Origin of the sequence: Halorubrum sp. Ib24, from assembly GCF_002252745.1 — an archaeon.
Lineage (GTDB): Archaea > Halobacteriota > Halobacteria > Halobacteriales > Haloferacaceae > Halorubrum.
Genome location: NZ_NHOX01000038.1, coordinates 1 through 54610, shown reverse-complemented (window position 1 = coordinate 54610; position 54610 = coordinate 1). Strand labels below are relative to the sequence as shown.

The window sequence follows — 54610 nt, the reverse complement described above, 5'->3', positions numbered from 1 at the left end:
ACACCGGGTTCGGCGCGACCGGCGTCGCGCTCGCCGAGCGGATCGGCTTCGAGCACGCCGCGGTCGTCAACGACCTCGAGGTCGACGCGGACGACGGGGGCTCCGGAGACGACGCCGACGACGGCGACGACTTCGACGCCCTCGATCGGCTGTAGCCCGCCTCCGCCCGTCGAGCGCCGGTTCCCTACAGCCAGTCGGCGTCCGGGTCGACCCGCCCCGCCGGCGTCTCGCCGTTGAGGACGGCGGCGACGTCGGCCGCGCCGCTCCGGTTCAGGTCGTCTCTGGCGTCCTCGCTGTACCACGCCGCGTGGGGCGTGACGACGGTGTCCTCGCGACCGACGAGCGGGTCGTCCTCGGGCGGCTCCTCGGCGAGCACGTCGAGCCCGGCGCCCTTGATCGTCCCGGACTCCAGCGCCTCGAGGAGGGCGTCGGCGTCGACGACCGGGCCGCGGCTCACGTTGACGACGACCGAGCCTTCGCCGAGCCGCGCGAGGGCGTCGGCGTCGACGATCCCGCGAGTCGCGTCGGTCAGGGGGGCGTAGACGCCGACGTGGTCGGCGCGGTCGAACAGCGCCTCGAACTCGACCTTCTCGACGCCGTACTCGGCCATTTCGTCGGCGTCCACGAACGGGTCGTGGGCGATCAGCGTCGCGTCGAAGCCGGCGAGCTGCTCGGCGGCGCGCCGGGCGATGGGGCCGAACGAGAGCAGTCCGACCGTCGACGCGCTCACGCGTCGGACCGGGCGGCCGGTCTCCCAGCTCCACCCGCCGGCGGCGACATCGTCGTCGTATGCCTTCAGCGAGCGAAGACAGGCGAGAAGCAGCGAGACGGAGTGGGTCGCCACCTCGTCGGTGCAGTAGTCGGGGACGCGGGTGACGGTGACGCCCTCGTCGGCCGCGGCGCTGACGTCGACGTTGTCGACGCCGACCGCCGACCGGACCACCACCTCGAGGTCGAGCGCCGCGAGCGCCTCGGCGGTGACCGGCGTGTTGATGTCGGTGACGACCGCGTCGGCGCCCGCCGCCGCGTCGCTCACCCGCTCCGCCGACCCCAGGTCGGCGACCTCGATCTCGACTGATTCGTCGACGCGCTCGCCGAGCACCTCGCGGTACGTCTCCGGGTCGATCATCGCGAACGACGACAGGACGACCTTGGCCATATCCCCGCTTTATTCCGCCCCCACTTGATGGCTGGTATTGACGTGTTTAGGCTCTCAAACGTCGATTTTCGATCATGATGTTCTCGATGGGGCGAGCGGGACACCGCGCGGTTCCGGAGGCTCTTTGCGCGCCGGGCGGCTACGTACCGTCGTGACCGACGACAGTTCGACCAAGCCCCCGATGCTCGTCCTCTTGGAGTCGCTGGCGTTCTACCGGAACGTCCGGATCGGGCTCGTCACGGGCGCGGGCCTCGCGCTCCTCCTGTACCTCGTCCGCACGCTGGAGCTGCTCGGACCCGTGATCGACACGCGCGAGTACCCGCTGTTCGGGCCGGAGGTCTGGTTCCTGTTCTTGGCGTTCGTCCTTGCGGCGACGTTCGCGCTGTTAGTCGCCGTCGCGCTCACGATCGCCGAGGCGGCGCGAGGCGCCGGCGAGGTGTCGACGGAGCCCGAGTGAGGAGAGAGCGAGCAGCGACGAGCAAATCGCTCGGCGACGCGAACGACCGTGGAATCGACGGGTCGGACGGGCGCGGACCGATCGGCACGGTCTCAGCGACGCGGTCTCAGTCGGCGGTACAGGAGGCGTCGCTCTCCTCGCCGGTGAACTCCTGGGCCGGCTCGGTGAGCTTGTAGAGGTTCTGTCTGGCGTCCGCGAAGTAGACGTCCTCGTCGACGACCCCGATCCCCTCCAGCCGCTCGAGGGCGTACCGAACGGTCCGGGCCGACAGCATCGACTCCTGTACGATGCCTTTCTGCGTCAGCGGGCCGTTGTACTCGAGCACCTTGAACACGAGCTTGGCGCTCGGCGGGAGGTCGTCGAGCCCCTCCGTTTGGGTTCCTTCCATCGTTACGATTCGAAACCGCACATCGTCATAAATGTTGATGGACCACGGGTGTATTTCGGGTATTTTCCCGCCGAAGTAAGAGAATATTGCTGGTTGTTTCGTTGACAACCAGCAATATAGGCCGCTATATGCCTGTTCGACTGACCAGTCAGTCAGCGATACGGCTCGCGCGCGCTCTCACTCGGGCCCGTGTCGCGCCCGTCTTGACGGCCGACCTCTGCCCTCGCGGTCCCCGGCGTCCGACGGGTGGAACGAACGGCTTTTCACGGGCGCTCGCGGATCCGTTGGTATGAGCGACGACTCGGGCATCTCCGGCCACGCGCGGGGCGTGGTCGTCACGACGATCTGCTGTCTGGCGGGGATCGCCGCCGGCGTCGTCTCGGCCGCCTACGTGGGGACGACCGTGGCCGCGGCCCAGAGCACGACGGTCGTGTTGGTCCTCGGCGCGTTCGTGCTCGCCCAGTACCCGCTGTACAAAGCTATCGGCGTCGGCGACTTCGGCGTCAAAGACAACCTCTACGTGGCGTTCCTGACGTTCACGCTGTGGTTCATCAGCTACACCGTGCTGGCGACGTCAGGCGTCCAGCTGGTGGCGTAAGATGGCCGACGACAGCATCGCCGTAGTTGACCTCGATCGGTGCCAGCCCGACCGGTGTAACTACGAGTGCGCGAACTACTGTCCGCCGAACCGGACGGGCAAGGAGTGCATCACCGAGCGCGGCGAGGACACGGTCGAGGGCGACCCGGACCAGATCCACATCTCCGAGGAGATCTGCCTCGGCGAGACCTGCGGTATCTGCGTCGAGAAGTGCCCGTTCGACGCGATCGAGATCATCAATCTCCCCTCAGAGCTCGACGAGGAACCGGTCCACCGCTACGGCGAGAACGCCTTCTCGCTGTACGGACTTCCGACCCCCGAACCGGGCAACGTCACCGGAATCTTAGGGCCGAACGGGATCGGGAAGTCGACCGCGGTCCACGGGCTCGCCGGCGAGATGATCCCGAACCTCGGCGACCACGAGACGGAGGCCGACTGGGACCGCGTGCTCGACCGGTTCCGCGGCACGGGGCTCCAGAACTACCTCAAGTCGCTGAAGGAGGGCGACGTGAGCGTCTCCCGCAAGCCGCAGTACGTCGACCAGATCCCCAAGCAGTTCGACGGCAACACCCGCGAGCTGCTGGAGCGCACCGACGAGCGCGGGGCGCTTGACGAGCTGATCGACCGGCTCAACATCGCTCCGGTGATGGACCAGGACATCGATTCCATCTCCGGCGGGGAGCTCCAGCGCGTCGCCATCGCGGCGTGTCTGGCCCGCGACGCCGACTTCTACTTTCTCGACGAGATCACGCCGTACCTCGACATCGGCCAGCGGATGATCGTCGCCCGGCTCATCCGCGAGCTGGCGGACGACGACGCCGCCGACCGCTCGATGCTCGTGGTCGAACACGACCTCGCGATCCTCGACCTCCTCGCCGACACCCTCCACGTCGCCTACGGTGAACCGGGCGCGTACGGTGTTATCACCGACCCCAAGTCGGTCCGCAACGGGATCAACGAGTACCTGAAGGGGTACCTCGACAACGAGAACATGCGGATCCGGCCCTCCGCGATCACCTTCGAGGAGCACGCCCCCCGCGTCGCCTCGCGCAGCGAGACGCTGATCGAATACCCCGATATCTCGAAGTCGTACGGCGACGGCGAGTTCGAACTGCACGTCGAGGGCGGCGAGATCAACCAGTCGGAAGTGCTCGGCGTCGTCGGCCCGAACGGGATCGGGAAGTCGACGCTCGCGAAGCTGTTCGCGGGCTCGCTGGAGCCGGACGAGGGGTCGCTCGACTTCGCGCTCGACATCGCGTACAAGCCGCAGTACATCGAGATCGATCAGCCGATGCGCGTCGACGCCTTCCTCTCGTCGATCACCGACGACTTCGGCTCCTCCTACTGGAACACGGAGGTCGCCCAGCCGCTCCAGCTGGAGCGGATCATGGAGCAGAACCTCGCGGACCTGTCGGGCGGGGAGCGCCAACGCGTCGCCATCGCGGCGTGCCTCTCCGAGGACGCCGATCTGTACCTGCTCGACGAGCCCTCCGCGCACCTCGACGTCGAGCAGCGCGTCCGCGCGACGACGGCGATCCGCCGGTACGCCGAGAACCACGACGCGACCGTGATGGTGATCGACCACGACATCTACATGATCGACCTGCTGGCCGACCGCCTGATGGTGTTCGACGGCGAGCCGGCCCAGCGCGGCCGCGCCGCGCCCCCGCAGGACATGCGCGACGGGATGAACGAGTTCCTCGCCGACCTCGACATCACCTTCCGCCGCGACGAGCGCACCGGGCGCCCCCGGATCAACAAGCCGGGCTCGCAGCTCGACAGCAAGCAGAAGCGCGAGGGCGAGTACTACTACTCCGGCTGACGGCGTCGCCGTCCGGCGCCCGACCGCCCGCGGTCGCGGCGCGTTCCCGCGGTCGATCGACCGTATCGAAGCGATTAAGCACGGAACCCGCAAACGACGGAGTATGCAACACCTCATCATTCGCGGCGACCCCGGGATCCGGCGGGACGCGGTGATCGAGTACGAGGGCGAGGAGCTGGTCTGTTTCGGTATCAACGTTCAGGGCGGCTGGCACGGCCCGGACGAGCCCCAGCTCTGGTGTACGGTCGGGACCGAGGACGAGCGCGAGGCGTACGACAAGCGGGAGTACGTCCCTCACTGGCTCGACGTCGACGCGGTCGACGCGGCGGAGGTCGAGGTTCTGAGCGAGAAAGGCGATCTCGCGGTCTGAACCCGTCGCGGTTCCGCTTTTTCGACGCTCTGTTTCCGGTGCGAACCCGCCCGCTCAGACCGGCGGGTCCGCCAGCCACGCCTCGATCGCGCCCGCCATCGCGCCGCGGCGGTGGATCGTCCCCGCCGCCGGGTCGACGACGGTGCTCTCCGTGCCGGGCGCCTCGCCGTCGTCGATCACCGCGCCGACGCCCTCGAGGATCCGGTCGTCGAGGTCGTCGGGGCGCGTGACGCTCCCGGTCCCGGAGACGTTCGCGCTCGTCGCGGTGAGTGGTCCGGTCTCGCGGAGGAGCGCCCTCGCGACCGGCTGGTCGGGGACCCGGACCCCGACCCGGTCGCTGCCGGCGGTGAGCGCGTCGGGGACCGCGTCGCCGCGCTCGACGACGACCGTCACGGGACCGGGGAGGAACGCCCGGGCGAACGCGACCGCGAACTCCGTGGGGCGGGCGTATCGGAGCGCGTCGTCGACGCTCGCGACGCCCAGTGAGAGCGGGTTCGACCGGTCGCGACGCTTCAGGTCGAAGACGCGTTCGACCGCGTCCGGATCGAGCGCGTCCCCGCCGAGCCCGTACACCGTCTCCGTGGGGTAGACGACGAGCTCGCCGTCGGCGACCGCCGCGGCCGCACGCCGCACGTCCTCCCGCCGGCTCACTGCGTCGCGTCCGGGTTCGGGCTCGGACCCCGAGCGAGGCTCCCGGTCGTCGGCGTCGTCCGTCATACGCGCTCATTCGGTCGCAGTTTAAAAAAGGATGGCGTGTGTCGACGGCGCGGTCGCACGCGAACCGCGTCGGCGCCGACGGCGGCCTCAGTCGACGAGTCGGCCGACCGCGTCGTCGATCTCCTCGGCGTCGGGGAACTCGGGGTGTTCGCTCGCGACCCACGCGTACTCGACGGCGCGGTCGCCGTCGAGGAGGAACACGGCGGGCCGCGTCTCGGTGACCCCGGTCATGCCGTCGATGTCGTGGGCGAGACCGTACTCCTCGATCACGCCCGCGCTCGGGTCCGAGAAGATCCGGACGCCCTCACCGCGCTCGGCGAGCAGGCGCTTGTGGGCGTACGGCGACGAGATCGAGAGGCCGAGGACGTCGAGGTCGTCGGCCCACCCGTGGTCGTCGATCGTGTTGTACAGGTACGTCGCCTGGAAGGCGCCGTCCATCGGGTGAAAGACGAGAAGCGTCGGCCCGTCGACGGCGTCGTCGAGCGCGGCGTCCTCCCAGTACTCCTCGTTCACGAGGGGGCGAGTGAAGTCGGGCGCCACGTCGCCCTCGGCGACGTGCTCCGTCTCGGGGAGAGAGACGACGTCGAAATCGGGCATCTCAGGAACCTCCCTCGCCGTACGTACCCTCTAGGTACTCGACGATGTTCGCGCTCTCGGACATCGTCACGCCGGTCTCGCGGTCGACGATCGCCGGGACGCTCCGGGCCCCGGAGACGCGCTTGACCGCGTTCCGCTCCGAGTGCATCGGCTCGACGTACCGGGACTCGTACTCCAGCCCGAACCGGCTCAGGGTCCGGACGACGCGCTCGCAGTACGGGCACGCCTGCAGTCTGTACAGGGTGATCTGTGGTTTCGTCATGGCACTCGATTCGGCCGCGGGACGTGTAATCGTGTCGGCCGCGGCACGCTCCGCGGATCGGCCCTCCGTTCCGCCGGCGATCGGTCGAGTCGTCCGTTCGTTCCGCCGGTGATGCGCCGATTCGTCCGTTCGTTCCGCCGGTGATCCGCCGGATCGTCCGCCGGCCCGGGTCGCCGAAAGTAATCCTTTAACCATCCGCCGACGGAAGACGAATGAACATGGGCTTGCCGCCGAGCACGCTGACGGCCGATCTGCTACAGCTGCCGACGCCGGGGGATAACACCGTGATCGCCCTCGGCGTCCTCGCGATCGCTGTGCTGGTCGGTCTGTCCGCGTTCTTCTCCTCATCGGAAATCGCGATGTTCTCCCTGCCGCAGCACCGCGTCGACAGCCTCGTCGACGAGGGCGTCAAGGGCGCGAAGACGATCCAGGAGATGAAGGAGAACCCGCACCGCCTGCTGGTGACGATCCTCGTCGGCAACAACATCGTCAACGTCGCGATGACCTCCATCGCGACCGCGCTGTTCGGATTCTTCCTCTCGCGGGGCGAGTCGGTCCTGGCGACGACGTTCGGGATCACGACGCTGGTGCTGATCTTCGGCGAGAGCGCGCCCAAGTCGTACGCCGTCGAGAACACCGAGTCGTGGGCGCTCCGGATCGCCCGCCCGCTGAAGGCCTCGGAGTACGCGCTGTACCCGCTGGTGGTGTTGTTCGACTACATCGTGAAGGGCGTCAACAGCGTCATCGGGGGCTCCGCGGCGATCGAGTCGACGTACGTCACCCGCGACGAGATCCAGGACATCATCGAGACGGGCGAGCGCGAGGGCGTCATCGAGGAGGAGGAGCGCGAGATGCTCGACCGGATCTTCCGGTTCAACAACACCATCGCCAAGGAGGTGATGACGCCTCGCCTCGACGTCACCGCGGTCGCCAAAGAGCAGTCGGTCGAGGAGGCGATCGAGACGTGTATCCAGGCCGACCACGAGCGCGTTCCCGTCTACGAGGGGAACCTCGACAACATCATCGGCGTGGTGACCGTCCGAGACCTGGTCCGCGAGCTGCGCTACTCCGAGGGCGAGCCCTCGCTGGCGCGGGTCGTCAAGCCGACGCTGCACGTCCCCGAGTCGAAGAACGCCGACGAGCTGCTCGCGACGATGCAGGAGAACCGCCTCCAGATGGTCACCGTCATCGACGAGTTCGGCACCACCGAGGGGATCATCACTTTAGAGGACATGGTCGAGGAGATCGTCGGGGAGATCCTGGAGGGCGACGAGGAGGCGCCCGTCGAGTTCCTCGAGGAGAACGTCGCCGTCGTCCAGGGGGAGGTGAACATCGACGAGGTCAACGAGATCCTCGGCATCGACCTCCCCGAGGGCGAGGAGTTCGAGACGCTCGCCGGCTTCGTGTTCAACCGCGCCGGCCGGCTCGTCGAGGAGGGCGAGGAGATCGAGTTCGACGGGGTCCGGATCCGCATCGAGCGCGTGGACAACACCCGGATCATGTCGGCGCGCGTAACGGTTCTCGACGTCGACGACGGGAGCGGAGACAGGGAGGTCGGCGAGACCGAGACGCCGACCGACGACGCGGCGTAGGCGGTTTATACGGACGTTTTCGTCAGTGGCGCGGAGAGGATTCGCCGACACCGTGTCGATTTATAAATCACCGTCGTCGCCAGCGGCGCGTAGTACATCCGTGAGGTCCCAGCCGCTCGGCCGTACGCGGTTGAAACCAGATCTCCGGCGAACGGCTCCAAAGCCCCAGCCGTGAGGGGCGCGGACGCTCGCTGCGCTCCTCAGTCGCTCGTTTCACTCGCTCTCTGCGGTGCTTGCGTCGCCTCCGCGCCCCTCACGGCTGCCCCTTTGAGTCCCACCCGACCGCACCGCAACCGCACCTCGCGCCTCCCCAGCCTCGTCGCTGGCGCCGACGGCGCCAGCGACTCCCTCGCGCGTGCTCCTCGGCCGCGAGGCGGCCTCGCAGGCACGCGCCGACCGCACTGTTCATTTATAAATGATCGTCCCCAGTCGCTCGTACCCCGTTTGAACCGTCGCCCTCAACCCTTCCCCGCGCTCTCACACCGCGTACGCCCGCGCGGCGCCGACGAGCGCCTTGCGGTAGTCGCTCTCGGTGGGGTCGGGACCGAGCGCGAGGAACCGCTCCTTGAAGGCGTCGACGTCGACCGAATCGGTGTCGCTGCCGGCGGCGCGCGCGAGGTCGTAGATGCGGTGGTCCGGGCCGGCGATGCCGTGGCGCTCGATGAGCGCGAGCGCGAACGCGGCGTTGACCGCGGTGATCTCCGGGTCGGCGCCGGCCGTCACGGGCGGCGAGCCGTCCCGCGAGACGGCCGGGCGGTCGGCCACCGCCGCCGCGAGGGTGGACTCCAGGAAGCCGAGGAGCTTGTCCGCGGGCGCGACGGAGAGGGTGATGTCGTCGGCGTAGATGTCTTTCATGTGGTTCGCGATTTGGTAGCAGTGCGCGAGCTTGCGGCGCTCTACTTTCTCCCCGGCGAGGCCTAAGTACAGCGCCTCCTCGGTCGACTGGACGTGAGAGGCGTGGCCCTCCTCGTAGCGGGCCATGTGCGAGAGCTCGTGGACGGCCAGCTCGCGGGCCATCGCGCTGGTGGCGGCGCGCTTCGAGACGTTGAGGACGTGGTAGCCGTCGTAGTGACCGGCCCACGTCCGCTCGTCGGGGTCCCCGCGCACCTTCACGTGGACGGGGTCGGCCAGCGAGCACTCGGTCTCGAACAGGTCGGCGGCGCCGAGAAACGGGTCGGGGGGAACGTCACCCTGCACGCGGAGATCCATGCTTACCGTTCACACGGCAGCGCCGGGTAAGTCTCTTGCGCCCGTCGAAGGCTTTTGTCGCGACGCGTCGAACTCCGTACCATGCGCACACGCGTCTACGCGGCCTACGACGACGGGCTCAGAGTCGTCGACCCCGAGACGGGGGCGGTCGACGAGCGGCTGGCGGACCGCGCGGTCGAGTGCCTCTTGATCGCTCCCGGCGCCGAGCGGAGCGACGGGGCCCGGCCCGCGGCCGCCCGCGCCCGCGTGTTCGCCGGGACGTTCGACGCCGGGCTGTTCCGCTCCGTCGACGGCGGCGAGACGTTCGACCGGGTCGCCGCCGAGACGCTCGGACCCGGCGGCTCGGGCCCGGACGCGGTCACCGCGGTCGCGGCGAGCCCGCACGCCCCCTCGGTCGTCTGGATCGGAACGGAGCCCTCGCGGGTCTACCGCTCGACCGACGGCGGGGAGACGGTCGAGCCGGTCGGGGGATTGACCGCCGTTCCGTCGGCGTCCGAGTGGTCGTTCCCGCCGCGTCCGGACACCCACCACGTCCGGTGGATCGAGCCCTGCCCGGCGGACCCGGAGCGGTGGTTCGTGGGCGTCGAGGCGGGCGCGCTCGTCGTCACGCCGGACGGCGGGGAGACGTGGGTCGACCGGCCCGAGGGCTCCCGGCGCGACAACCACGCGCTCGCGACGCACCCGGACGCGCCCGACCGGGTCTACGCGGCCGCGGGCGACGGGTTCGCGGAGAGCCGCGATCGGGGGCAGACGTGGCGCGCCGTCGACGCTGGGCTCGCCCACGGCTACGTGTGGGGGATCGCCGTCGACCCCGGCGACCCGGAGACCGTCCTCGTGAGCGCGGCGTCGGGCGCGGGCGCGGCGCACCGCCGCGGCGAGGCGTACCTGTATCGCCGGACTCCGGGCGTCGACTCCGCCTCGGGGCCGCGCTTCGAGCGGCTCGACGACCGGGGGATCCCCACCGGCGAGGGCACCTACCGAGCGGTCCTCGCGAGCGGGCGGGAGTCCGGAGAGATCTGGGCGCTGCACGACGAGGGACTGTATCGCACCGGCGACGCCGGCGACTCCTTCGAGCGCGTGTCGGCGACCCTGCCCGGGCGAGCCGCGCGGGCGCTGGCCGTCGGGGGCGACTGACCGGCGAGTAACCGGAGGAGGGCTACTCCCGAACGGCGCCCACGACGAGGTAGACGATCGGGGTGTCGAGGACGGCGATCGCGAGTTTGAGGAGGTACTGGCCGAGCCCGAGCGCGAGGAGGAGCGACGGGTCGAACGGCTCGCCGGTGCCGAGCAGGATCGGCGCCGCGTAGAACGCGACGCTCACGAAGATGGCGGTGTCGAGCGCCTGACTCGTCGCGGTCGAGGCGACGTTGCGCAGCCACAGCATGTCGGGACCGGTGCGGTCGCGGATCGCGTGGAAGACGAACACGTCCCAGTTCTGGCTCACCACGTACGCGAGCAGGCTACCGGCGACGACCCCGGTCGCCGGGGCGAGCGCGGTCTCGAACGCGGCCGAGACCTCGGGGTTCACGCCCGGGGCGGCGAGCGTCGACCAGACCAAGGCGAGCACGAGGAAGTTCGCGAGGAACGCGACGTTGACGACCACCTGCGTCGCGCGGCGGCCGTACAGCTCGGCGTAGCAGTCGGACGCGAGGAACGTCAGCGCGTACGCGAGCGCGGCGCCCGGAAGGGTGATCTCGGGGCCGACGACCGGGAGCGCGACCGGGAGCGGGAGCGCGATCACCTTCGCGGCCGTGAGCTGCGCGGTCGCGAGCGCGACGACGAACAGGGTGATCAGGCCGACCGCGGCCAGCGCGGCGCGGTCGAAGGGGTCGACCGCGAAGGGGCCGCCGGTCCCGGTGGCGCCCCGCGTCCGGCTACTCATCGCTCGCCTCGTCGCTCGCGGCGTCGAGCCGGTCGTGGCGCGCGTCGATCTCGTCGAGCAGATCGAGCGTCTTCCGGATCGACGCTCTGACGGCGTCGCTGCGGTTCACGAACTTCCCGTCGTCGCCGACGTGCTCGTCGAGGTCCTCGAGCAGTTCGCCCGGAATCTCGACGCTTATCTTGGGCATATCGCTCCGTCCACTCCCGATTGATAAGAGCGTTCTTATTCGAGGACTCTCTCGAGAATATCGGCCCGGGCGACGTCGCGGTTCGGTCGGTTCGCGGCCGTCGCCGTCGATCGGTCGGACCGCGGGCCGCGCGAGCGCGGCGTGTGCCTCTGCGGATCGACCCGCGGCGAGCCGACGCCGGGGTAACCGCTCGGAGCGTCGGGGGAACGCGACGCGGTCGGGTACGACCCCCTACCCGAAGTCGCAGGAGTCGCCGGCGGCTTTCAGCCGGCCGCAACGAGAGGTTGCGCTCTCGCCCCGCGTTCGACCGCGCCGAGGGACTTGTACGGCCTCCGCGGGCTTGACCTTCTTGCAGGTGGGCGCTCCCGGCGCACGAACGGCGCGGGCGGCGCGACGGCGAACCGCTCTCGGGGTCGGCCCTTAGGCGTCGCGGGCGCGGCCGACGACCGAGCCGCCGTTCTGATAGTCGTCCCACAGGAACAGCGCCGGCGGCAGCGCGACCACCGAGAGCACGAACGAGTAGACGACGCTCAACGCGATCAACAGCCCGAAGTCGCCGAGCACGGGCGTGATGGCGAGCGCGAGAGCGCCCGTACCGAGCGCCGTCGTGAGCATGCTACCCGTGAGCGCGCCGCCGGTCCCGGTCAGCGTCGTGCGGAGCGAGGCCGCGACGTCGTCGTTCTCCTTGAACTCGTCGATGAACCGGGCGGTGATGTGGACGGAGTAGGCGATCCCGATCCCGATCGCGATAGAGAGGATCGTCGCGGTCAGGGCGTTGAGCGGCAGCCCGAGCAGCCGCATCGTTCCCACCAACGAGGCGACGGCGATCACGATCGGGAACACGTTCACGATCCCGAGCAGGGGCATCCCCTCTAAGACCCCGTAGGTGATCACGAGGAACACGCCGGTCAACACCACGGCGAGGACGAGGCCCTGAATCGCCGACTCGAAGATGATCCCCGTGATCGCGTCGAAGACGACGATCTGGCCGGTCGCGGTCGCGGTGTAGCGGAACCGGTCCGCCTGTTCGCTCGCGTCGGCGGCGACCTCACTCTGCGTCGCGCCGCTCTCGACGGTGTACTCGATCTGTGCCCCCCGGCGGTCGTCGGTGAGATACCGCGACGCCCGGTCCCCGGCGGGCGAGTCGAACAGCTCCTCGTAGATGCGTTCGAGATTCCGGTCGGGTATCCCGTTTCCGTCCCTGTCGTTGCGCGCGACCAACGCCGCGAACTCCTCGTCGGACCGCGCGTGCGACCGTATCACCGTCAGGATGCTCGTCGTCTCGGCCCCGCCGTTCGGCCCGACGGCGAGCGTCCCCGGGGGATCGTCGTTGGGCTCTGCGAGGGCCTCTAACGCGTGGTCCTCGCGTAACGACCCCTCTACAAATATCGTTATCGACGCGTCCTGGCTCGCCGCGAAGTTGTCCTCGAGCAGGTTCAGCGTCTCCGTCACGGTGTAATCGCCGGGGGCGAACGGCTCCGGGAAGTACTCCACGTACCCCGCTTCCTCCTCCGGCGGGAGGAAGTCCTCCTGTTCGAACGTCGTGTCGATGCCCGCGCCGTACGCGCCGAGCCCCGCGGAGGCGACGAGCAGGACCGCGATGAACACCGCGGGCGCGCGCTCGCCGACCGTCACGGAGACGGACAGCAACCGGCCGAGCGCCGACTCCTCCGAGGCGATCGGCGTCGACCCGAACTCCGGGACGCCGTAGCGCTCGCGGAGCCGGTCGATCTCCAGCTTCGCCGCCGGGAGGAACAGCCCGAAGATCAGGAAGGTGAACACGATCCCGACCGCCGAGACGACCCCGAGGTTCCGGATCGGGTCGAGGTCGGAGACGACGTTCGCGCCGAACCCGAACACCGCGGTGACGGTGACGATGACGAAGGCGATCGCCAGCTGGTTCGCCGCGATCCGCATCGCGGGGACGGCGTCGTACCCCTGCACCGTCTCCTCGCGGTAGCGGTTGACGAAGTGGATCCCGAAGTCGACGCCGACCGCCAGCAGCAACACCGGCACCGCGATCTGCTGTTGGTCGAACGGTATCCCGGAGAAGCCCAGGAATCCGAAGGTCCAGATCAGCGTCATCAACAGCGCGAACAGCCCGAGCGCGAGATCGATCGGGTCCCGGTAGGCGACGACGAGGAAGCCCAACAGCAGGACCACGACGATGGGCATGACGATGAGCAGCGAGTCGCCGATGATCTGCCCCGTCTCGGCGTTGATGATCCCGGAGCCGAACACGCGGACGTCGGCCGGGCTGTCGTCGGCGAGCGCGCGGACGTCCGTCTGAAGCCCCTGCAGGTCGTCGAAGCCGCTCGGGACGTCGTGGGAGATCACCGTCACCGTCGTCGACGCCGACGCCGAGTTCGGGTTGAAGTCGTCCGAGACGACGGCCGAAAACCGCTCGCTCTCGCTCGCCCGCCGGATCGCCCGCCGGACCTCCGCGTCGGTCGCCGATTCGACCGCGCGCCGCTGGGCCGCCGGCGTCCGCGCCGTCGGGTCGAGCGTCTGCGCGACGACCGTCGCGGGGCCGTTCGCGGACGCCACGCGCAGGTCCTCCCGCTCGTCGAGCCGCTCTAACAGCCGGAGCATCGTGAGCAGCTCCTCGCGGTCGAGGACGTTCGTTCCGTCGTGGATCAGCTGCGTGGTCTCCTCGTCGGTCGCGAACGGGTCCTCGAACTCGGTCTCGATCGCGTCCAGCGCCTCCTGCTCCGGGAGGTCCTCGGAGAACCCCTCAGTAGCGTCGGTCTGCGTCTCGACGGCGGTCATCCCGCCGGCGAAGACGGCCGTCGCCACGAGGAACAGCGCGACGACGGCCCGCGGTCGCGTGACGATCAGCTCGTTGAGCCGCTCGACGTTCGCCTCGACCCACTGGCCCGCTCGACCCATCTATTCCCTCTGGAGCACGTACGCGCCGGCTCCGATCACGACCACCGCGACGAGGGCGACGAGACCGAGCCCCACGGGGAACCCGCCCTCGCCCTCCACGACGGTTATCGGCACCCGGGTCGTGTCCGACAGTTGGCTGTTACCGTCCGCGTCGTCGTAGCGGAAGTCGAACGATATCGGGTACGTCTTCGCCGTGCCCGAGCCCGCCGCCGACAGGTCGAAGGTGAGGGTCGTCGACTCGCCGGGCGCGAGCTCGGAGACGAACCCCTCGTCGTTGCCGCTGTCGAGGGGGGAGTCGGCGAACAGCCGCGCCTCGACGTCCGGACCGGCTCGTCGAGGTTGTTCGTCAGCGTCACCTCGAGGGCGCGCTGTCCGCCCGCCTCGATCTCGCGGTCGTCGACTTCCACGAGGAACTGGTCCCGCTCCGGTTGCACCTCGTAGAGCAGCTCGACGTCCTGGTACGCGCGGGTCTCGAACTCGGCGTTGCGGTACCGGACCGCGATGTCGGCCGTCCGGTCGATCGCCTTCGCCTCCTCGCCGATCTCGACCGGGAGCCGGAACTCGCCGGACTCGCCCGGCGCCAGCGTGCCGACCGCGACGCTGCGCTCGATGGGGATCACGTTCTGGGACTGCTCGGCGAACTGAATCACCACGTTGCGTGCCTCGTCCGGCCCCTCGTTCGTCACGGTGCCGGTGATCTCGCCCTCCTCGCCGACGTGCAGGTCGGACTCGACGCCGGTGACCGAGAAGCGCTGTTCGGGCCCGGGGACCACGCCGGCGGAGACGCTCTCGTCGACGCGCTGGAGGCCCTGGCTCGTTTCGAACGTGACGGTCCCGCTCAGCGCGTACTCGCGGACGGGCGCGCCCGGTGCGAACCCGACATCGTACCGCACGGTCGTCGTCTCGCCGGGCGCCAGCTCGTCGATCCGGGCGGCGTCGCTGGCGCGTTCGCCGAACGCGAGGCCGCCGCTCGCGGACTCGAAGGCGACGGTCGCGTCGCGGGCGACGTCGGCGCCGACGTTCTCGATCTCGGCTTCGAGGGTTCCCTCGCCCCCGATCCGGGCGTCGGTCGTGACGTTCACGACCTCGAAGCGGGCGTCGTCTGAGATGCGGACGTCGACCTCGGCGTCGACGGTCTCCTCGCGGTCGATGGTGACGCCGCCGGACTGCTGGTAGGTGTACGAGTACTCCAGCTCGACGTCGAGCTCGTAACTCCCCTGCTCGACGTCCTCGGGGACGTTCACCGCGACGGTCGCCTCGCCCGGCCGGTTCTCGGTGACCGAGCCGATCGCGAGGGTGCCGGTCTCGACGTCGAGCGGGGTGCCGCCGGCGTCGGCGGTCACGCGGACGTTTCGCGCGGTGGTGACGATTTCGCGCGTCTGGCCGGTGCCGAGGTCCATGTCGCCGTCGTTCGATATCTGCAGGGTGAGCTCGTTCGTCCGCCCTGGAGTGAGGGTCGCGCTCGGGGTCGTCACGCTCAGCTCGGGCGAGCCTCGGACGAGCCCGCCTCCCGTCTGGAAGGGCGTCGTCCCGCCGGTCGCGGCGCCGGCGCTCGGCGTCGCGACCGCCGCGTCCGCGTCGAGGCTCGCCGCGCTCGCCTCCCCGGTCGGCGTCGCCCCCACGGCGAACCCGGCCGTCCCGCTCGTTACAAGCGCCAGTACCACGATCACGACGAGAACTGTGTTGCGTCTCATGCTGAATCGAACGTCGCGGCGGCGTCCCGCGGCCCCGCGTCGGGGGCCGGGCGGCCCGGATCCGGCGTCGAGCCGGGGTCACGAGTCCGCTTCGGCCGATCGCGTCGAACCGGGCCGGGCGTCGCAGCCGCGCGTTTCACGTCTGATCGTGAACCTACGAATCAATAACGTCTTTGTTTTTGGATTCGTAGCGACGGACATGAGCGCACATAGATCGGTCGGCGTCCACGGCCACGAGGACGAGCGATGAGCGGGTTCTCCGACGAGGAGCGCGAGCGCATTCGAGCGGAACTCGTGGCGGCGGGCCGAGAGCTGTTCGAGCGCTTCGGATTCGAGCGCACGCGGATCAAGGACGTGACCGAGGCGGTCGACATCGGTACGAGCACGTTCTACCGCTTCTACGACTCCAAGGAGGCGCTGTACGTCGAGGTGCTCGTCGCGGAGCGCGAGGAGTTGGAGGCGTCGATCGCGGAGGCGGTCGCGGCGGTGGACACGCCCCGCGAGGAGGTGCGGGTCCTCCTGAAGACCACGCTCGCGGAGGTGCGGTCGAACCCCCTCATCTCCTCGCTCATCGTCGACGGGGAGCTCCGCGAGCTACAGGACCGGATCGCCGACGCCGAGGGCGAGGATGGGGGGATCGAGTCGGCGGCGTACGACGCGGGGCTGCCGTTCGCCGGCCGATTGGCCGATCTCGACGCGTTCCGATACGACGACCCGCAGCTGATCGACGAGCTGTTCGTCTCGCTCGTGTTCACCGCGCGCTCGCGGAACGCGCCGATCGGCGCCGACAGCGACGCCGCCTACGAGCGCGTCGAGGACGCGCTGATCGAGACGGTCGTCGACGGGCTGTTCGTCGACGCGTGACCCGCTCCGCGTCGGTGAGCGCCCCATCGATCGCTCCGCGTCGGTGAGCGCCCCATCGATCGCTCCGCGTCGGTGAGCGCCCCATCGATCGCTCCGGGTTATGACGACGCGGCCGCGTTCTCGCGTGCCACGCCAACCCACGCGAACGCCGTAGCGAAGCGGTTAAGGGCGAACCGCGGGAATTACGAGTAACTCGCTGGTGCGGACACAGCGGGCACTCGCCGCCGGGGCCTCGTCGACGTCATCAGACCGCGTCTGATGGGCTGACGAGCGGAGCTCGTCAACGCCGTCGACGCTCCCCGGGACGAGACGAAATGTGGCCGCTTCGCGGCTGAATCGCAACCGTCCGCGGACAACATATGGCACGAAGCTTCTACTCGCACATCAAGGAGGCGTGGCGGTCCCCCAAGGAGGGGAAACTGGCAGAGCTGCAGTGGCAGCGAAAACAGCAGTGGCGCGACGAGGGCGCCATCGAGCGCATCGAGCGCCCCACGCGCCTCGACAAGGCCCGTGAGCTCGGCTACAAGGCCAAGCAGGGCGTGATCGTCGCTCGCGTGAGCGTCCGCAAGGGCGGCTCGCGCAAGCAGCGTCACAAGGCCGGTCGCCGCTCGAAGCGACAGGGCGTCAACCGACTCTCGCGCCGCAAGTCGATCCACCGGATCGCCGAGGAGCGCGCCTCGCGGAAGTACCGCAACCTCCGCGTGCTCAACTCCTACTGGGTCGGCGAGGACGGCTCGCAGAAGTGGCACGAAGTGATCCTCGTGGACCCCGCCCACCCCGCGATCGAGAACGACGACGACCTCGGGTGGATCACCTCGGACGACCACCGCGGGCGCGCCTTCCGCGGGCTCACCTCTGCCGGCACGAAGGGCCGCGGCCAGCGCACGCGCGGCAAGGGCACGGAGAAGACCCGTCCGAGCGTCACCGGCAACGACCGTCAGGGCAAGTAAGCCGACCGCGGTCCCGCCGGATTTTCCCCGTTTATCAGCCGCTTAGTGACAACGCCGCCGCGGCTTGCGCAGTTCTCTGCTCGCAACACTCGACCGACGAGCGCCGCGGCTCTCCGTGACTGGTTCGTGAAAAAACGAAAACGGGGAAACGCGAGCGTGCGTGTTCGAACGGCGGTACGCGGTCGGAGCGGGTCGCTGGTGGTGTCTTCCTACGGAACCTCGCTTACATCGCACCGCCCATGCCGCCCATGCCGCCCATGCCGCCGGCCGGGGCGCCGCCCTCGTCGTCGTCGCCGCCGGTCGACAGGTCGCCCGCGGAGATGATGTCGTCGATTTTCAGCACGAGGTTCGCGGCCTCCGCGGCGGAGGCGATCGCCTGCTCCTTCGCCTGGGCCGTCTCCACGACGCCGGCCTCGGCGGTGTCCTCGACCTCGCCGGAGAAGACGTTCAGCCCGGCGTGCGCGTCGCCGGCCTCGTGGGCCGCGCGCAGGTCGACGAGGAGGTCGATGGCGTCGAGTCCGGCGTTCTCGGCGAGCACGCGGGGGATGAGCTCCAACGAGTCGGCGAACGCCTCGACCGCGAGCTGCTCGCGGCCGGAGACGGAGTCGGCGTAGTCGCGGAGCCGACGGGCGAGCTCGACCTCGATGGCGCCGCCGCCGGGGAGCGTGCGGCCGTCGGAGACGGTCGTCGCGACCACGTCGATCGCGTCCTCGATGCCGCGCTCGATCTCGTCGACGACGTGTTCGGTCGTGCCGTACAGCAGGAGGGTGACGCCGTGGGCGTTCTCGCCCTCGACGTAGAACAGCCCCTCCTCCTCGTCGCGCTCGATCGAGCCGACCGCGAGGTCCTCCGCGGAGAGCGAGTCGAGGTCGGTGACGATCGGCGCGCCGAGCACGTTCTTGAGGAAGCCCAGGTCGGACTTCTTCGTGCGGCGGATCGCGAGAATGCCCTCCTTCGCGAGGTAGTGCTGTGCGAGGTCGTCGATACCCTTCTGACAGAAGACGACGTCGGCCCCGCTGTCGACGATCTGGTCGACCTTCTCGCGCAGCTGCTTCTCCTCCTGGTCGAGGAACTTCTGGAGCTGGTCGGGAGAGTCGACGTTGACGGAGGTGTCGACGTCGGCCTCCTCGACCTCGATCGGGTCGTTGAGGAGGAGGACGTCGGCCGACTCGAAGTCGGTCGGCATGTCGTCGTGGACGGGGTCCTTGTCGATCACCGCGCCCGAGAGGAGCTCGGACTCGCCGGCCGCGCGGCCGGTGCGGGTCTCGATGTTGAGGTTCGCCAGGTCGACGACGTGGGAGCCGTCGTCGGCCTCGACGGTGACGCCCTGGATCGCGCGGACGACGAGGTCGGCGAGGGTCTCCTTGTCGAGCTCCGCGCCCTTGCCCGTCATCGCCGTCTCGGCGACGTTCTTGAGCGTCTCGGTGTCGTCGGGGTCGACCTCTGTGGCGACCTCGTCGACCTGCTCGCGGGCGTACTCGCTCGCGAGGTTGAAGCCCTTGATGACCGCCGTCGGGTGGATGTCCTGCTCGAGGAGGTCCTCGGCGTTCTTGAGCAGCTCGCCCGCGATCGCGACCGCGCTCGTCGTGCCGTCGCCGGCCTCGTCCTCCTGCGTCTCGGCGACCTCGACGATCATCTCGGCGGTCGGGTTGTCGATGTCCATCGTCTGCAGGATGGTGACGCCGTCGTTCGTGATGGTGACGTCGCCCATCGAGTCGACGAGCATCTTGTCCATCCCTTTCGGTCCGAGCGTCGAGCGTACGGACTCGGCGACGCCGCGCGCCGCGGAGATGTTGTACTCCTGTGCGTCCTTGTCCTTGACGCGCTGGGCGTCGTCGCCCATGATGATCATCGGCTGACCCTGCTGCATTCGCTGGCTCATACAGCGTTTGATTGATTGTGATTCTATATAAACCCGTCGTTGAGGAGCGATCGAGCGGAGCCCGGACCGACGGTCCGCGAACCTCGGAAACCGCATGACTCCGGTTCGCTCTCTCGACATTTATGAGGATAGTTAGCACGGATCTTCACCGGAGCACGACCGCTGAACCCGGCTCGTTTATATGTGTCGTCGCTCGTCGCTCGCCGCGATACCGAGGTACGCGACCGACGACACGCGGCTCTCGGCGTCGGGTCGACCTCTGCAGGAAGCGGCGCGGGCGCGTCAACCTCGGAAGGAAGCGGCGTAGACGCGTCGCTCGCGGAGTTCAGTCACGGATGAAAAGCGGGGGGCGGCGTTCGGTCGCGAGCGCTCACCGATCGAACTCGTCCTCGTCGAGGTACTCCGAGTCGACCTCGTCGAGGGACGGTTCCGGCGGTTCCTCGGCGGCGTCCAGCTCGCGTCGGTTGAGGCGGCTCTCCAGCTGTCGGCGCTTGTTCCTCCCTTTCCGCTCGCGACCCGATTTCGTGTCTGGCATCGTCACCCGTGTCAACTATACCCACACATATGAGTCTTTTGTCGAGATACGAGACGGTTCAGCGACGTACGACCGGTCTAGCGACGTCAGAGGACGTTGAGCGACGAAGCGGAGACGGCACGCGTCGCTCGTCGGTTTGCGTCGTCAAGGAACGCCAGGAGAGGGATTTGAACCCCCGATCCCGGAAGGGAACACGCTTTCCAGGCGTGCGCCTTACCACTCGGCCATCCTGGCTCAGTCTGAGGTAATCCGCTGTGACTGTTAAGTCCTTCTCTTCACGCGCTTCGCCCGCAGTCGGTGCTCGGCCGCGTAAGCGATTCCGCCCGACGCGACGGCGACGGCCGCGGCCAACCCGACTATCCCGCCGTATCCGACGGGGAGGTCGCCCGCGACGATCAGGAACCCCTGCGAGAGCACGAGAACGGCGAATCCGCCGACGATACCCCACAGCGCGGCCGATTTCGCTCTGGCGCGCCTCGTCGGCCGTGCGGGGGGCTCCGCCGCGTCTGCTCTCCCTCCGGTCTCGCCGTCCTCGCCGTCCTCGCCGTCCTCGCCGCCCTCGCCGCCCATCTACTCGACGGCGGCGACGGCCTCGATCTCGACGCCGACGCCCTTCGGGAGCGCGCCAGCCTGCACCGCCGACCGCGCCGGCGGCGATTCGTCGAAGTAGCCCGCGTACGCCTCGTTCATCTCGTCGAAGTCGTCGATGTCGTCGAGGAAGGCGGTCGTCTTCAGCACGTCCGTTGGCGTCGCGCCCGCCTCGTCGAGCACGGCGACGAGGTTGTCGAGGGCCCGCTCCGTCTGCTCGGCGATCGGCGCGTCGTCGAGCAGGTCGCCGCCGGGCGTCAGCGGTATCTGCCCGGCCGTGAACACGAGCTCGCCGGTCGTCGTCGCTTGGCTGTAGGCTCCGACCGCCTCGGGCGCCGCGTCTGTGTGGACGATCTCCTTCATACGCCCTCCCGTTCGGCGGGCCGCGGTAAGAGTACCGGGGACCGGAGCGGACCGCCGCTCGGGACCGGAGCGGATCCCGACGAGAGCGGACGGCCCCTCGGGCGGACCGGGACGGGTCACCCCGCGCTCACCGCTGGTCATATATTCCTCGCCTGCTAACACACGACACATGACGGGAGGTAACCTCCTTCCGGTCGCCGCGGTGTTCGTCGCGGTGCTCGCCGCCAACGTCGCGCTCGCGTGGTTCCTCGCGAGACGGGACTGGGAGCCGCCCGGGGCGCTCGGCTCGACCGGCGACTCGTCGCCGTCGGACGCGGACGCCGAGGGCGACGCGGACGGCGCCCTGGCCGCCGGTCCGGAGTTCGCCGCGGGCGCCGACGCCGGCTCGGCGGCGACCGGAGCCGACCCGAACGGCGATCCGCCGCCGCTCGACGTCGACGGGAAGACCGTCGTCTGCCGGCACTGCGGGGCCGAGAACCGCCCCGACTTCCGCTACTGCCGGTGGTGCGTCCGGTCGGGGTTCGCCGCCGACGGCTCGGGCGCCGCGGGCGGCCCGACGATGACCGAGCGCTCGCTGTGAGCGGCGGTCGGATCGACCCCGCTTCGGCCGGCCGCGTCCACGGATCGCGGCGGGAGCGACGCGACCGCTAGTCCGCGTCCACGCGACAGCCGCCCGAGTAGTCGATCCCGTCGATCGTTTCGATACCGTCGTCGCCGCACACCGGACAGTCCGGATTGCGACGATACGGGACGGTCTCGAAGGTCAGGTCCATCGCGTCGTAAAACAGGAGCCGACCGTCGAGCGTCTCCCCGGCGTCGAGGAGGAGCTTGATCGCCTCGGTCGCTTGGATGCAGCCGACCGTGCCGGGAAGCACGCCGAGCACGCCCGTCGCCGCGCAGTCGGGAACCGTTCCGGGCTCGGGCGCCTCGGGGAACAGGCACCGGTAGCAGGGGCCGTCGGGGACGAGGGTCGTCGCCTGCCCCTCGAACTTGTAGATCGCTCCGTGGACGACGGGGAGCCCCTCGATGCGGGCCGCGTCGTTGACGACGTACCGCGTCCGGAAGTTGTCCGCGCAGTCGACGACGAGGTCGTATCCGGCCAAGAGGTCGTGGACGTTCCCCTCGTCGAGGCGCGTCTCGTGCGTCTCCACGTCGATATCGGGATTGAGTCGGTCGACGTACCGCGCCGCGGAGTCGACCTTCGGCTCGCCCACGTCGGCGTCGCCGTGGATCACCTGTCGCTGGAGGTTCGAGCGCTCGACGACGTCGTCGTCGACGACCCCGAGCGTCCCGACGCCCGCGGCCGCGAGGTACTGGACGACGGGCGCGCCGAGCCCGCCCGCCCCGACCACGAGGGCGCGCCCGTCGAGGAGCCGCTTCTGCCCCTCCGGGCCGACCTCGTCCATGATGACGTGCCTGGAGTACCGATCGAGTTGGTCGGCGTCGAGCGAGAGACTCATGGGTCGATATGGACGGTGAGACCGTATAATCGTGTTCCCGGCCCTCCGCGCCGTTCGCGTCCGCAGTCGTCTGCGATTCCGGAGCCCGTCTCCCCGCAGTCGTCGGCGATTCCGGAGCCCGTCTGACGGGCGGACCGTTCGATCACAGTCCGCCGGCGTCGTCGACCTCCTCCGCGGGCGACGTATTCGGATCCGGGTCCCCCGCCTCGATCCGCTCGTAGACCCGTATCCACCAGTCGCTCCCGACTTCGACGAGGTACTCGGTGTAGCGGAACTCGACGCTTCCCGTCCCTCTTCGGGCGCTCTCACCGGCGTTCAAACCGAGGAACGCCAGTTCGATTTCGGCCGCGTCGACCACCTCGTACAACGGCGGGGATTTCAGGCTGCTCGGAGAGACGTTCCCCGCGTCCGCGATCGCGGAGACGATCGCCGTCGTGAGTCCGTCGTCTCGCTCGGGTTCGTGGCGTCGCTCGACGACTCGACGCCAGCGAGCGCCTCCGTCGGGAAGCGGATCGCCATCACCGGTCGCCGCGGGGTCACCGGTCCCCGTCATCCCTGGAACCGCGACCGTGCGCCCGTCGATCGCCGTCGAGAGCGCTCCCCGTCCCTTCGAGTGCCGCCAGGACTCGGTCGGCGTTCTCGGCGGGCGAAATCGTCTCGCTCGGCTCGTCGAACGCGACGACGTTTTCCTCGACCAACTTGGGGACGTGCGCGTGATAGAGGGCGATGTACACCCGCTCTCGTTGTCGCTCGGTGACCGCGCGTTCGGGGACGTCGTTCTCCCACCCGGCGATCTTCGTCGCCAGATCGGTCAGCGACCGCTCCGCGTCTCCGAGAAGCGAATAACAGACGTATCGACGCCGAGCATGAGTTAACACCTCGTAGACGTGATCTGACTCCAGCATCTGCTGGGGAGAGCATACCTCAGTTACCGGATTCTCGAACCCGGTCTCGACTTCGTCAGTCATCGTCTTTCGAAGGCGCACCGAGGTATTAAAATCCTGTGTCAGCTTAATATATAATATCAGTAGAATGTGCGAATACTTCCTCGATTACGGGTTCCAACGGAACCACTGACGCAGCGTTTCCGGTGGACACCCGACGCATCGCCGCCTGTGGGTCCGACTCCGGGGTCCCCGTCCCCGCCGTCGATTCAACAGGGTTCAAGTACTCCTCTGGCAAAGCTTGCGACATGCAGACGCTGCTTTTGAACGCCGACGACGTCGACGAGAACGCTCGCATGGACCGCGTCATCGACGCGGTGCGCGGCGCGTTCACCGCCTACGAGCGCGGGAACGCGAAGATGCCCGCGAAGTCGTACATCGACCTCCCGGAGTACAACGGCGACTTCCGGTCGATGCCGGCCTACCTCGACGTCAGGACCGAGGACACCGACGAGGAGACCGGCTGGGACGCGGCCGGAATCAAGTGGGTGAACGTCCACACCGACAACCCCGCCGACCACGACCTCCCGACAGTGATGGGGACGATGATCTACTCCGACCCCGAGACGGCGTTCCCGCTGGCGATCCTCGACGGCACGACGCTCACGATGAAGCGAACGGGCGCGGCCGCCGCCGTCGCCACCGACCACCTCGCGGTCCCCGACGCGACCTCGCTCGGGATTGTCGGCGCCGGCGTCCAGTCGTACACCCAACTGGAGGCCATCGCCGAGGTCCGAGACATCCGAGAGGTCGTCGTGAGCGATCTCGACGAGGAGCGCGTCGCTCGCTTCGTCGACGCCTTCGACGACCGGTTCGACGTGCGGGCGGGTTCGATCAGTGAGGCCGGTCACTGCGACGTGCTCTCGACGGTGACGCCCGTCGAGGACCCAGTCGTCGGCGCCGACGACGTCGGCGATCACACCCATATCAACGCGATGGGCGCCGACGCCGCGGGGAAACACGAACTGGCTGACGAGCTCCTGCTGGACGCCACGGTCGTCATCGACGACCACGAGCAGTGCACCCACTCCGGCGAGATCAACGTCCCCTACGCGACGGGGACGCTCACGGACGAGGACATCTACGGCGAGATCGGAGAGATCGTCGTCGGGACCCGCCCCGGTCGGGCGGGGATCGACGCCGGCGGGAGCGCCCCCGGGACGGGCGCCGAGGGCGTCGCGGGCGTCACCGTCTTCGACTCCACCGGCCTCGCGATCCAAGACGTGGCGGCCGCCCGCGTCGTCTACGAGCAGGCCGACGCGGTCGACAACGGCTACCCGTTCGACCTGCTCGGCCTCGCGGAGTAGCCGGGGACGCCCCGACCGCTTTTTACCGCCGCCGCCCCTACCGATCCCGTGCAACTCGTCAGCGTCGCCGCGCTCGCGGAGAACGGGGTGATCGGGAACGACGGCGGCGTCCCGTGGCCGGATCTCCCCGAGGACATCCGCCAGTATCGCGAACGCGTCGCCGGCTCGCCGGTCATTTTAGGTCGACGGACCTTCGATTCCATGCGCGGTGACCTCCCCGGACGCCGACAGATAGTCGTGAGCCGCAGCGTCGACGCGGTGGACGTGCCGACCGCGGTGGTCGCCGACGGCGTCGACGAGGCGATCTCGCTCGCCCGCGAGCTCGTCGGCGAGCGGGCCGGCCTCGGAGCGGCGGACGGCGTCGCCGGCGGAACGGACGCCGCCGTCGCCGGCGAGACGTCGCCCGCCGGAACGGGCCCGGCCGACGACGTTCCGTACGCCGACCCGAACGCCCCCGTCTACGTCCTCGGCGGCGGGGCCATCTACGAGCTGTTCCAGCCGCACGTCGATCGGATGGCCCTCAGCCACATCGACGGCGCCTACGAGGGCGACACTCGGTTCCCCGCGTGGGACGAGACGGAGTGGCGCGTGGCGGACGAGACCGACTACGAGGGGTTCACCCTCCGCGAGTGGGCCCGGCGCCCGGACGCCTCCTGAGCGATACGTCGCCGACCGGCCGAAAAGCGGGCCGCTACTCGTCGCCGACCGGCCGAAAAGAGGGCCGCTACTCGCCGTCGTCGACGCGCTCGGCGAAGCCGAACCGGGGCTTCGCCTCGTCGATGACGACAGTCAGCGTCTCGCCGACCCCGGCGCCGGGGACGAAGACGGAGTACCCCTCGACGTACGCGATCCCGTCGCCCTCGTCGCCGAGCTCCTCGATCGTCACCTCCAGCCGGTCGCCCGCCTCGACGGGAGCGGTGTTGAGCCCCTTGGCGACGAGGTACACCTCCGAGGAGGAGTCCCGGGAGGCGGGCGGTGAGACGGTCCGGAGGTACTCGAACTCCGCGCGGACGTCCTCGCGGAAGGCGTCGAGGTCTTCTCCCTGGAAAGCCTTTACCACGAAGTCGCCGCCGGGCGCGAGCAGCTCCTCGGCCACGTCGAACGCCTGCCGCGCGAGGTGGATCGACCGGGCGTGGTCGAGGGAGTACTCGCCGGTCATGTTCGGCGCCATGTCCGAGAGCACCACGTCGGCGCCGCGCTCGCCGACCGCCTCGCGCAGGTAGTGGCGGGTGCGCTCCTCGGTCATGTCGCCGCGGATCGTCTCCACGTCGTGCTCCTCGAGGTCGTCGATGCGCTGGAGGTCGACGCCGACGACGGTCCCCGACTCGCCGACCTCCTCGGCGGCGACCTGGAGCCACCCGCCCGGGGCGGCCCCGAGGTCGACGACGGTGTCGCCGCGCTCGAAGAGGTCCGACTTCTCATCGAGCTGTTTCAGCTTGTAGGAGGCCCGGCTCCGGTACCCCTGCTGTTTCGACCGGTTGTAGTACTCGTCTTTTCCGCTCATACGTCTCCCACCACGGATCGCGGTCGGGCGTTCGTCGAAACCGCGGGCGAATCGGCGTTCATACCCGGAACGAGGAGGTCGACCCGGAAATGGACATCGGATGCGAGCTCCCCCCGATCGGACGCGGGCTCCGGCTACTCGTCCGAGCGCCGTACCCGCGCTATCACTCGTTTGATCCGCGACGCGACCGCGGCCAGCGGTCCCCGCCCCGTCGACTCCGCCGCCGTCGCGGACTCCGACTCGGACTCGCGGTCGGGCTCCGATCGGTTCGCGACGATCGTCTCGTAGTTGTCGATCACCTGCTGTCGCTGTCGGTCCTTCGACTCGACGGTTCGTTCGAGCGCTTCGACCTCCGCTTCGAGCGCCTCCATCTCGGCCCTGAGCGCGTCCACCTGCTCGTCGAGCGCTTCGCGTTCGGCCGCGAGCGCGGCGACGCGGACGCGGTGGTGGTAGCCGGGACGGCGGTCGCTCGCCGAGCCCACCGACGCGGTTACTCGAAGCCGCGGACCGTCCTCGGAGTCCGCCGTCTCGACGTCGGTACCACCGGACGTCTCGGATGAGCCGGATGTAGAGGGCATTCTTGAGTGAGATATGTGTACACATACCACGTAGAAAAAGGTCAGTCAGCCGGGAGTCGGACGCGCCGCTTGCGGGCGGTTCACGACCGGTCGCGCCCGTTCACCGGCACCCGTCCCGCGAGGCGGTCCGAACCCCGGCCCGTGGCGTCGGTAGCGGCGTCGACGGGCCGGACCGCGAATCCGAGTCCCTCGTAGAACCCCCGGAGACCGGGGTCGAACGCCGCGGAGACGACCGAGACACCGGCGTCGCGCTCGGCGCGCCGGACCGCCGCGGCGACGAGCGCGGAGCCGACCCCGCGACCGCGACGCGCCCGCCTGACGGCCACGGCGTCGACGCGGAGTCGCTCCGGTTCGGGTCGCGTCGCGACCAGCGCGCCGACGACCGCGCCCGTCCGTTCGAATCGGGCGACGAGCGCGTCGCCGGCGTCGATCGCGGCGTCGACGACTTCGGGGTCCGTCTCCAGCATGGCGGCGTCGAGCACGCGGAGGACGTCGAGCCGGTCGTCGGGGTCGGCGGGTTCGACCGCGAACCCGCCGGGGGCCGTCGCCGCGGTGTCGCCGGCGCCGTCCGCGTCGTCTGCACCGTCCGCGCCGTCCGCGTCGTCTGCACCGTCCGCGCCGTCCGCGTCGTCTGCACCGTCCGCGCCGTCCGCGTCTCGCTCCCCGCTCACGCGCCGTCGTTCGCCGCGGTCCGGTCCCTCGCGTCGCCGTCCGTCGCGCCTCCCTTTACCAGTCGGAGCAGCCGGACCTCCTCGGCGTCGACGACGCGGTCGCCGGGGACCGGCGAGCCGTCGACGAGGGCCGACGCCTCCTGCGGGTGGTATCCCGCCTCGCGGATGAGGTCCGCGTAGGTCGCGTCGGCGTCGAGGTCGACCTCGCGGGTCCCCTCGCCGACGACATCGACGGCGACGTTCATCGGCGGAGCGCCTCGTCGGTGGTACGCATTCGGTTACCCGTCAAGCCGCTCGCGGAGCAGCCCGTTCACCTGTCCGGGGTCGGCGCTGCCGCCCGTCGCCTGCATCACCTGACCGACGAGGAAGTTGATCGCGCCCTCGTCGCCGTCGTGGTAGTCGGCGACCGCGTCCGGGTTGTCGTCGATCGCGGCGTCGACGGCGTCCTCGACCTCGCCGGAGTCGGCCACGCCGAGCCCCTCGCGCTCGATGACCGTTTCGGGGTCCTCGCCCGCGTCGAGCATCTCGCGTAAGACGACCTCCTCGGCGTTCTTGACGGTGAGCTCCTCGGCGTCGACCAGCTCGATCAGGCGCGTGAACTCGTCGAGCCGGTCCTCGACGTCCGTGATCGCCATCTCTCGGTAGTTGAGCTCGCCGAGCAGGTTGTCGGCGACCCAGGTCGCGGCGAGGTCGGGGTCGAACGACTCGGCGACGTCCTCGAAGAAGTCCGCGACCGCCTTCGTCGATGTGAGCTTCGAGGCGGACTCGCGGTCGAGCCCGTACTCCTCGCGGAAGCGCTCCCGCCGGGCGTCCGGCAGCTCGGGGATCGGGATCTGCTCCTTCCAGTCCGACACCTCCAGCGCCGGGAGGTCGGCCTCCCGGAAGTAGCGGTAGTCCTTCTCGGCCTCCTTCGAGCGCATCGAGACGGTGACGCCGCGCGACTCGTCCCAGTGGCGCGTCTCCTGTTCGATCTCGCGGCCGCGACGGAGCACGTTCTCCTGTCGGGTGACCTCGTACGCGAGCGCCTGCTCGGCGCCCTTGTGGCTGGAGATGTTCTTCACCTCCGCGCGGTTCACGTCCGCGAGGGCGTCGTCGGTGATCGCCCCGTCGTCGGCGACCCGGTCCGCCGGGACTAAGGAGACGTTGGCGTCGACGCGCAGGCTCCCGTCGCGGGTCGGGTCGAAGACGCCGAGATATTCGAGGACCTCCTCCAGCTTCGCCAGGAACGCTCGGGTCTCCGCCGGCGACCGGAAGTCGGGCTCCGTGACGATCTCCATCAGGGGCGTCCCGGCGCGGTTGTAGTTCACGAGCGTGTGCGTCGCCGACTCGATGGAGCCGCCGGCGTGCTGGAGGCTCCCGGGGTCCTCCTCGAGGTGCGCGCGGGTGATCCCGACGGTCCGCGGTTCGCCGTCGACGCGGACCTCGAGCTCGCCGGACTGGCAGATCGGGGCGTCGTACTGGGTGAGCTGGAAGTTCTTCGGCAGGTCGGGGTAGTAGTAGTTCTTCCGGTGGAACGTCGTCGTCTCGGGGATGTCGGCGTCGATCGCCTTCCCCACCTTCACCGCGGCCTCGACGGCGGCCTCGCTCAGGACCGGCAGCGCGCCCGGGAGCCCGAGGCAGGTCGGGCACGTGCGCGTGTTCGGTTCCTCCTCGTCTCCGGGCTCCGTCGAACAGCCGCAGAAGATCTTCGTGTCGGTCTCGAGCTGGACGTGGACCTCCAGCCCGATCACGACCGTCCGCTCCTCCGTCGCGGCCTGAGTGCTCATTACCGACCCGTTGCGGGCGGGCCACCTAAATCGTGTCGGGACCGATACGTCGTGTATTACCGCCGGAGTTGGGTGGATTCCGGCGTTCGTGGCCCCTTTCTCTCCGTCGTTCCCGTCGGTGGTGCGGAGGAACACCTCAACAGCTCCGGTCGGCACGGTTACTAAATCGTTGATTACGACCGACGGAGGAACACCTCCAAAGCCCAGCCGGGAGGCGGGCGGCACGCTCGCTTGCTCCTCACTCGCTCGCTCACTTCGTTCGCTCCCTCGTTGCGGGCTTGCGGTCGCCTGCGCCGCTCCCGGCTGCCCCTTGAGTCCCGCCCGCCTGCACCGCGACCGTACCTCACGCCTCCCCCAGCTCGTCGCTCAGCGCTGCTCTCGCGGCCGCCCGGAGGGGCGGCCACTCGGAGGCACGCGGCCACCGCAGCGTTTCCGAGTGAACGCGCCGAAGTGCCTCGCCTCGCTCTCCTCTCCGGGCGGCGTTGCTAAACCCTTATTAGCGCGCGGGTGGCAGGAACGCCGGTTTATGATGCGGGACCTTCCGGACGACTCGACTGCACCCTCACCAAGCTGGAGTACATCTACGGCTCTGCCGCAAACGTTCTCGACGCGGTTGAAACGGGCCGACTTCGAGCCGGACGATTGTCGGTCGCGCTCGTCGCGCTGGTTCGCGGGGCGGTGGCGTCTGCGACTTCCTCGGGCTCAACGACCTCACGAGCCTCAAGATGGAGCATACGTCGGCGCCGAGGAAGACCGACGACCCAGATCGCTACCCCATGCCGGCAGGGGAGCGTCGACGGGAAGAACGTCCTGATCATCGGACGACATCGCGGACACCGGCGGCTCGATCGCCGCGCCGAGGAGTACGTCGGAAGGACCGCGACGCGCCGCCGAGATCCGCACCGCGACGCTCCAGCCTGCCGGCACCTCCGAGTTCCAGCCTTGGACTCGTCGGCGAGCGGCTCGAACAGTGGACGTGGGGTCGGTCTACCCGTTGGAACTTCCGGAGGACATGATGCGGACCTCACCTTTTTTGGAGGGCCGATGGGAGCGCGCCGACCGGGACGTCTTCTCGACCTTCGGAGGATCTCCGCCGACTACCTGGAGGGAGTTACCAGCAGCATCGGGCCGCATCGAGTGGAGTCGCCCAGCCCCGGCCGCCCAGACGAGTGGCTCGACGAGATTGTGCCGCGCGACGTGGGCCGCGTCGCCGGCGACGGACTCCTGGACGCTCCGCCGAGTAACCCCCGCGAATGGCCGAGACGACCCCGGAATCGGACGCTGAGCCGCTATCGACGCCCTCCTCGGACCCTACGCGCTCGAAGGAGGAGCGGGCGCACGGGCTGCAGGCTCCGCGGCGTCTGGGACCCGAGTCGGTGGCCGCGCACGCGTGGGCGTCGCCTACCGCGTCTTGGCGCTCGGCGACCGATTCCGCGGAGGATCTCCCGGGGCTCGACGTCGACCCGGCGCGCTCCGGCTCGCCGTGGCCACGACGTCGCCGGAGGGCCGAGACTGGGCGACGTCGCGACCCGGGCCGACCTCGACCGCTTGACTCGGCGGATCCGCGCCAAGGAGGCGCCGAGCGCGAGGGCTTGATGGCCGACCTCGCCGGACCGCTCCCGACCGCGTCCGCGACGCGTGGGATCGTCGGGAGGCCCGCGCTCGCCGGAGGCGATACTGGCGGAAGGAGTGCGACCTCCTCGACGTCTGCATGCAGGCGGTGATCTACGAGCGCGCGGCGACCGGTAGACCCCGCCGACGGCGAGCGGACGCTTGCCGCGAGTACGACGACCTCGGACGAGTCTTCGCGACGGGACAGACCCCGCCTGCGGAGCCGATACCGGGCCGGGCGCTGTTCGCCCGCTCCGGGAATCGATGAGGCCGAACAGCTCGCGCGCAGGATAGCCGACGTCGCCCTCCTTGGGCGGGCCCGAGCTGTTCGACGGTCGCGTCGAACTTAGAAACGACGACTGTAGGCCCTCTGCCGGCTCGATTTAGCGCCGAGAATCAGCAAGAACGTTAACGGCCGAGTCCGTCTCGGGGAGTGAGCTTTCATCACGCAATGTCCGGAACACACTGGAACCTGGTCATCGGCGGGCGGCCGGTATCAGCGGGGCGTCGCTCTTTATTACGCGGTCGCTTAGTTCCCGACGTCGACGGACGTCACGCTGCCGAGAAGGAGCGGGGGAGAGTCGCGGGCGGTGAACTCCCACCGCACGCAACAACTCGCAGACCCTCCACTTCCGGGGACATCGAGACGAACACACTTGGAGAAGCGAAGAGTCAAGGGAGGGCGCGGGAGCTGCTCGCCGGTACCTCGAGGGGACCGACCCCGACCGCGAGAATGCCAGCAAGCGGAGCAAGATGGTGCGTCGGCGTCGGCGGACGAGGGAGGCGAGAAGCTGCGAGGAAGCGCTACCACGAGAACGGGTTCGGCGACCTCTTCCCGAAGCTCCGGCGACGATCTGCCGCCGAGGAGATCGCGGAGCTGGAGCCGAAGGTCGTCGAGGGCCGCGACCGCGGACACCCGGCTCACGGCGCTCCAGAACCCCCGACGGCTACGTCGTCGACTACGGCGGGTCGCGAAGTCGTCGTCGAGGACGCCGCGCAGAGGACGGGCGCTCCGTCCACCTCGGCACCGCGGTCGAGGAGCGCGGACGAGGCGCGAGCGGGTTCGCCGTCAGCACGACGACGGCGACTTCGGGGCCGACGCGGTCGTCGTCGCCGCCGCTCCCACAGCCTCCCAGTTCGGCCAAGGGAAGATGGGATACGGGATGGACATTGTCGCTGGCCCGGTCGCGGGTAGCTTCTTCCTTCGCCGACGACCTGCTGAACGGGAGGTGTACCAACGCTTTCCAGGATGAAGAAGCTTCCCGTTCGCGGCGGTCCACGGCGACGCCGAAGTCCACGACGACGGCGTCACTCGTTCGGCCCGACGGCGAAGTCGTCCCCGCGCTCGAGCGCGGGCAGAGCCTTCTCAACCGTGAGCGACTTTCGCCGACGTGTTCGGCTTCTCGCCGCGTCGGTCCTGAGCTACGTCGACATTCCTCTCGGACCGCATCCTGTTCCCTACGTCGTGCCGCAACCTCGTGTACGACATCCCCGAGATCGGCAAAGCGCGCGTTCCCGCCGGACGTATTGAAGGTTCGTGCCGATGCGCGACGGCCGACGACATCGGATGCGCGCGAAGGGGTACGCGGCGTGCGCCCCAGATCGTCGACACGGAGAACAGGAGAGCTCGACATGGGCGAGGCGAGGGGGGTAGATCACCGGCGACGGCGTCCTGTTCAACATCCACCCCCTCGCCGGCGGCCTCGACGCGCTGAAGAACGCGATGACCGACGTGCAGACGGTCCGTCGACTTCTCGACGCCGACCACGAGTTCGACGAGGCGGCGTCGCTGGAGGCGACGATCGAGCACTTCCGCGCGTCGACGACAGGACGCAGAGGCCGACGACGCGCGAGGCCGGAGGGGCGACGACGCGCGGAGGCCGAGGGCGACGGACGGCTCCGAGCGACGACGCCGACGGACGCGTCCCCGCCGAAGCCGACGACTGACGCGAGCACCGACGGGTTCCGCCCCGGACCCCCTCGTCGCTCCGGCTACGCGTGCTTCCGCTCCTCGACCTCCCGCTCGAACGCCTCCCTGAGCACGCGGATCGCCCGCCGCTTCGTCCCGTCCGGGACGAACACGAATGGGATGGGCACGTCGAACGCGCGGTCGCCGTACAGCCCCCAGTCGCCGACCGACCGGGTCGTTCCGCCGTAGGCGATGGGGATGTCCTCCAGCTCGTCGGGGTCGTACGCGGGCACGTACGAGCGGTCGACCCACACCTCGTGGACCGGGACGTCGAGCGCGTCGGCGAGGAGCCGCTCCAGCCGGTCGTCGCCCTCGGTGAGCCACGCCGTGAACGCGTCGAGACCGGCGCCGGCCTCACCCGTGAGGTCCCCGCCGATCCGGTCGGCGAGTGCGATCCGGTGTTTCCAACAGGTGGCCGGGAAGCGCCGCCCGCGGAACCGGTCGTACATCGACGCGAGCGTCGAATCGGGGTGTTCGCGGGCGGCGGTCCGAAGGCGTTCGAGCACGGCGTTGTCGTCCAACTCCCGCGAGAGGACCCCGTCGACGGTCACCGGGCTCTCGCCGGTCACGCGCTCGTACTCGCCGAGCAGCTCCTGGAGGAGCCGGTTCGCGTAGACGGCCTTGTGATGCTGTGTGACCCACATGTACAGCGCGATCCGGCCCTCGAGGTAGTTACCGATCGTCGAGAGCGCCTTCTCGGTGAGCGCGAGCCCCTCCTCGGGGTGGGCCGTGTAGGCGTCGACCATCCGGTCGACGTCGAAGCTCAACACGCCCGCGCCGGTCATGCGGTTGTCGCGGGTGATGTTGTCGAGCCGGTCGACGTCGATCGGCGAGTGCAGCAGCTGTGCGCCGACCCCGTACTGCCAGGGCGCGCCGCGCTCGTACGCGAGGCTGTAGCCGAGGACGTACGCGCACACCTCGACGGGGTCGACGTCGAACGAGCGCAGCGCGTCCCCGTACTCCTCGATTATGAGGACGCAGCCGAGCAGCTCGTGCGGGCTCGCCGACCGGAGCGGCGCGCCGCCGACGCCGGCCCGGTCGAAGGCGTCCACCAGCCCGGCGGCGTCGACTCGCTCGCGGAGGACGCCCTCGTCGAGGAACCCCTCCGAGAGGTGCGAGAAGGGCGGATGGCCGACGTCGTGGAGCAGGCAGGCGCACTCCAGCGTCCGCTGGATCTCCTCCAGCTCGTCGGTCGTCGCGCCCTGCGCGAAGTACGACTGCCTGCGGAGGTTCTCGAACACGGTGCGGCCGAGGTGGTAGACGCCGAGCGAGTGCTCGAACCGCGTGTGGTTCGCTCCGGGGTAGACGAGGTGCGTCGCCGAGAGCTGGCGGACGTACCGCAGCCGCTGGAACGGCCGGGTGTCGAGGACGCCGTCGACGAGCGCGTCCGGCAGCTCAACGTAGCCGTGCACCGGGTCCTTGATCTGCGTGGTCGACATCCGAACGTCCGTGAAACGACCGCCCGGAACCTGCCTCTTTCGGTCCCGGGTCGAGCGCGTGCCCTGCCCGAGTCCGTCCTTATAAATACCGAGCGCGCCGACCCGCGGGCATGGCACGGGACGCCGCCGACGGACCGCGGACCGCCGGCGATAGCACGGGCGACGCCGGGAACGCCGCGGCCGACGCCGACGGCGCTCCCGGAACCGGATCGCCGATCGTCGACCGGTGGGTCGCGCTCGACCGGGGGTGGCAGGCGCTCGCGCTCGGGCTGGGGATCGTCGCCGCTCACGTCGCGGGACAGGCCGCGGGCGTCTTCTGATGCGCGTCGTCGACGCCGCTCGGCCGTTCGTCCCCGGTCTCGCGCTGCTGGCCGCCGGAGCGCTCCTCGCGCACCTCATCGCCGGCGCGGTCGACGGGCTCCAGCCGCTCGTCGTCGCGGTCGCGCTCGGCGCGCTCATCGGCAACGCGGTCGGGACGCCCGACCTCGCGAAACCGGGCGTCGGCGTCGACAAGCTGTTCTTGGAGACCGGGATCGTCCTGCTCGGCGCCGCGGTCGTCGTCGAGGAGTTCCTCGCCGCGGGACCGACCGTGCTCGGCCTGGTCGTCGTCGCGGTCGGCGGCGGGCTCCTCCTCGCCGAGCTGATCGCACGCGTGCTCTTCCGACTCGACGGGACCACGCCCTCGCTGCTGGCGGCGGGCGCGAGCATCTGCGGGGTCTCCGCGGTCGTCGCGATCGGGCGCGTGCTCGACGCGCGCGGCGCCGCCATCACGTTCGCGGCGGCGACCGTGCTCCTCTTCGACGCCGTCACGCTCGTCGCGTTCCCGATCGCCGGCGAGTGGCTCGGGCTCACCGGCCGCCAGTTCGGCGTCTGGGCCGGCGTGAGCATGTTCTCGACCGGCCCCGTCGCGGCCGCGGGGTTCGCCCACTCGCCGGAGGCGGGCCAGTGGGCGACCGTGACGAAGCTCGCGCGCAACTCCCTGTTGGGGGGCGTCGCCGTCGCCTACTCGCTGGCGTACACGGCGCGGTCGGCGACCGACCCGGGCGTCCGACGGCTGTGGGCGGAGTTCCCGAAGTTCCTCCTCGGCTTCCTCGCGGTCGCCGCGATCGCGAACAGCGGGCTCCTCTCGCCGGCCGTGCTGGAGTCGATCGGGCGCGTGTCGGACGCGCTGTTCACGCTGGCGTTCGTCGGCCTCGGGCTCTCGATCCGGCTCCGCGAGATGCGCGAGGTCGGCGGCGCCGCCGTCGGCGCCGTCCTCGTCCACCTGCTCGTCGTGAGCGCGCTCGCGCTGGCGGCGGTGCGGTGGCTGCTTTGAGCTTCGTCTCGGGCGTTCTCAGCGAGCAGACGGTCTCTAAGCGGTGAACGCCCATTTAATATCTCAGCGCCCCTATATAAGGGAGTCAACCGAGGCGACCGCTCCGAGACCCGTTCCGGCGGCGTACCGCACCGTTCGGTTCGACCACCGAGTTGAGTAATATGACAACATTCGAGTACGAGATCGAGATCGCAGCGCCCGTCGAACGCGTCTTCGCGTTCGACAGCGCCCCCGAGAACTGGCCGCGAACGATGTCCGGTCTGCGCGATTTCGAGGTGCTGAGCGAGACCGAGACCGGGGCCGAGATGCGCGCGACGTACAAGCTGCTCGGGATCGCGACGGAGATGGAGCTGGAGCTGACCGTCGTCGAGCCGAACGCGGAGATCGCGGTCGCGATCGACGGCGACGGCATGCGCGGCGAAACGCGCAACCGCTACGTCGCGAGCGGCGACGGGACCCGGATCCTCCATCGGACGGAGTACGAGATGGGCGACTCGCTGCGTGACCGCCTCTTGGAGCCGGTCGCGAGGCGGTACAACGAACGCCAGCTCAGGGCCCACCTGGAGAACACGCGGGACCTCATCGAGGCCGAGATCGAAGCGGAGACGGCGACGCCGGCCTGAGTCGGTTCGCTCTCGGCGACGCCCCCGCCGACCGCGTTCACTTCATATAAGTATCGAGCGGTCGGACTCCGGGTATGAGCACCATCGGGTTCATCGGCGGCAGCGGCATCTACGAGGCGCTGCCCCTGAACGACGTGCGCGAGGTGGAGTACGACACCCCCTACGGCGAGCCGAGCGACGCGATCACGATCGGCGAGTTCGCCGACACGGGCACGGAGGTCGCCTTCCTCCCCCGGCACGGTTCCGAGCACGGCGTCTCGCCCACCGACCTCCCGTACCGCGCGAACATGTACGCGCTGAAGCAGGCCGGCGTCACCCACGTCTTCGCGTCGAACGCGGTGGGGAGCCTCAAGGAGGAGCTGGAGCCCGGCACCCTCGTCGTCCCCGACCAGATCTACGACCGGACCAAGCGCCGCGACCTCTCCTTCTACGGCGACGGCGTCGTCGTCCACCAGCCGTTCGCGGACCCGTACAGCCCGGAGCTTGTCGACCATTTGACCGCGGCCGCCGAGTCCGCCGTGGGCGGAGACGGCGGGGACGCCGCCGACGACGACGGCGGCACGACGGTCGTGAAGGGCGGCACCTACGTCTGTATCGAGGGGCCGCAGTACTCCACGCGCGCGGAGTCGGAGTTCTACAAGTCGCAGGGGTGGGACCTCGTCGGCATGACCGCGATCCCGGAGGCGAAGCTCGCCCGCGAGGCGGAGATCGCCTACGCGACGATCGCCGGCGTCACCGACTACGACGTCTGGAAGGAAGACAGCGAGGTGACGCTCGAAGAGGTCCTCGAGAACGCCGAGAAGAACCAGGAGGCGATCAAGGCCGCCGTCGAGGAGGCCGTTCGGACGCTCCCGGACGACCTGGAGTGCGACGCTCACACCTCCCTCGAAGGCACCGTCAACACGCCGACCGAGGCGATCCCGGAAGACACTCGTGAGCGCGTCGAGCCGCTGCTCGGCGACTACTTATAAACAACTCTGCGGTGCGGTGGCGCGTGCCTGCGAGCGCCCTCCGGGCGCGAGTCAGCACGCGCGAGGGACGCGGCGACCGCAGGGAGCCGCGAGGCTGGGGAGGCGTGAGGTGCTGTGCGGGTGCGGTGCGGGGTAGGACTCAAAGGGGCAGTCGCGAGGACGAAGACGGGCGACGTAAGGACCGCAGGAGCGAACGAAGTGAGCGACGAGGACCGCAGCGAGCCCATCGAGTCCTCGCGACTGGGGCTTTGGAAGCGTTCACCGCAGAGTCATCGTTTACGTCCAGCCGAGCGGCTGGGGCTTTGGAAGCGTTCACCGCCGAGTCATCGTTTACGTCCAGCCGAGCGGCTGGGGCTTTGGAAGCGTTCACCGCCGGTCCGGCGGTATCCACGTATGAACGACGGACCGCGCTCTCGAAAACGTACTAGTCCGCGATCGCTTCCGACTCCCCGGTCATCGCCGCGGGGTCTTTCACCCACAGGTCGCCGAACAGGTCGTCCTGCTGGAGGCGGACCGACCCGCGGTGGGCCATGAACAGCAGCGCGAGGTACGTCATGAACGGGCGCCCGCCCGCGCTCTCGATCTCCCCGAACAGCACCTCCGTGCGCCCGCGGTCGAAGTGGGTCCGGAGGGCGTTGTCGATCTCCACTATCACCTCCTCGATATCCTCGTCGTGGGTGCGGTCGGTCGCCTCGCCCGCGGTCGGCTCCCCGTCGCGCCGGAACTCGTCGCCCGTGTGGTAGTCGAGCGTCTGCGTGCCGCGGTCGTACCCGTGCGGCGACTCAGAGGTGTCGTACTCGCGGGAGTCCTTCCACCACGATCCGCGCTCGGCCTCGCGGAGCTCCCGGACCAGTTCGTCGAGCGTCTCCGGCGATCCTCGGGTGCTCTTCCGGTCGAGGCGTCGGTCCATCTCCGCCTCCAGCTCGCTGACCGGATCGAAGTCGTCGGCGGCGGGGTCCGGCGCGCCGCCCTCCATCGCGACCTCCCACGGCTCCGGCTCGGGCTCCTCGTCCTCGTCGTCGTCGGCCAGCATGCCGTCGCTCTTCATCCGCAACAGGACGCTGGCGTAGAACAGCGCCCGCCCCGTCGTCCGGAGGTCCGTCTCGTCGAGCCGCTCTAAGAAGGCGTCCGTCACCTGCACGATGTCGATGTCCCACGGCTCGATCTCGCCCTCCTCGGCGAGCTGGACGAGGAGCTCGACGGGCTCGACTTTCCCGTCCTCGCCGGGGTCCCCGGACTCCCCGCCGTCCGCCTCGTCGCCGGCGGCGCCGTCCCTCGACTCGCCGTCGCCCGTCGCGGCCCCGTCTCCTCCGGGCGTCTCCGGCGTCGCTCCGTCGCGCGCCCCGCCGTCCCGCTCGCTCGTCAGGTCGAGGCCCGGGACGTCGTCGCCGGATCCGCCGCCCGCGCCCGCCGACTCCGGCGGCTCAGTCATCCGCGGTCACCTCCTCGTCGCCGTCGCCGCCGTCGTCGCCGAACTGCATCCCGGTGACCGCCGACAGGTTGTCGCCCTGCATCGTGACGCCGATGGCGCGGTCCGAGCGCTCCAACAGCGCCGAGCGGTGGCCGACCACCACGAACTGCGCGTCCGCGGCCAGCTCCTCGATCATCTCGCCGACGCGCTCGGCGTTGACCGCGTCGAGGAACGCGTCGATCTCGTCGAGCGCGTAGAACGGCGCCGGGTTGTGCCGCTGGATCGCGAAGATGAACGAGAGGGCGGTCAGCGACTTCTCGCCGCCGCTCATCGCGTCGAGCCGCTGGACCGGCTTGTCCGCGGGCTGCGCCTTCATCGTCAGCCCCTCCTCGAAGGGGTCTTCGGGGTTCTCCAAGAGGAGCTCGCCGCTGCCGGCCGAGAGGCGCGCGAAGATCTCCTCGAAGTGGTCGTTGATCGACTCGAACGTCTGCATGAACGTCTCCTTCTTCGCCGCCTCGTACCCCTCGATGCGCTCCTCGATCGCGTCGCGCTCCTCGACGAGCACGTCCCGGCGCTCCTGGAGCTGGTCGAGCGCCTCCTGCACCTCGTCGTACTCGTCGATCGCGAGCATGTTGACGGGCTCTAACGCCTCCATCTCGGCCTCCAGCTCCTCGATCCGCGACTCGACCTCGCCGAGGTCGGGGATCTCGCCGGCGTCGTACTCGCCGACCTGCGACTCCAGCTCGTCGATCTCCCACTCCAGTCGGTCCCGGCGGTCCGTCAGATCGTCCAGGTCGGACTCCGCCTCCGAGACGAGCGCGCGCTGTTCGTCGCGCTCGCGGGTCGCCGCCTTGATCTCCTCGCGGAGGTCCTCGCGGTCGGCCTTCAGCTCCGTGAGCTCCGATTCGAGGTCGGCGATCGCCTCCTTCTTCTCCGCGAGGTCGGCCTCCCGCTCCTCGATCGCGGCCTCGTGCTCGGCGACCCGCTCTTCGGCCTCGGCCTTCCGATTCTGTGCCTCCTCGACGGTGTCGTGGAGCTCGTCGACGGCGTCCTCGGCGTACCCCTTCTCCAGCTCCAGCTCGTTCTGCCGCCCGTCGAGCGAGCTCATCCGGTCCCCCAGGTCGGATATCTCGGCGCGGATCTCGTCGGCGCGCTCGGAGAGCTCCGGGATCTTCGAGTCGGCGAGCTCCGCCTCGATCTCCTCGATCTCGGACGCTAACTCCGCTATCTCCGTATCGAGCTCGTCGAGCTCCGCGTCGAGCTCGCTCATCTCCGCGTCGACCGACTCGCGTTCGGCCTCCAGCTCCTCGAGCTCGGTCTCCAGCTCGTCGATGCGCTCCTCGGCGTCCGCCAGCTCGTCCTCGGCGCGCTCGACGTCGGCCTCAAGCGACCGGACGCGCTCGGCGGCGTCGGCCTTCCGGTCGCGCGCGTCGTCGACGTCGCCCTCGAGGTCGTCGATCTCCGACTGCAGCGACTGCCGCTCGTCCTCCAGCTCCGCTATCTCCGTCGCGAGCCGTTCGAGCTTCCCGCCGCCGGACTTCGTGAACGCGTACCGCGAGCCGCCGCCGGAGCCGCCCGTCATCGCGCCGGACTTCTCGACGAGGTCGCCGTCGAGCGTGACCATCCGGTAGTCGCCCATCAGCTCGCGGGCGGTGGCCATGTCCTCCACGACGAGCGTCGAGCCGAGCACGTACGAGAAGATCGAGGCGTACCTGCCGTCGTAGTCGACGAGGTTCCGCGCGAAGTCGACGACGCCCGGCAGCGAGGGCTTCCGCGGGAGGCTCCGGTCGTCCATCTCCGTGATGGGGAGGAACGTCGCCCGGCCCGCGTTCCGCCGCTTGAGGTAGTCGATACACGTCGACCCGACGCCGTCGTCGTCGACGACGACGTTCGCGAGCCGCCCCCCGGCGGCCGTCTCGCACGCCTCCGCGTACTCGGCCTCGACCGAGCCAAGCTCGCCGACCGCGCCGTGGACCCCGTCGATGCCGCCGTTCTTCACTTCGGTCACCGCCCGCGGCCACGAGGTGTCGCCGCGCTCGTCGGCGGCCGCCTCCAGCTTCGCGTACTCGTTCTGCTTCTCCCGGAGGTCCGCTTCGACCGCCTCCAGGTCCTCGCTCCGTTCGGCCTTCTCCGAGAAGAGGTCCGCGACGACCTCCTCGATCTTCTCCTCGTTCTTCTCGGCCTTGTCGAGCTCGCTGCGGAGCTCGGATATCCGCGCCTTGTGCTCCGGTATCGACTCGCGGGCCTCCTCCAGGTCGGTCCGCGCCTCGCTCACCGCGTTCGAGCGCCGGCGCGCCTCGTCGAGCAGGCGGTCCTTCTCGCGCTGCGTCTCGTTTCTCGCCTCGCGAAGCGACTCGATCTCCTCTTTCTTGTCGGCGAGCTCGGCTTTGAGTTCGTCGAACTCGGTGTCGGCGCCCTCTATCTCGGCCTCGACGTCGGCGAGATCGGACCGCTTCGTCGCGATCTCGGACTTGACCGAGGCCTTCTCGACTTTCGCCTCGCGGATCTCGCCTTCGAGGTCCGCTATCGTCTCCTCCTTCCGGTCGATCTGGACGAAGGCGTCGCGCCGCTCCGTCTCGGCCTCCGCGGCGCGCTCCTCGGCCGCCTCGATCTTGTCATCGAGCCGGGAGATCTCGCCTTTGACCTCCTCGATCTCCGAGCGGATCCGGATCTGCTCGTCCTCGCCTTTCGTCTCGATCTCGTGGTTGAGGTCGGCCAGGTCCTCCTCGAGGCGGGTGAGCTTCCCCTGTCTCGCGTCGAGCTCCGCGCGGAGCTCTTCGAGCTCGGCCTCCGCGTCGTCGATGTCGTCCTCGACGTCGCCGAGGGCCTCCCGCTTCTCCTCCAGCTCGGAGGCCTTGAGGAAGCCGCGGTACTCCTCCAGCTCGTCCCGATACTCCTGATACTGGAGGGCGGTCTCGCGCTCGTCGGACAGCCGGTCGAGCCGGTCCTGCTTCTCGCCGATGCGGAGGTCCGCCTCGCCGATCCGGTCTTCGATCGTGTCCAGCTCCTCGTAGGCGGCCTCCTTCTTCTCGTCGAACTCGGCGACGCCCGCGATCTCGTCGACGATCCCCCGCCGCTGGTAGGGGGTCATGTTGATGATCTCGGTGACGTCGCCCTGCATCACGACGTTGTACCCCTCGGGCGTCACGCCGGCGGCCGCGAGCAGGTCCTGCACGTCGGAGAGGTTCACCGAGCGTCCGTTGAGGTAGTAGTACGAGTAGTAGTTGTCCTCGGTCTCCTTGACGCGGCGCTTGATCGTGATCTCGGAGACGTCGCCCACGTTCTCCGTGCCGGCCGCGGAGACGACCTGCGACCGGTCTAAGGCCCCGTCCTCGTTCGAGAGCACGACGGTCACCGACGCCTCGTTCGGGCCCCCGGTCCCGTCGCCGTCGTCGTGACCGGGGTTGTAGATCAGGTCGGTGAGCTTCTTCGCTCTGATCCCGCGGGTGCGCGCCAATCCGAGCGCGAAGAGGACTCCGTCGATGATGTTCGACTTCCCGGAGCCGTTCGGTCCCGTGACGACCGTGAAATCGTCGTAAAAGGGGATCCTCGTCGTCCGCCCGAAGCTCTTGAATCCGTCCAAAACGACTTCCGTAATGTGCATGTGACGCGGGAGTGCGAGGTCGGATTACGCGACGATGATGTCGCTGTCCGACTCCTCGTCGTCGCTCTCTCCCTCCGCCCCGCCGGCCTCGGCGTCCGGCGTCGTCGCCTCCTGCTCCGGGACGACCATGTCGTCGTCGCCCTCGCCGCCGGTCGACGCGCTCCCGTCGTCGGTCCGCTCGACGACCTCGACGTGGTCGTCGGAGTGGGTCCGCGTCTCGCCGCCGGCGGACTCTGTCGATTCCTCGGCCGGTTCGGCCGTCTCCCGCGCCTCCTCGGTCGCGGCGTCCGCCCGTACGGACACCTCTTGGGCGTCCTCGAGCTGTCGGACGCGTTCCTTCATTTCGACCAGCTCCTCGGTGAGCCCGTTGACCGCCGCTTGCAGCTCCGCGACCTGTCGTTCGAGGTCCTCGACGCGGTTACTCATATACACACGTATGCCCACGCGGGCCGTATAAATCTGCGTCAGACACACGTGTGACCATGTGACATGATTTTCGCCGACCGCGGCGGCTCGGCGCGCTCGTTTCCGGGGGCTGAAACGTCTCGCGGCTACCGTCCGATATCGGGGGGAAGATACTTGTAGTACGGTCGATATGGCGTCCGTATGAGTAAGATCACCTTCCGGGCCGACGACGACCTCGTCGAGCGGCTGGAAGCGTGTGACGCCTCCAAGAGCGAGGTGATGCGGGAGGCCCTCCGCACCCACCTCGACGACGCCGAGGAGGCGACTGCTCCCGACGCGGGTCCGACGGCCGAGGAGACGGTCGGCGCCGCGCTGGCAGACCGCGTCGACGACCTCATCGCGGAGCGGCTCGACGCCGCGTTGGACGACCGCCTCGGCGGACGGCGCGCTCCGTCCGACGCGACGTATGCGTCGGGGAACCCGGCCGAGGTCAACGTGAACGTCTCTCTCGACGCCCCTGACGCCGACGCCGCCGACACGCGTGTGACACGTGAGACGTCGGCGGACGCTGAGACTGAGACGCGTAAGACGCCGGCGAGCGCGAACGCTGGCGAAAACGCCTGCGGCGGCTGCGGAGAGAACGTCCCTGAAGAACACGTGTACTGTCCGAACTGCGGAGAAAAGCAGTCTCACCGGGCGTTCTGCGAGTGCGGCGACGAGCTGCGGACCGACTGGGCGTTCTGCCCCGGCTGCGGTCGGCGGACCCCCGCCGCAGACGTGTTAAATGACAGGTAACGCCTGACTCAGGCCGCCAGTCGGCCGAATTCGTCTCTTCGGGTGGTTGTCTTACACTCGGCGATAGCTTTATATTGGTAGACTCGGTGAATTGAACTGCGTAAGACGGTCGTCTTACAGCGGCCGTCCGCGGCGGGGATGATCCCGTCGACGGACGATTCGTCGCTGTAAGACACACGCGTCGCGTGCTCGCCGTCTTACCGGGGGAATACCAATGGAGCGTGTGACACTACGAATCCCGAAACAGCAGATAGACGAGGTCGAACAGATGGTCGAAACGGGCGAGTTCCCGAACCGGAGCGAGGCGATCCGGTCGGCCGTTCGCGACATGTTGAACGAACAGGACGGCGAGCGCGACGAGCGCGGCCGCAACCGCAACTGGGCGAAGGTGTGAACTGATGCAAGATCTCGTTCAGGACGCCCTCGACAACGCGGAAGCGGAGAAGCGCGACATGGACTCCGTCGATATGGACGACGACGAGTTCGGGGACCCCCGGATCGTCATCGTCGGTGCCGGCGGCGCCGGAAACAACACGATCAACCGGCTGTACAACATCGGCGTGGACGGCGCCGACACCGTCGCGATCAACACGGACAAACAGCACCTCAAGATGGTCGAGGCCGACACCAAGATCCTCGTGGGCAAGTCGCTCACGCAGGGGCTCGGCGCCGGCGGCGACCCCAAGATGGGCGAGCGCGCCACCGAGATGGCCCAGGGGACGATCAAGGAGGTGCTCGGCGACGCCGACCTCGTCTTCGTCACGGCCGGAATGGGCGGCGGCACCGGCACCGGCGCGGCGCCGGTCGTCTCGAAGATCGCCAAAGAGCAGGGCGCCATCGTCGTCGGAATGGTCTCGACGCCGTTCAACGTCGAGCGCGCCCGCACCGTGAAGGCCGAGGAGGGCTTAGAGACCCTCCGCAACGAGGCCGACTCGATCATCGTCCTCGACAACAACCGGCTGCTCGACTACGTGCCGAACCTGCCGATCGGGAAGGCGTTCTCCGTGATGGACCAGATCATCGCGGAGACGGTGAAGGGGATCTCCGAGACGATCACCCAGCCGAGCCTCATCAACCTGGACTACGCCGACATGTCCACCATCATGAACCAGGGCGGCGTGGCCGTCATGCTCGTCGGCGAGACCCAGGACAAGAACAAGACCCAGGAAGTGGTCAACGACGCGATGAACCACCCGCTCCTGGACGTCGACTACCGCGGCGCCTCCGGCGGGCTCGTCCACATCACGGGCGGTCCGGACCTCACGCTGAAGGAGGCCGAGGGGATCGCGAACAACATCACCGAGCGGCTGGAGGCGAACGCCAACGTGATCTGGGGCGCCCGAATCCAGGACGAGTACAAGGGGAAGGTCCGCGTCATGGCGATCATGACGGGCGTCCAGAGCGCGCAGGTGCTCGGCCCGTCGACCCAGAAGCAGGCCGACAAGTCCCGCGCCGCGGCCGGAGCCGAGGACCTCGGCGACTCGCGCTCGCGCGCCGCCGAGGCGAACGGCACGGCCGGCGCGACGGCCTCCGGCGGCGCCGACCGGGGCTGGGAGTCCGACGGCGGCACCGAGCAGACCGAGCGGAACAACGGCCTCGACGTCATCCGCTAGGCGTCGCTGACGGACCGCCGCCGTCGCAGTCGTTCGCTTTCCGATCGACCGTCTCTCTTTCGCGCCGTCGACGCCGATCCGCTCGCTTACCTCCGGGTCTGACCCGTCGGACGGCGCGAGGACTTAACATCGCACAGTGCGTAGGGATCTACGTGTTACGCCACCAGCCGAGCCGAAGCCCGTGGCCTCGCTCGGGCGTCGCCCGCGACCGGACCGGGTCCGCGACCCGATGACCGACGCCGCGCTCTACTTCACGGCCCCGGAGACCGTCGAGGTGCGCGAGGCGACGGTCGGACCGCCGGCGGACGACGAGCTGCTCGTCGAGACCCGCGCGTCGGCGATCAGCGCCGGGACGGAGCTGCTCGTGTACCGCGACCAGACGCCGGCGGATCTCCCGGCGGACGAGGCGCTCGACGCGCTCGACGGCGACCTCTCGTACCCGCTCCGGTACGGCTACGCCGCGAGCGGCGTCGTCCGCGAGGTCGGCGCCGAGGTCGACTCGGAGTGGGTCGTCCGGTCGGTGTTCGCGTTCGTCCCCCACCAGACGCGCTTCCGCGCGACCCCCGACTCGGTCGTCGCGCTCCCGCCGGAGACGACGCCGGCCGCCGGCTCGCTCCTCCCTTCCGTGGAGACCGCGACGAACATCGTCCTCGACGCCGCCCCCCGTCTCGGAGAGCGGGTCGTGGTGTTCGGCGCCGGGGTGATCGGACTCTGCGTCGTCCGCCTGCTGGCCGACTTCCCGCTGGAGTCGCTCGTCGTGGTCGACCCGATCGAGCGCCGTCGAACGCTCGCCGCTGCGCTCGGCGCCGACCGGACGACGACGCCGGCCGAACTCGGCGCCGTCGACCTCGCCGGGGACTCCGCCGTCGGGGGCGCGGACCTCGCGGTCGAGCTGTCCGGCCAGCCGAGCGCGCTCGACGACGCGATCGGGGTCGTCGGCTACGACGCGCGGATCGTCGTCGGCTCGTGGTACGGGACCAAGCGCGAGCCGATCGACCTCGGCGGGCGGTTCCACCGGGACCGCATCGACATCGTCTCCAGTCAGGTGTCGACGATCAGCCCGGAGCTGCGCGGGCGGTGGGACCGCGACCGCCGCATGGAGGCGGCGCTCGACCGGATCGACGCGATCCCCGCCGCCGAGCTCATCACCCACCGGATCCCCTTCGAGCGCGCGCCGGAAGCGTACGAACTGCTCGACTCGGAACCCGACGCGGCGGTCCAAGTCATCCTGGAGTACTCGTGACCGTCTGCTTTCTCACCGGCGAGACGGGAGTCGACCGCTGACGGCGAGGTAGTCGCGCGCGAACACCGCCAGCGACGGCGCGAGGACGATTGGCGCGAGGGTCCGAACGACGTCGGTCGGCACCGGCGGGCCGAGCGCGACCGTCACGAAGACCATCTGGACGCCCGCGAGGTACTTGCCGAGGTCGCTGTCGGGCAGGTCGCCGACGGGGAGCCCGCGGACGCGCCGCAGCCACACGGCCCCGCGGAAGACGTAGCGCGCGGCGGAGATCGAGAGGTACCAGATCGGGAGTAGCTCCCACAACACCGCCACGAGCGGCGCGGCGACGAATCCGAAGGTGTCGAACGCCATGTCGAGCCGGCGGCCGACCTCGGTCTCCCGCCCGACCGTTCGGGCGACGCTCCCGTCGAGGTTGTCGAGGGCGACGCCGGTCCCGTAACACAGCGCCGGCACCCACGCGAGCGCCGTCTCCGGCGGCGCGACGACGAATCCGGCGACGACCGCGTACAGCGCCCCGCGAACGAGCGTGACCGCGTTCGCCAGTCCGAACAGCTGTCGCCAGAAGCCGCCGGTCAGCCCCTCCGGATCGAGCCCGTACCCGACGTACCAGAGCTGTCCGGCCCAACAGAGGCCGGCGACGACGGCGGGCGAGAGTCCCCAGCGGCCCATCGCGTCCGCGGGGAACAGCCGCAGGAGGAGCGCGGCGAGCGTGAGTGCGGCGAGGAGCGGGAGCCCGAAACCGATCCCGACGCGAACGGAGCGCCGACGGCGGATCTCGGCCATCTACACGCCACCTCCGGTCGCGACCGGGCCCGCGAGGGGTCCGCCGCCCGGGGATACGTTTACGCGCCGAACGGTCGCGTTTACGCCCGCGTCGACGGCCGAGCCGTCGGGGAGCGCGTCGCTGATCGCGACGGCGTGCTCGCGTCGCCGTCGGCGCTCGCGGTCCGCCACGGCTACCGGCGCAGCAGGGCGACCAGAACGAGTATCAACACGACCTGCGCGACCTTGTCGACGCCGCCGAGCGTCCCGACGTCGGCCGGGAACGACTTCGTCCCGCCCGCGAAGTTGATGACGTACCATAAGACGATCTGGACGAGGGTGAAAGCGATCCCGACCGCGTACACCGTCCGTCGGCGGTAGTCGATCGCGAGGAGGGTGACGCCACCGACGAAGCCGAGCCCCGCGAGGACGAAGCTGATACCCATCGGCGAGGGGAACATCCTGACGCCGAGAAAGAGGTGGACGGCGGCGGAGACCAGCGCCGCGACGATACCCACCCAGTGGAGGCCGTTCAGCGAGCCGATGTCGACCGCGGGCCGCTGCGACTTGGTTGTTGCCATATTACACACATGGACTTCTGTCACATAGAAATACCGCCCGAGCGGACGAGGGCGATCGACTCCGGCGCCCTACCGCTCGAAGTCGGGGTCGCGCAGGGCGTCGATCCGCGCGAGCTCGTCGGCGGTCAGCCGCTCGCTCCCGGCGGCCAGGTTCGAGACGACGTGCGATTCCGTGGTGCTGGACGGAATCGGGACGACCCCTCGCGAGGCGTTCCACGCGACGACGACCGCGGCCGGCGAGAGACCCCGATCCGTGCCGATCGCGTCCAGCACGGGTTCGTCGAGGAGGCCGGGCGCCGACAGCGGCGAGTGCGCGACCACCCGAATTCCGCGCTCGTGACAGCAGTCGACGAGACCGGTCCGAGGGCGGTAGGGGTGTCGCTCCACCTGCACCAAGGCCGGGTCGACGTCGCCGGTCTCCAGCACCGTCTCCAGCTGCGCCCGCGAGACGTTACAGACCCCGAGCGTCCGGGCCCATCCCCTCTCGTAAACGGCCTCCAGGTTCTCCCACGCGGTCGCCAGCGACACGTCGTCGGTCGCGAGCTCGCCGTCCGCGTCCTCGGGAAAGGCGAGCGCCTCCTGTCGCTCGACCGGCTCCTCGGCGAGCCGGCTCAGCTCCCCCCGGTGTTCGAGCGCCGATGGCCAGTGGAGCGCGTAGCAGTCGAATGCGTCGATCCCGAGCTCCTCGCGGCTGCCCGCGCAGGCGGCGAGCAGGCGCTCCCGGCGGTGGTTGGTGCGCCACGCTTTCCCGAGCAGGAACACCCGCTCCCGGTCGGGCGCGCCCGGCGCGGCGAGCAGCTCCCCGATCCGGTGTTCGTTGCCGTACAGCTCGGCGGAGTCGAGGAGGCGGTAGCCGGCGTCGAGCGCGGTCGCGATCGAGTCGGCGCGCTCGACGTACTCCCCGTCGCGGTAGCGCGAGCAGCCGAAGCCGACCGACGGGAGGCGGATCGCGGCGGCGCCCGACGTCCCCTCGACCCCGGTGCCCGACGTCCCCTCGACCCCGGTGCCCGTATTACACCCGTCCGACGCCGGCCTGACGACCGGCGCCGGCGGCGGGTCGGCGGTCGCCCCGCAGTCGTCGACGGCGACCGGTCCGTCCCCCTCGGCGGCCGCCTCGATCGCGTTGCAGACGGCGACGACGTGGGCGCCCGCCGCCTTGCCCGCCCGCGTTTGAGGCGACCCCGCCTTCGACCGTCGCGGCGAGGCGCTCGACGGCGTCGACGTACTCGTAGGGCTTCGCCGGAGACGTCGGCGGCGCGCTCACGTACTCCCGCCCGACGCGACCGAACCGGACGGCGTCGCGGTCGTCGTCCATCGCGCCGGTCCCCGTCAGGTACAGCGAGCCGTCGTCGCCGTGGAGCTCCAGCCCGTAGAACTCCCGGCTCCGGTGGGGGGCGTAGAAGCTGGCGGTCAGCCTGACGGTCGGCCCCGCCGCGAACGCCAGCGTCGCCTCGACGTGGCTCGGCGTCGAGGGCCGGCGCTCCTCGCGCTCGGGCCACACGTCGAGCGCGTCGGCGACGCGGACGCGCTCGACCGGGCCGAACCACGACACCAGCAGCGCGAGCGGGTACACGGCCCCGTCGTACAGCGGCCCGATATCGAGGAAGGAGCCGGGGCGGTCGTGCCAGTCGGTCACGCGGCCGACGTGGGCGTGAGCGTATCCGAGCCCCACCGGGCCGAGCCGGCCGTCGGCGAGGAGGCGCCCCGCGCGGCGCTGCGAGGGCGCTCGCGGCGTGCCGGGTGCACAGCCCAGCGCGAGGCCGCGGTCGCGGGCGAGCGCCACCAGCGCCCGCGCCTCGTCGGCGTCGAGCGCGAGCGGCTTCTGCGAGTAGACGTGGCGGTCGGCTTCGAGCGCGGTCCGGGTCACCGGCGCGTGGGCGGCGTGGCTCGTCAGGTTCACCACTACCGGCGCGTCGACCGCGGCGAGCGCCGCGTCCAGGTCGGTAAACGACGGGCAGTCGTGGGCCGCGGCGAGGGCGGCGGCGCGATCCCCGTCGAGGTCGACGACGCCGGCGAGCGACAGCGGACTCCCCGACAGGCCGGCGGCGTACTCCGGCGCGATCGACCCGGCCCCGGCGAACAGACAGTTCACGGTCGTATCGAGGCGGGGAGACGTATATGCCTCCCGCCGGAGCGGTTTAGTCGCCGCGCGCTAACTCACGGTCGTGACGGAACCGGGAATGAGCCGCCTCGGGACCGCCTACCTGCGCGGGTTGCAGGCGGTCGGTCGGCGGCTCGACTACGGGACGAACGCCTTCGACCGCGAGTGGGACGTCCTCGTCGTCCTCGACGCCTGTCGGGCCGACCTGCTGCGTTCGGTCGCGGCCGACGTCGACTTCCTCGACCGCGTCGAGACGGTCCGGTCGGTCGGCAGCTCCTCCTCGGAGTGGTTGGAGAACACGTTCGTCGGTCGCCCCGAGACGGCCCGGACGGTCATGGCGACGGGCAACACGTGGACCGACCGCTACCTCGACGCCGACGCGTTCGCGGCGCTCGACGAGGTGTGGAAGTACGCGTGGGACGACGCCCTCGGCACCGTGCCGGCGCGGGCGGTCACCGAGCGGGCGGTCGCGCTCGCCCGGGAGCGCGACCCCGACCGACTCGTCGCCCACTACATGCAGCCGCACCACCCGTTCGTCCCGGACCCCCTCGACGGCGACGACGGGCTGGCCCGGACGGGGAGTCACAGCAACGAGGGGAACCCGTGGGTGTCGCTCCGGCGCGGCGAGGTCTCGGTCGAGCGCGTCTGGGCCGCGTACGAGGCCAACCTCCGCCACGTGCTCGGCGAGGTGGAGACGCTCGCCGACAACGTCGACGGCCGCGTCGCGGTCACGGCAGACCACGGCAACCTCTTCGGCGAGTGGGGGCTGTACGGCCACCCGATGAACACCCCCGTGCCCGCCCTCCTCGCCGTGCCGTGGGCCGAGACGACCGGCGTCGACCGCGGGACGCTCGACCCGGCGCTCGAACCGCCGGAGCCGCTGCCGGTGAGCCGCGTTCACGGGGAGAGCGACGAGCGAGAGCGGCTCGCGGCGCTCGGCTACCTGTGAGCGTCCGTCGGGCCGACGGCGGGGACGCGGCCGGCGGCAGTCTCGGTCGCCTCTCCCCCGCCCTCCGGATTTAGGTGCGTCGCGCCCGTGGATCGGTGTATGTACGCGACGACGGTGCTGACGGACTTCGTGGCCCAGCACTACCTCACGGTCCCCGACCCCGGACCCGAGGGCGTCCCGCACTCCCACCACTTCGAGGTGGAGCTGACGTTCCGCGGGCCGGAGCTGAACGAGTACGACTACCTCGTCGACATCGACGACGCCGACGCGGCGCTCGCCGACCTCGCCGACCGCTACCGCGACGAGCTGCTCAACGACCTCCCCGAGTTCGAGGGGCGCAATCCGAGCGTCGAGCGCTTTGCCCGTGTGATCTTCGAGCGCGTGACCGACGCGGTGACCGACGAGACCGTGACCGAGCTGTCCGTGACGGTCTGGGAGGACGACGCGGCCGCCGCGACGTACGACGCCCCGGTATGAGGGTCGGGCTCACGCTGTACGGGAGCCTCGACGAGCGGTCCGGAGGGTTCCGCTACGACCGGAAGCTGGTCGAGGGGCTCCGGGCCGCCGGCGACACCGTCGAGGTCGTCGAACTCCAGTGGCGAGCGTACCCGCGCGGGCTGCTCGACAACGCCAGCCCGTCCCTCCGCGACCGCCTCCGCGTCGACGTCGACGTGATGCTGCAAGACGAGCTCGCGCACCCCTCTCTGGTCCTCGCCAACCGCGGTCTGCCGTACCCGATCGTGAGCGTCGTCCACCACCTGCGGGCGAGCGAGCCGCGCCGCCTCTCGCCGCTGTACCGCGCCGTCGAGCGCCGGTATCTCGCGACCGTCGACGGCGTCGTCTGCAACAGCGGGGCGACCCGCGACGCGGTCGCCGCCCTCGGCGTCGACCCCGACGAGACCGTCGTCGCCCCGCCCGCGGGCGACCGGTTCGATCCTGCAATCGACGGCGACGCGGTCGCGGCGCGCGCCGCGTCGCTCGGGGAAATCGGCGAGGAATCCGGAGCCGGCGACGGCGCGTCGGTCGCCGACCCCGCTCCCGCGCCCCTCCGAGTCGCGTTCGTCGGGAACGTCGAACCGCGGAAGGGGCTCGACACGCTCGTCGAGGGCGTGTCCCGCGCCGACGCCGCCGTCGACCTCACGGTCGTCGGCCGGCCGGTCGACGAGTCCCACGTCGCCGACGTCCGGCGATTGGTCGGCGAGCGCGGGCTCGGCGACCGCGTGCGCTTCGCCGGCCGGCTGTCGGACGACGCGCTGGCCGACGTCCTCCGCGAGAGCCACGTCCTCGCGGTCCCCTCCCGGTACGAGGGGTTCGGGATCGTCTACCTCGAGGGGATGAGCTTCGGCCTGCCGGCGATCGCCTCCCGGGCGGGCGGCGCGAACGAGACGGTCACCGACGGGGAGACGGGCGTCCTCGTCGACCCGGACGACCCCGCGGCCGTCGCCCGCGCGCTCGACGAGTTCGCGGCCGACCCCGATCGGACTGCCGAGATGGGCCGCGCCGCCAGGCGGCGGTACGAGCGTCACCCGGGCTGGACGGAGTCGACGGGTCGAGTCCGGCGACTCCTCGCCGACGTCGCCGACGCGGGCGACGGCGTCGACGCGATAGACACGGAGGTGGCGACGTGACGGGAGACCGCGACGTGACCGGAAGCGGCGACGAGTCCGCCGAGGCGACCGACGAAGAGGCCCCCGCCGACGACGCTCTCGCCGACGACGCCATCGCCGACGACACCGACGCCTTCCGGCGCTACCTCCGCGCGAAGCGGACCGTCGACGACCGGGCGCTCGACCGCCGGCTCGTCGGGATCCTCCGCGAGCGGCTCGCCGACCGCGCCGCCGCGAGCGCCGGGCCGCTGCGCGTGCTGGAGGTCGGGGCCGGCATCGGGACGATGGTCGCCCGCCTGATCGATCGGGAGGTGCTCCCGCCGGGCGAGACGCGGTACGTCGCCGTCGACCGCGACGCGGAGGCGCTCGCCGGCGTCGGTCCGTACCTCCGGGAGTGGGCGACGGACCGAGAGGGACCGGTCTCCGTCGAGACCGCCGACGGCGACGCGCTCGTCGTCGAGACCGACGCCCGTACGGTTCGGGTCGAGCCGGTCGCCGCCGACGCGGTCGCGTACGCCGGGGAACGCCCGGGCGAGTGGGACGCCCTGATCGGGATGGCGCTGCTCGACGTCCTCGACCTCGACGGGCTCGACGCCCTGCTCGACGCGCTCGGCCCCGGCGGGACCTACTACTTCCCGATCACCTTCGACGGCGCGACGCGCTTCCGCCCGGCGCACCCCGACGACCGGGCAATCGAGCGGCTGTACCACCGGCACATGGACGAGAAACCCGACGGAGACAGCCGCGCCGGCGGCGCCGCGCTCTCGCGCCTGCGCGAGGCGGACGGCTCGACGCTCCTCGGGGTCGCCGGCTCCGACTGGGTCGTGCGTCCCGCCGACGGCGAGACCGGCTATCCGGCCGACGAGGCGTTCTTCGTCCGGCACATCCTCGACACCGTCGAGCAGGCGGTCGGCGAGGTGATCGCCGTCGGGGGCGACGGATCGCTCTCGGCCGCCGACCTCGACGCGTGGCTCTCAGAGCGGCGGCGACGGGCCGACGCCGCCGAGCTCGTCTACCTCACCCACCAGCTCGACCTGCTCGGGCGGGTCGACGGCGACGCCTGACCGACAGAACGCTCGGGTCGCCGACCGCGTTCGACGGGGCGGTCAGCTCGCCGCCTCGATCGAGTCGAGCAGGCGGCACTTCCGGCAGACGTCGCGGCTCGTCTTCGAACCGCAGCGCTCGCACTCGCCGAGGTCGGGGGCGCCGTCGGCGGCGTCGCCGCCCTCGCGGTACGCCTCGGCGGCGAGCGCGGAGAGCTCCTCGTAGCCGGCCATGATCGAGTGGCGGACGCCGGGGTGGTTCTCCTCTAACTCGTGGATCGTCGACCGGATCTCGCCGCGGTACGCCTCCGAGGAGTGGGGGCACTCGGCCATGTGCGTCGGGAGGTCGCGGACGTGACAGTAGAGCGCGATCTCCTTCTCGGGCACGTCGCGGAGCGGTTTGGCGCGCGGGACGAAGTCGTCGGTGCCCTCGCGCTCGTCGAAGGGGCCGAGCGAGGCGTCGAAGTGTTTCGCCACTTGCCGCACGTCGCCATCGAGGAAGTTCATCATCGCCGTCTGCGCCTCGTCGTCGAGGTTGTGGCCGGTGAGCAGCTTGTCGGCGTCGAACTCGGCGGCGTACTCCTCCAAGAGGTCGCGCCGGAACACGCCGCAGTACGCGCAGGCGGCCATGTTCTCCGGGTCGCTCTCGACGACGTCGTCCATCTGCACGCCGAACTCCTCCTCGTAGGAGACGACTTCGTGCCGGAGCGAGAGCTCCTCGGCGAGCTCGACGCAGGCGTCGAGGCTCTCGTCGCGGTACCCCTCGATCCCCTCGTGGATCGTCAGCGCGAGCATCTCGACGCGGGGGTCCTTCCCGAACACGTCGTCCAGAATTCGCGTCAGCGCGACGCTGTCTTTCCCGCCGGAGAGGCCGATCACCCAGCGGTCGGGGTCGTCCGGCGTCGCCTCCGGATCGAGGAGGGAGTCCTCCCGGACCCGGCGTTTCACGCGCTTCTCGACCGACCGGCGGAGGTGCTCGCCGCAGAGGTGCGCCCCGGAGTAGGCGGCGTGGTGGACGGCGTCGGCCCCGCACTTGTCGCACTCCATCGGTGCCGGGTTACCGACGCGCGCGGATACCCGTTTCGGGCCGCCTCCGTGAGAGCGGGAGCGAGATCGGACGGAAGTGAGACCGACGGAAGCGCTTCCGAAGCCCCGGTCGCTCGTTTAGAAGTAGTTGATGACGGATAGACGGCGAACGCCTCCGAAGCCCCAGTCGCGAGGGCGAAGCACGGCGAAGCAAGTACCGCAGCGAGAGAGCACCAGCGACCGCACCTCACGCCTCCCCAGCCTCGTCGGTCGCCCTCCGCGTCGCTCCGGGCGACCGACGAGGCTG

At 70.0% G+C, this 54610-nt stretch carries 52 protein-coding genes, 1 tRNA gene and 2 pseudogenes; 24 read left to right on the top strand and 31 right to left on the bottom strand.

Annotated features, from left to right (window positions below):
* A pseudogene (locus tag DJ82_RS09915) lies at window positions 1-98 on the top strand (electron transfer flavoprotein subunit beta/FixA family protein); the annotation flags it as partial.
* A gap of 86 nt (window positions 99-184) precedes the next feature.
* On the opposite strand, the gene DJ82_RS09910 reads toward DJ82_RS09915, so the two are convergent.
* On the bottom strand, window positions 185-1159 hold the full coding sequence (locus tag DJ82_RS09910; protein ID WP_094581710.1) for a C-terminal binding protein: 975 nt from the start codon (window positions 1157-1159) through the stop codon (window positions 185-187).
* A gap of 181 nt (window positions 1160-1340) precedes the next feature.
* On the opposite strand from DJ82_RS09910, the gene DJ82_RS09905 reads away from it, so the two are divergent.
* Window positions 1341-1616, top strand: a complete 276-nt coding sequence (locus tag DJ82_RS09905; protein WP_094525877.1) for a hypothetical protein — start codon at window positions 1341-1343, stop codon at window positions 1614-1616.
* Between the two features lie 106 nt (window positions 1617-1722).
* Here DJ82_RS09905 and DJ82_RS09900 read toward each other — a convergent pair whose 3' ends face one another.
* Entirely contained in the window at window positions 1723-2004 is a 282-nt protein-coding gene (locus tag DJ82_RS09900; protein ID WP_094525872.1) for a helix-turn-helix domain-containing protein, read from the bottom strand.
* Window positions 2005-2293: 289 nt separating this feature from the next.
* Here DJ82_RS09900 and DJ82_RS09895 point away from each other — a divergent pair, with 289 nt between their 5' ends.
* From DJ82_RS09895 to DJ82_RS09885, 3 genes are all read left to right on the top strand, one after another.
* Entirely contained in the window at window positions 2294-2602 is a 309-nt protein-coding gene (locus tag DJ82_RS09895; protein WP_094525873.1) for a hypothetical protein, read from the top strand.
* Window position 2603: 1 nt separating this feature from the next.
* Window positions 2604-4424, top strand: coding sequence for a ribosome biogenesis/translation initiation ATPase RLI (locus DJ82_RS09890; protein WP_094525874.1), 1821 nt, complete (start codon window positions 2604-2606; stop codon window positions 4422-4424).
* Between the two features lie 103 nt (window positions 4425-4527).
* Window positions 4528-4794: an HAH_0734 family protein gene (locus tag DJ82_RS09885; RefSeq protein WP_094525875.1), complete on the top strand. Its 267-nt coding sequence runs from the start codon at window positions 4528-4530 to the stop codon at window positions 4792-4794.
* 54 nt (window positions 4795-4848) lie between these two features.
* Here the strand turns inward: DJ82_RS09885 and DJ82_RS09880 are convergent, their stop codons facing one another.
* The 3 genes from DJ82_RS09880 to DJ82_RS09870 all read right to left on the bottom strand — a co-directional run bounded on the left by DJ82_RS09880 (window position 4849) and on the right by DJ82_RS09870 (window position 6370).
* On the bottom strand, window positions 4849-5511 hold the full coding sequence (locus DJ82_RS09880; RefSeq protein WP_176451482.1) for an L-threonylcarbamoyladenylate synthase: 663 nt from the start codon (window positions 5509-5511) through the stop codon (window positions 4849-4851).
* Between the two features lie 87 nt (window positions 5512-5598).
* Window positions 5599-6108, bottom strand: coding sequence for a redoxin domain-containing protein (locus tag DJ82_RS09875; RefSeq protein WP_094527458.1), 510 nt, complete (start codon window positions 6106-6108; stop codon window positions 5599-5601).
* 1 nt (window position 6109) lies between these two features.
* Window positions 6110-6370 carry a glutaredoxin gene (locus DJ82_RS09870; RefSeq protein WP_094525031.1) on the bottom strand — a complete coding sequence of 87 codons (261 nt, stop codon included), beginning with the start codon at window positions 6368-6370 and terminating at the stop codon, window positions 6110-6112.
* Between the two features lie 218 nt (window positions 6371-6588).
* On the opposite strand from DJ82_RS09870, the gene DJ82_RS09865 reads away from it, so the two are divergent.
* Window positions 6589-7962, top strand: coding sequence for a hemolysin family protein (locus tag DJ82_RS09865; RefSeq protein WP_094581709.1), 1374 nt, complete (start codon window positions 6589-6591; stop codon window positions 7960-7962).
* Between the two features lie 477 nt (window positions 7963-8439).
* Here DJ82_RS09865 and DJ82_RS09860 read toward each other — a convergent pair whose 3' ends face one another.
* Window positions 8440-9171, bottom strand: a complete 732-nt coding sequence (locus DJ82_RS09860; protein ID WP_094581708.1) for a DUF5781 family protein — start codon at window positions 9169-9171, stop codon at window positions 8440-8442.
* An 81-nt stretch (window positions 9172-9252) separates the two neighbouring features.
* Here DJ82_RS09860 and DJ82_RS09855 point away from each other — a divergent pair, with 81 nt between their 5' ends.
* Window positions 9253-10305 carry a hypothetical protein gene (locus tag DJ82_RS09855; RefSeq protein ID WP_094581707.1) on the top strand — a complete coding sequence of 351 codons (1053 nt, stop codon included), beginning with the start codon at window positions 9253-9255 and terminating at the stop codon, window positions 10303-10305.
* A 22-nt stretch (window positions 10306-10327) separates the two neighbouring features.
* On the opposite strand, the gene DJ82_RS09850 is transcribed toward DJ82_RS09855, so the two are convergent.
* The 4 genes from DJ82_RS09850 to DJ82_RS09835 form a co-directional block, all read right to left on the bottom strand.
* Entirely contained in the window at window positions 10328-11053 is a 726-nt protein-coding gene (locus tag DJ82_RS09850; RefSeq protein ID WP_094528167.1) for a queuosine precursor transporter, read from the bottom strand.
* Window positions 11046-11240 (bottom strand): type II toxin-antitoxin system ParD family antitoxin, encoded by a 195-nt coding sequence (locus DJ82_RS09845; protein WP_094581706.1) that lies wholly within the window; start codon window positions 11238-11240, stop codon window positions 11046-11048. Before DJ82_RS09845 ends, DJ82_RS09850 begins: the two co-directional genes overlap by 8 nt.
* Window positions 11241-11660: 420 nt before the next feature.
* Window positions 11661-14129 (bottom strand): RND family transporter, encoded by a 2469-nt coding sequence (locus DJ82_RS09840; RefSeq protein WP_094581705.1) that lies wholly within the window; start codon window positions 14127-14129, stop codon window positions 11661-11663.
* Window positions 14130-14233: 104 nt separating this feature from the next.
* Complete coding sequence (locus DJ82_RS09835) at window positions 14234-15823, bottom strand: COG1361 S-layer family protein (protein ID WP_241881490.1); 1590 nt, start codon at window positions 15821-15823, stop codon at window positions 14234-14236.
* Between the two features lie 246 nt (window positions 15824-16069).
* Between DJ82_RS09835 and DJ82_RS09830 the strand changes: the two genes are divergently transcribed.
* Both DJ82_RS09830 and DJ82_RS09825 read left to right on the top strand, forming a co-directional pair.
* Entirely contained in the window at window positions 16070-16687 is a 618-nt protein-coding gene (locus DJ82_RS09830) for a TetR/AcrR family transcriptional regulator (protein WP_094581704.1), read from the top strand.
* 359 nt (window positions 16688-17046) lie between these two features.
* Window positions 17047-17637: a 50S ribosomal protein L15e gene (locus DJ82_RS09825; RefSeq protein ID WP_094525022.1), complete on the top strand. Its 591-nt coding sequence runs from the start codon at window positions 17047-17049 to the stop codon at window positions 17635-17637.
* A gap of 223 nt (window positions 17638-17860) precedes the next feature.
* Here the strand turns inward: DJ82_RS09825 and thsB are convergent, their stop codons facing one another.
* From thsB to DJ82_RS09805, 5 genes are all read right to left on the bottom strand, one after another.
* Window positions 17861-19507: a thermosome subunit beta gene (thsB, locus tag DJ82_RS09820; RefSeq protein ID WP_094581713.1), complete on the bottom strand. Its 1647-nt coding sequence runs from the start codon at window positions 19505-19507 to the stop codon at window positions 17861-17863.
* Between the two features lie 382 nt (window positions 19508-19889).
* On the bottom strand, window positions 19890-20054 hold the full coding sequence (locus DJ82_RS14985; RefSeq protein ID WP_170938361.1) for a hypothetical protein: 165 nt from the start codon (window positions 20052-20054) through the stop codon (window positions 19890-19892).
* A 152-nt stretch (window positions 20055-20206) separates the two neighbouring features.
* A tRNA-Ser gene (locus tag DJ82_RS09815) sits at window positions 20207-20288 on the bottom strand.
* A gap of 27 nt (window positions 20289-20315) precedes the next feature.
* A complete protein-coding gene (locus DJ82_RS09810) occupies window positions 20316-20624 on the bottom strand; it encodes a hypothetical protein (protein WP_094581703.1) in 309 nt (102 codons plus the stop codon).
* Entirely contained in the window at window positions 20625-21005 is a 381-nt protein-coding gene (locus DJ82_RS09805) for a Rid family detoxifying hydrolase (RefSeq protein ID WP_094581702.1), read from the bottom strand.
* A 169-nt stretch (window positions 21006-21174) separates the two neighbouring features.
* Between DJ82_RS09805 and DJ82_RS09800 the strand changes: the two genes are divergently transcribed.
* Entirely contained in the window at window positions 21175-21585 is a 411-nt protein-coding gene (locus tag DJ82_RS09800; RefSeq protein WP_094525019.1) for a hypothetical protein, read from the top strand.
* 67 nt (window positions 21586-21652) lie between these two features.
* Here the strand turns inward: DJ82_RS09800 and DJ82_RS09795 are convergent, their stop codons facing one another.
* The 3 genes from DJ82_RS09795 to DJ82_RS09785 all read right to left on the bottom strand — a co-directional run bounded on the left by DJ82_RS09795 (window position 21653) and on the right by DJ82_RS09785 (window position 23433).
* Window positions 21653-22465, bottom strand: coding sequence for a molybdopterin-synthase adenylyltransferase MoeB (locus DJ82_RS09795; RefSeq protein WP_094525018.1), 813 nt, complete (start codon window positions 22463-22465; stop codon window positions 21653-21655).
* Between the two features lie 142 nt (window positions 22466-22607).
* Window positions 22608-23018 carry a HalOD1 output domain-containing protein gene (locus tag DJ82_RS09790; RefSeq protein ID WP_094581701.1) on the bottom strand — a complete coding sequence of 137 codons (411 nt, stop codon included), beginning with the start codon at window positions 23016-23018 and terminating at the stop codon, window positions 22608-22610.
* Complete coding sequence (locus tag DJ82_RS09785; protein WP_094581700.1) at window positions 23002-23433, bottom strand: hypothetical protein; 432 nt, start codon at window positions 23431-23433, stop codon at window positions 23002-23004. The genes DJ82_RS09790 and DJ82_RS09785 overlap by 17 nt, the downstream gene beginning before the upstream one ends.
* Window positions 23434-23657: 224 nt before the next feature.
* Here DJ82_RS09785 and DJ82_RS09780 point away from each other — a divergent pair, with 224 nt between their 5' ends.
* Both DJ82_RS09780 and DJ82_RS09775 read left to right on the top strand, forming a co-directional pair.
* A complete protein-coding gene (locus tag DJ82_RS09780) occupies window positions 23658-24716 on the top strand; it encodes an ornithine cyclodeaminase family protein (protein WP_094525015.1) in 1059 nt (352 codons plus the stop codon).
* Window positions 24717-24764: 48 nt separating this feature from the next.
* The gene (locus DJ82_RS09775) at window positions 24765-25373 is read left to right on the top strand and encodes a dihydrofolate reductase (protein WP_094581699.1); all 609 of its coding nucleotides are present in this window, start codon (window positions 24765-24767) and stop codon (window positions 25371-25373) included.
* Between the two features lie 67 nt (window positions 25374-25440).
* Here DJ82_RS09775 and DJ82_RS09770 read toward each other — a convergent pair whose 3' ends face one another.
* From DJ82_RS09770 to DJ82_RS09735, 6 genes are all read right to left on the bottom strand, one after another.
* On the bottom strand, window positions 25441-26220 hold the full coding sequence (locus tag DJ82_RS09770; RefSeq protein WP_094581698.1) for a 23S rRNA (uridine(2552)-2'-O)-methyltransferase: 780 nt from the start codon (window positions 26218-26220) through the stop codon (window positions 25441-25443).
* A gap of 134 nt (window positions 26221-26354) precedes the next feature.
* The gene (locus DJ82_RS09765) at window positions 26355-26798 is read right to left on the bottom strand and encodes a hypothetical protein (protein ID WP_094525012.1); all 444 of its coding nucleotides are present in this window, start codon (window positions 26796-26798) and stop codon (window positions 26355-26357) included.
* 80 nt (window positions 26799-26878) lie between these two features.
* Window positions 26879-27469, bottom strand: coding sequence for a GNAT family N-acetyltransferase (locus DJ82_RS09760; protein ID WP_321166845.1), 591 nt, complete (start codon window positions 27467-27469; stop codon window positions 26879-26881).
* A complete protein-coding gene (locus DJ82_RS09755; protein WP_094528151.1) occupies window positions 27466-27714 on the bottom strand; it encodes a ubiquitin-like small modifier protein 2 in 249 nt (82 codons plus the stop codon). Before DJ82_RS09755 ends, DJ82_RS09760 begins: the two co-directional genes overlap by 4 nt.
* Before the next feature lie 33 nt (window positions 27715-27747).
* Window positions 27748-29235, bottom strand: a complete 1488-nt coding sequence (gene gatB / locus DJ82_RS09750) for an Asp-tRNA(Asn)/Glu-tRNA(Gln) amidotransferase subunit GatB (protein ID WP_094581697.1) — start codon at window positions 29233-29235, stop codon at window positions 27748-27750.
* Between the two features lie 3603 nt (window positions 29236-32838).
* A complete protein-coding gene (locus DJ82_RS09735; protein ID WP_094581696.1) occupies window positions 32839-34254 on the bottom strand; it encodes an HD domain-containing protein in 1416 nt (471 codons plus the stop codon).
* Between the two features lie 110 nt (window positions 34255-34364).
* On the opposite strand from DJ82_RS09735, the gene DJ82_RS09730 reads away from it, so the two are divergent.
* From DJ82_RS09730 to mtnP, 4 genes are all read left to right on the top strand, one after another.
* Entirely contained in the window at window positions 34365-34574 is a 210-nt protein-coding gene (locus DJ82_RS09730; RefSeq protein WP_094581695.1) for a hypothetical protein, read from the top strand.
* Entirely contained in the window at window positions 34574-35569 is a 996-nt protein-coding gene (locus DJ82_RS09725; RefSeq protein ID WP_094525004.1) for a YeiH family protein, read from the top strand. Before DJ82_RS09730 ends, DJ82_RS09725 begins: the two co-directional genes overlap by 1 nt.
* A gap of 161 nt (window positions 35570-35730) precedes the next feature.
* A complete protein-coding gene (locus DJ82_RS09720; protein WP_094581694.1) occupies window positions 35731-36192 on the top strand; it encodes an SRPBCC family protein in 462 nt (153 codons plus the stop codon).
* A gap of 74 nt (window positions 36193-36266) precedes the next feature.
* The gene (gene mtnP / locus DJ82_RS09715) at window positions 36267-37163 is read left to right on the top strand and encodes an S-methyl-5'-thioadenosine phosphorylase (RefSeq protein ID WP_094581693.1); all 897 of its coding nucleotides are present in this window, start codon (window positions 36267-36269) and stop codon (window positions 37161-37163) included.
* 424 nt (window positions 37164-37587) lie between these two features.
* Here mtnP and DJ82_RS09710 read toward each other — a convergent pair whose 3' ends face one another.
* The 3 genes from DJ82_RS09710 to DJ82_RS09700 are packed head-to-tail and all read right to left on the bottom strand — an operon-like array spanning window position 37588 to window position 42604.
* Window positions 37588-38595, bottom strand: coding sequence for a ScpA family protein (locus tag DJ82_RS09710; RefSeq protein ID WP_094581692.1), 1008 nt, complete (start codon window positions 38593-38595; stop codon window positions 37588-37590).
* A complete protein-coding gene (gene smc, locus DJ82_RS09705; RefSeq protein ID WP_094581691.1) occupies window positions 38588-42178 on the bottom strand; it encodes a chromosome segregation protein SMC in 3591 nt (1196 codons plus the stop codon). The genes DJ82_RS09710 and smc overlap by 8 nt, the downstream gene beginning before the upstream one ends.
* Before the next feature lie 24 nt (window positions 42179-42202).
* Window positions 42203-42604 (bottom strand): hypothetical protein, encoded by a 402-nt coding sequence (locus tag DJ82_RS09700; RefSeq protein WP_094524855.1) that lies wholly within the window; start codon window positions 42602-42604, stop codon window positions 42203-42205.
* 180 nt (window positions 42605-42784) lie between these two features.
* On the opposite strand from DJ82_RS09700, the gene DJ82_RS09695 reads away from it, so the two are divergent.
* The 4 genes from DJ82_RS09695 to DJ82_RS09680 all read left to right on the top strand — a co-directional run bounded on the left by DJ82_RS09695 (window position 42785) and on the right by DJ82_RS09680 (window position 46234).
* Window positions 42785-43378, top strand: coding sequence for a zinc ribbon domain-containing protein (locus DJ82_RS09695; protein WP_094524856.1), 594 nt, complete (start codon window positions 42785-42787; stop codon window positions 43376-43378).
* 214 nt (window positions 43379-43592) lie between these two features.
* Window positions 43593-43772, top strand: a complete 180-nt coding sequence (locus DJ82_RS09690; protein ID WP_004595187.1) for a ribbon-helix-helix domain-containing protein — start codon at window positions 43593-43595, stop codon at window positions 43770-43772.
* Window positions 43773-43776: 4 nt separating this feature from the next.
* Window positions 43777-44991: a cell division protein FtsZ gene (ftsZ, locus tag DJ82_RS09685; protein ID WP_094528131.1), complete on the top strand. Its 1215-nt coding sequence runs from the start codon at window positions 43777-43779 to the stop codon at window positions 44989-44991.
* A 229-nt stretch (window positions 44992-45220) separates the two neighbouring features.
* Complete coding sequence (locus tag DJ82_RS09680; RefSeq protein WP_094581712.1) at window positions 45221-46234, top strand: zinc-binding alcohol dehydrogenase; 1014 nt, start codon at window positions 45221-45223, stop codon at window positions 46232-46234.
* Window positions 46235-46246: 12 nt separating this feature from the next.
* Here DJ82_RS09680 and DJ82_RS09675 read toward each other — a convergent pair whose 3' ends face one another.
* From DJ82_RS09675 to DJ82_RS09665, 3 genes and pseudogenes are all read right to left on the bottom strand, one after another.
* Complete coding sequence (locus DJ82_RS09675; protein WP_094581690.1) at window positions 46247-47017, bottom strand: CDP-alcohol phosphatidyltransferase family protein; 771 nt, start codon at window positions 47015-47017, stop codon at window positions 46247-46249.
* Window positions 47018-47190: 173 nt separating this feature from the next.
* Window positions 47191-47577: a hypothetical protein gene (locus tag DJ82_RS09670; protein ID WP_094524859.1), complete on the bottom strand. Its 387-nt coding sequence runs from the start codon at window positions 47575-47577 to the stop codon at window positions 47191-47193.
* A 69-nt stretch (window positions 47578-47646) separates the two neighbouring features.
* Window positions 47647-49669: pseudogene (locus DJ82_RS09665) on the bottom strand (aldo/keto reductase).
* Between the two features lie 88 nt (window positions 49670-49757).
* On the opposite strand from DJ82_RS09665, the gene DJ82_RS09660 reads away from it, so the two are divergent.
* The 4 genes from DJ82_RS09660 to DJ82_RS09645 all read left to right on the top strand — a co-directional run bounded on the left by DJ82_RS09660 (window position 49758) and on the right by DJ82_RS09645 (window position 53298).
* Window positions 49758-50627: a hypothetical protein gene (locus tag DJ82_RS09660; protein ID WP_094524885.1), complete on the top strand. Its 870-nt coding sequence runs from the start codon at window positions 49758-49760 to the stop codon at window positions 50625-50627.
* A gap of 99 nt (window positions 50628-50726) precedes the next feature.
* Entirely contained in the window at window positions 50727-51104 is a 378-nt protein-coding gene (locus tag DJ82_RS09655; RefSeq protein WP_094524861.1) for a 6-carboxytetrahydropterin synthase, read from the top strand.
* Window positions 51101-52255, top strand: coding sequence for a glycosyltransferase family 4 protein (locus tag DJ82_RS09650; protein WP_094581689.1), 1155 nt, complete (start codon window positions 51101-51103; stop codon window positions 52253-52255). Before DJ82_RS09655 ends, DJ82_RS09650 begins: the two co-directional genes overlap by 4 nt.
* Entirely contained in the window at window positions 52252-53298 is a 1047-nt protein-coding gene (locus DJ82_RS09645; protein ID WP_394338196.1) for a class I SAM-dependent methyltransferase, read from the top strand. Before DJ82_RS09650 ends, DJ82_RS09645 begins: the two co-directional genes overlap by 4 nt.
* A gap of 42 nt (window positions 53299-53340) precedes the next feature.
* Here the strand turns inward: DJ82_RS09645 and DJ82_RS09640 are convergent, their stop codons facing one another.
* Window positions 53341-54324 carry a TIGR00269 family protein gene (locus DJ82_RS09640; protein ID WP_094581688.1) on the bottom strand — a complete coding sequence of 328 codons (984 nt, stop codon included), beginning with the start codon at window positions 54322-54324 and terminating at the stop codon, window positions 53341-53343.
* Window positions 54325-54610: the final 286 nt, after the last annotated feature.

What these genes read in the sequence shown, in the direction of transcription:
- DJ82_RS09910 (WP_094581710.1), bottom strand. Translation starts at nt 1,159, where the DNA reads ATGGCCAAGGTCGTCCTGTCGTCGTTCGCGATGATCGACCCGGAGACG.
- DJ82_RS09905 (WP_094525877.1), top strand. Translation starts at nt 1,341, where the DNA reads ATGCTCGTCCTCTTGGAGTCGCTGGCGTTCTACCGGAACGTCCGGATC.
- DJ82_RS09900 (WP_094525872.1), bottom strand. Translation starts at nt 2,004, where the DNA reads ATGGAAGGAACCCAAACGGAGGGGCTCGACGACCTCCCGCCGAGCGCC.
- DJ82_RS09895 (WP_094525873.1), top strand. Translation starts at nt 2,294, where the DNA reads ATGAGCGACGACTCGGGCATCTCCGGCCACGCGCGGGGCGTGGTCGTC.
- DJ82_RS09890 (WP_094525874.1), top strand. Translation starts at nt 2,604, where the DNA reads ATGGCCGACGACAGCATCGCCGTAGTTGACCTCGATCGGTGCCAGCCC.
- DJ82_RS09885 (WP_094525875.1), top strand. Translation starts at nt 4,528, where the DNA reads ATGCAACACCTCATCATTCGCGGCGACCCCGGGATCCGGCGGGACGCG.
- DJ82_RS09880 (WP_176451482.1), bottom strand. Translation starts at nt 5,511, where the DNA reads ATGACGGACGACGCCGACGACCGGGAGCCTCGCTCGGGGTCCGAGCCC.
- DJ82_RS09875 (WP_094527458.1), bottom strand. Translation starts at nt 6,108, where the DNA reads ATGCCCGATTTCGACGTCGTCTCTCTCCCCGAGACGGAGCACGTCGCC.
- DJ82_RS09870 (WP_094525031.1), bottom strand. Translation starts at nt 6,370, where the DNA reads ATGACGAAACCACAGATCACCCTGTACAGACTGCAGGCGTGCCCGTAC.
- DJ82_RS09865 (WP_094581709.1), top strand. Translation starts at nt 6,589, where the DNA reads ATGGGCTTGCCGCCGAGCACGCTGACGGCCGATCTGCTACAGCTGCCG.
- DJ82_RS09860 (WP_094581708.1), bottom strand. Translation starts at nt 9,171, where the DNA reads ATGGATCTCCGCGTGCAGGGTGACGTTCCCCCCGACCCGTTTCTCGGC.
- DJ82_RS09855 (WP_094581707.1), top strand. Translation starts at nt 9,253, where the DNA reads ATGCGCACACGCGTCTACGCGGCCTACGACGACGGGCTCAGAGTCGTC.
- DJ82_RS09850 (WP_094528167.1), bottom strand. Translation starts at nt 11,053, where the DNA reads ATGAGTAGCCGGACGCGGGGCGCCACCGGGACCGGCGGCCCCTTCGCG.
- DJ82_RS09845 (WP_094581706.1), bottom strand. Translation starts at nt 11,240, where the DNA reads ATGCCCAAGATAAGCGTCGAGATTCCGGGCGAACTGCTCGAGGACCTC.
- DJ82_RS09840 (WP_094581705.1), bottom strand. Translation starts at nt 14,129, where the DNA reads ATGGGTCGAGCGGGCCAGTGGGTCGAGGCGAACGTCGAGCGGCTCAAC.
- DJ82_RS09835 (WP_241881490.1), bottom strand. Translation starts at nt 15,823, where the DNA reads ATGAGACGCAACACAGTTCTCGTCGTGATCGTGGTACTGGCGCTTGTA.
- DJ82_RS09830 (WP_094581704.1), top strand. Translation starts at nt 16,070, where the DNA reads ATGAGCGGGTTCTCCGACGAGGAGCGCGAGCGCATTCGAGCGGAACTC.
- DJ82_RS09825 (WP_094525022.1), top strand. Translation starts at nt 17,047, where the DNA reads ATGGCACGAAGCTTCTACTCGCACATCAAGGAGGCGTGGCGGTCCCCC.
- thsB (WP_094581713.1), bottom strand. Translation starts at nt 19,507, where the DNA reads ATGCAGCAGGGTCAGCCGATGATCATCATGGGCGACGACGCCCAGCGC.
- DJ82_RS14985 (WP_170938361.1), bottom strand. Translation starts at nt 20,054, where the DNA reads ATGCCAGACACGAAATCGGGTCGCGAGCGGAAAGGGAGGAACAAGCGC.
- DJ82_RS09810 (WP_094581703.1), bottom strand. Translation starts at nt 20,624, where the DNA reads ATGGGCGGCGAGGGCGGCGAGGACGGCGAGGACGGCGAGGACGGCGAG.
- DJ82_RS09805 (WP_094581702.1), bottom strand. Translation starts at nt 21,005, where the DNA reads ATGAAGGAGATCGTCCACACAGACGCGGCGCCCGAGGCGGTCGGAGCC.
- DJ82_RS09800 (WP_094525019.1), top strand. Translation starts at nt 21,175, where the DNA reads ATGACGGGAGGTAACCTCCTTCCGGTCGCCGCGGTGTTCGTCGCGGTG.
- DJ82_RS09795 (WP_094525018.1), bottom strand. Translation starts at nt 22,465, where the DNA reads ATGAGTCTCTCGCTCGACGCCGACCAACTCGATCGGTACTCCAGGCAC.
- DJ82_RS09790 (WP_094581701.1), bottom strand. Translation starts at nt 23,018, where the DNA reads ATGACGGGGACCGGTGACCCCGCGGCGACCGGTGATGGCGATCCGCTT.
- DJ82_RS09785 (WP_094581700.1), bottom strand. Translation starts at nt 23,433, where the DNA reads ATGACTGACGAAGTCGAGACCGGGTTCGAGAATCCGGTAACTGAGGTA.
- DJ82_RS09780 (WP_094525015.1), top strand. Translation starts at nt 23,658, where the DNA reads ATGCAGACGCTGCTTTTGAACGCCGACGACGTCGACGAGAACGCTCGC.
- DJ82_RS09770 (WP_094581698.1), bottom strand. Translation starts at nt 26,220, where the DNA reads ATGAGCGGAAAAGACGAGTACTACAACCGGTCGAAACAGCAGGGGTAC.
- DJ82_RS09765 (WP_094525012.1), bottom strand. Translation starts at nt 26,798, where the DNA reads ATGCCCTCTACATCCGGCTCATCCGAGACGTCCGGTGGTACCGACGTC.
- DJ82_RS09755 (WP_094528151.1), bottom strand. Translation starts at nt 27,714, where the DNA reads ATGAACGTCGCCGTCGATGTCGTCGGCGAGGGGACCCGCGAGGTCGAC.
- gatB (WP_094581697.1), bottom strand. Translation starts at nt 29,235, where the DNA reads ATGAGCACTCAGGCCGCGACGGAGGAGCGGACGGTCGTGATCGGGCTG.
- DJ82_RS09735 (WP_094581696.1), bottom strand. Translation starts at nt 34,254, where the DNA reads ATGTCGACCACGCAGATCAAGGACCCGGTGCACGGCTACGTTGAGCTG.
- DJ82_RS09730 (WP_094581695.1), top strand. Translation starts at nt 34,365, where the DNA reads ATGGCACGGGACGCCGCCGACGGACCGCGGACCGCCGGCGATAGCACG.
- DJ82_RS09725 (WP_094525004.1), top strand. Translation starts at nt 34,574, where the DNA reads ATGCGCGTCGTCGACGCCGCTCGGCCGTTCGTCCCCGGTCTCGCGCTG.
- DJ82_RS09720 (WP_094581694.1), top strand. Translation starts at nt 35,731, where the DNA reads ATGACAACATTCGAGTACGAGATCGAGATCGCAGCGCCCGTCGAACGC.
- mtnP (WP_094581693.1), top strand. Translation starts at nt 36,267, where the DNA reads ATGAGCACCATCGGGTTCATCGGCGGCAGCGGCATCTACGAGGCGCTG.
- DJ82_RS09710 (WP_094581692.1), bottom strand. Translation starts at nt 38,595, where the DNA reads ATGACTGAGCCGCCGGAGTCGGCGGGCGCGGGCGGCGGATCCGGCGAC.
- smc (WP_094581691.1), bottom strand. Translation starts at nt 42,178, where the DNA reads ATGCACATTACGGAAGTCGTTTTGGACGGATTCAAGAGCTTCGGGCGG.
- DJ82_RS09700 (WP_094524855.1), bottom strand. Translation starts at nt 42,604, where the DNA reads ATGAGTAACCGCGTCGAGGACCTCGAACGACAGGTCGCGGAGCTGCAA.
- DJ82_RS09695 (WP_094524856.1), top strand. Translation starts at nt 42,785, where the DNA reads ATGAGTAAGATCACCTTCCGGGCCGACGACGACCTCGTCGAGCGGCTG.
- DJ82_RS09690 (WP_004595187.1), top strand. Translation starts at nt 43,593, where the DNA reads ATGGAGCGTGTGACACTACGAATCCCGAAACAGCAGATAGACGAGGTC.
- ftsZ (WP_094528131.1), top strand. Translation starts at nt 43,777, where the DNA reads ATGCAAGATCTCGTTCAGGACGCCCTCGACAACGCGGAAGCGGAGAAG.
- DJ82_RS09680 (WP_094581712.1), top strand. Translation starts at nt 45,221, where the DNA reads ATGACCGACGCCGCGCTCTACTTCACGGCCCCGGAGACCGTCGAGGTG.
- DJ82_RS09675 (WP_094581690.1), bottom strand. Translation starts at nt 47,017, where the DNA reads ATGGCCGAGATCCGCCGTCGGCGCTCCGTTCGCGTCGGGATCGGTTTC.
- DJ82_RS09670 (WP_094524859.1), bottom strand. Translation starts at nt 47,577, where the DNA reads ATGGCAACAACCAAGTCGCAGCGGCCCGCGGTCGACATCGGCTCGCTG.
- DJ82_RS09660 (WP_094524885.1), top strand. Translation starts at nt 49,758, where the DNA reads ATGAGCCGCCTCGGGACCGCCTACCTGCGCGGGTTGCAGGCGGTCGGT.
- DJ82_RS09655 (WP_094524861.1), top strand. Translation starts at nt 50,727, where the DNA reads ATGTACGCGACGACGGTGCTGACGGACTTCGTGGCCCAGCACTACCTC.
- DJ82_RS09650 (WP_094581689.1), top strand. Translation starts at nt 51,101, where the DNA reads ATGAGGGTCGGGCTCACGCTGTACGGGAGCCTCGACGAGCGGTCCGGA.
- DJ82_RS09640 (WP_094581688.1), bottom strand. Translation starts at nt 54,324, where the DNA reads ATGGAGTGCGACAAGTGCGGGGCCGACGCCGTCCACCACGCCGCCTAC.